Source organism: Aliirhizobium sp. YIM B11859, from assembly GCF_057163345.1.
The window spans coordinates 115,344-172,018 of sequence record NZ_JBXHAY010000008.1 but is presented as its reverse complement, the minus strand read 5'-3'; the positions used below and the strand labels follow the sequence as shown (position 1 = coordinate 172,018).

General features: G+C 59.0%; 51 protein-coding genes (2 of these 51 cut by a window edge). 28 read left to right on the top strand and 23 right to left on the bottom strand.

Features of this window, described 5'->3' with window-relative positions; translation table 11 throughout:
- Together AC2GXZ_RS25995 and AC2GXZ_RS25990 are read left to right on the top strand one after the other, a co-directional pair.
- On the top strand, positions 1–356 hold the 3' end of the coding sequence (locus AC2GXZ_RS25995; RefSeq protein WP_132281092.1) for a MurR/RpiR family transcriptional regulator. The gene continues 520 nt to the left of window position 1, outside the view; only the last 356 of its 876 coding nucleotides appear in the window; the start codon falls outside the window, past its left edge; the stop codon is at positions 354–356.
- Positions 353–1,231: a ribokinase gene (locus AC2GXZ_RS25990; RefSeq protein WP_483762134.1), complete on the top strand. Its 879-nt coding sequence runs from the start codon at positions 353–355 to the stop codon at positions 1,229–1,231. Before AC2GXZ_RS25995 ends, AC2GXZ_RS25990 begins: the two co-directional genes overlap by 4 nt.
- A 336-nt stretch (positions 1,232–1,567) precedes the next feature.
- On the opposite strand, the gene AC2GXZ_RS25985 is transcribed toward AC2GXZ_RS25990, so the two are convergent.
- Positions 1,568–2,374 (bottom strand): GNAT family N-acetyltransferase, encoded by an 807-nt coding sequence (locus AC2GXZ_RS25985; protein ID WP_483762133.1) that lies wholly within the window; start codon positions 2,372–2,374, stop codon positions 1,568–1,570.
- Between the two features lie 239 nt (positions 2,375–2,613).
- Between AC2GXZ_RS25985 and AC2GXZ_RS25980 the strand changes: the two genes are divergently transcribed.
- Positions 2,614–5,346, top strand: a complete 2,733-nt coding sequence (locus AC2GXZ_RS25980) for an ATP-binding protein (RefSeq protein ID WP_483762132.1) — start codon at positions 2,614–2,616, stop codon at positions 5,344–5,346.
- 58 nt (positions 5,347–5,404) lie between these two features.
- Here AC2GXZ_RS25980 and AC2GXZ_RS25975 read toward each other — a convergent pair whose 3' ends face one another.
- The 6 genes from AC2GXZ_RS25975 to AC2GXZ_RS25950 form a co-directional block, all read right to left on the bottom strand.
- Positions 5,405–6,082, bottom strand: a complete 678-nt coding sequence (locus tag AC2GXZ_RS25975; protein ID WP_483762131.1) for an isochorismatase family protein — start codon at positions 6,080–6,082, stop codon at positions 5,405–5,407.
- A gap of 25 nt (positions 6,083–6,107) precedes the next feature.
- The gene (locus AC2GXZ_RS25970; RefSeq protein ID WP_483762130.1) at positions 6,108–6,980 is read right to left on the bottom strand and encodes an alpha/beta fold hydrolase; all 873 of its coding nucleotides are present in this window, start codon (positions 6,978–6,980) and stop codon (positions 6,108–6,110) included.
- The gene (locus tag AC2GXZ_RS25965) at positions 6,977–7,726 is read right to left on the bottom strand and encodes an alpha/beta hydrolase (RefSeq protein WP_483762129.1); all 750 of its coding nucleotides are present in this window, start codon (positions 7,724–7,726) and stop codon (positions 6,977–6,979) included. Before AC2GXZ_RS25965 ends, AC2GXZ_RS25970 begins: the two co-directional genes overlap by 4 nt.
- 55 nt (positions 7,727–7,781) lie before the next feature.
- Positions 7,782–8,753, bottom strand: coding sequence for an alpha/beta fold hydrolase (locus AC2GXZ_RS25960; RefSeq protein ID WP_483762128.1), 972 nt, complete (start codon positions 8,751–8,753; stop codon positions 7,782–7,784).
- A gap of 391 nt (positions 8,754–9,144) precedes the next feature.
- Entirely contained in the window at positions 9,145–9,768 is a 624-nt protein-coding gene (locus AC2GXZ_RS25955) for a nucleoside/nucleotide kinase family protein (RefSeq protein ID WP_483762127.1), read from the bottom strand.
- Positions 9,769–9,916: 148 nt separating this feature from the next.
- The gene (locus AC2GXZ_RS25950) at positions 9,917–10,825 is read right to left on the bottom strand and encodes a LysR substrate-binding domain-containing protein (RefSeq protein ID WP_483762126.1); all 909 of its coding nucleotides are present in this window, start codon (positions 10,823–10,825) and stop codon (positions 9,917–9,919) included.
- 151 nt (positions 10,826–10,976) lie between these two features.
- Here AC2GXZ_RS25950 and AC2GXZ_RS25945 point away from each other — a divergent pair, with 151 nt between their 5' ends.
- A complete protein-coding gene (locus AC2GXZ_RS25945; protein ID WP_483762125.1) occupies positions 10,977–11,747 on the top strand; it encodes a class I SAM-dependent methyltransferase in 771 nt (256 codons plus the stop codon).
- Positions 11,748–12,216: 469 nt separating this feature from the next.
- On the opposite strand, the gene AC2GXZ_RS25940 is transcribed toward AC2GXZ_RS25945, so the two are convergent.
- The 3 genes from AC2GXZ_RS25940 to dctA all read right to left on the bottom strand — a co-directional run bounded on the left by AC2GXZ_RS25940 (position 12,217) and on the right by dctA (position 15,910).
- The gene (locus tag AC2GXZ_RS25940; RefSeq protein WP_483762233.1) at positions 12,217–13,287 is read right to left on the bottom strand and encodes a tartrate dehydrogenase; all 1,071 of its coding nucleotides are present in this window, start codon (positions 13,285–13,287) and stop codon (positions 12,217–12,219) included.
- Between the two features lie 117 nt (positions 13,288–13,404).
- Positions 13,405–14,568 carry a mandelate racemase/muconate lactonizing enzyme family protein gene (locus AC2GXZ_RS25935; protein ID WP_483762124.1) on the bottom strand — a complete coding sequence of 388 codons (1,164 nt, stop codon included), beginning with the start codon at positions 14,566–14,568 and terminating at the stop codon, positions 13,405–13,407.
- Between the two features lie 34 nt (positions 14,569–14,602).
- Positions 14,603–15,910, bottom strand: coding sequence for a C4-dicarboxylate transporter DctA (gene dctA, locus AC2GXZ_RS25930; RefSeq protein WP_483762123.1), 1,308 nt, complete (start codon positions 15,908–15,910; stop codon positions 14,603–14,605).
- 220 nt (positions 15,911–16,130) lie between these two features.
- Here dctA and AC2GXZ_RS25925 point away from each other — a divergent pair, with 220 nt between their 5' ends.
- On the top strand, positions 16,131–17,045 hold the full coding sequence (locus tag AC2GXZ_RS25925) for a LysR family transcriptional regulator (protein ID WP_483762122.1): 915 nt from the start codon (positions 16,131–16,133) through the stop codon (positions 17,043–17,045).
- A 110-nt stretch (positions 17,046–17,155) separates the two neighbouring features.
- Here AC2GXZ_RS25925 and AC2GXZ_RS25920 read toward each other — a convergent pair whose 3' ends face one another.
- The 3 genes from AC2GXZ_RS25920 to AC2GXZ_RS25910 all read right to left on the bottom strand — a co-directional run bounded on the left by AC2GXZ_RS25920 (position 17,156) and on the right by AC2GXZ_RS25910 (position 20,626).
- Entirely contained in the window at positions 17,156–18,694 is a 1,539-nt protein-coding gene (locus AC2GXZ_RS25920) for a DegQ family serine endoprotease (RefSeq protein ID WP_483762121.1), read from the bottom strand.
- Positions 18,695–18,810: 116 nt separating this feature from the next.
- Positions 18,811–19,146: a hypothetical protein gene (locus tag AC2GXZ_RS25915; protein ID WP_483762120.1), complete on the bottom strand. Its 336-nt coding sequence runs from the start codon at positions 19,144–19,146 to the stop codon at positions 18,811–18,813.
- A gap of 541 nt (positions 19,147–19,687) precedes the next feature.
- Positions 19,688–20,626 carry a GntR family transcriptional regulator gene (locus AC2GXZ_RS25910; RefSeq protein ID WP_483762119.1) on the bottom strand — a complete coding sequence of 313 codons (939 nt, stop codon included), beginning with the start codon at positions 20,624–20,626 and terminating at the stop codon, positions 19,688–19,690.
- Positions 20,627–20,904: 278 nt separating this feature from the next.
- Here AC2GXZ_RS25910 and AC2GXZ_RS25905 point away from each other — a divergent pair, with 278 nt between their 5' ends.
- From AC2GXZ_RS25905 to AC2GXZ_RS25860, 10 genes are read left to right on the top strand one after another with little or no spacing between them, the layout of a single operon-like run.
- Positions 20,905–21,714: an ABC transporter substrate-binding protein gene (locus AC2GXZ_RS25905; protein ID WP_483762118.1), complete on the top strand. Its 810-nt coding sequence runs from the start codon at positions 20,905–20,907 to the stop codon at positions 21,712–21,714.
- A 33-nt stretch (positions 21,715–21,747) separates the two neighbouring features.
- Positions 21,748–22,476: an amino acid ABC transporter permease gene (locus AC2GXZ_RS25900; RefSeq protein WP_483762117.1), complete on the top strand. Its 729-nt coding sequence runs from the start codon at positions 21,748–21,750 to the stop codon at positions 22,474–22,476.
- A gap of 11 nt (positions 22,477–22,487) precedes the next feature.
- Positions 22,488–23,237, top strand: a complete 750-nt coding sequence (locus AC2GXZ_RS25895; RefSeq protein WP_483762116.1) for an amino acid ABC transporter ATP-binding protein — start codon at positions 22,488–22,490, stop codon at positions 23,235–23,237.
- A 26-nt stretch (positions 23,238–23,263) separates the two neighbouring features.
- Entirely contained in the window at positions 23,264–24,427 is a 1,164-nt protein-coding gene (locus tag AC2GXZ_RS25890) for a M20 family metallopeptidase (protein WP_483762115.1), read from the top strand.
- Positions 24,424–25,521, top strand: a complete 1,098-nt coding sequence (locus tag AC2GXZ_RS25885) for a mandelate racemase/muconate lactonizing enzyme family protein (protein WP_483762114.1) — start codon at positions 24,424–24,426, stop codon at positions 25,519–25,521. The genes AC2GXZ_RS25890 and AC2GXZ_RS25885 overlap by 4 nt, the downstream gene beginning before the upstream one ends.
- Positions 25,518–26,687, top strand: coding sequence for a M24 family metallopeptidase (locus AC2GXZ_RS25880; RefSeq protein ID WP_483762113.1), 1,170 nt, complete (start codon positions 25,518–25,520; stop codon positions 26,685–26,687). The genes AC2GXZ_RS25885 and AC2GXZ_RS25880 overlap by 4 nt, the downstream gene beginning before the upstream one ends.
- Positions 26,688–26,713: 26 nt before the next feature.
- On the top strand, positions 26,714–27,937 hold the full coding sequence (locus tag AC2GXZ_RS25875) for a glutamine amidotransferase-related protein (RefSeq protein WP_483762112.1): 1,224 nt from the start codon (positions 26,714–26,716) through the stop codon (positions 27,935–27,937).
- A gap of 36 nt (positions 27,938–27,973) precedes the next feature.
- Entirely contained in the window at positions 27,974–28,387 is a 414-nt protein-coding gene (locus tag AC2GXZ_RS25870) for a VOC family protein (protein ID WP_483762111.1), read from the top strand.
- Positions 28,388–28,410: 23 nt separating this feature from the next.
- Positions 28,411–29,346 (top strand): 2-hydroxyacid dehydrogenase, encoded by a 936-nt coding sequence (locus AC2GXZ_RS25865; RefSeq protein ID WP_483762110.1) that lies wholly within the window; start codon positions 28,411–28,413, stop codon positions 29,344–29,346.
- A 55-nt stretch (positions 29,347–29,401) separates the two neighbouring features.
- Positions 29,402–30,274: a D-amino-acid transaminase gene (locus AC2GXZ_RS25860; protein ID WP_483762109.1), complete on the top strand. Its 873-nt coding sequence runs from the start codon at positions 29,402–29,404 to the stop codon at positions 30,272–30,274.
- Between the two features lie 74 nt (positions 30,275–30,348).
- On the opposite strand, the gene AC2GXZ_RS25855 is transcribed toward AC2GXZ_RS25860, so the two are convergent.
- Positions 30,349–31,269: a LysR family transcriptional regulator gene (locus AC2GXZ_RS25855; RefSeq protein WP_483762108.1), complete on the bottom strand. Its 921-nt coding sequence runs from the start codon at positions 31,267–31,269 to the stop codon at positions 30,349–30,351.
- A 152-nt stretch (positions 31,270–31,421) separates the two neighbouring features.
- Between AC2GXZ_RS25855 and AC2GXZ_RS25850 the strand changes: the two genes are divergently transcribed.
- Positions 31,422–32,969 carry an MFS transporter gene (locus AC2GXZ_RS25850; protein ID WP_483762232.1) on the top strand — a complete coding sequence of 516 codons (1,548 nt, stop codon included), beginning with the start codon at positions 31,422–31,424 and terminating at the stop codon, positions 32,967–32,969.
- A 186-nt stretch (positions 32,970–33,155) separates the two neighbouring features.
- Here the strand turns inward: AC2GXZ_RS25850 and AC2GXZ_RS25845 are convergent, their stop codons facing one another.
- Positions 33,156–34,280: a GGDEF domain-containing protein gene (locus tag AC2GXZ_RS25845; protein ID WP_483762107.1), complete on the bottom strand. Its 1,125-nt coding sequence runs from the start codon at positions 34,278–34,280 to the stop codon at positions 33,156–33,158.
- A gap of 220 nt (positions 34,281–34,500) precedes the next feature.
- Here AC2GXZ_RS25845 and AC2GXZ_RS25840 point away from each other — a divergent pair, with 220 nt between their 5' ends.
- Positions 34,501–35,895 carry an HD-GYP domain-containing protein gene (locus AC2GXZ_RS25840; RefSeq protein ID WP_483762106.1) on the top strand — a complete coding sequence of 465 codons (1,395 nt, stop codon included), beginning with the start codon at positions 34,501–34,503 and terminating at the stop codon, positions 35,893–35,895.
- Positions 35,896–36,494: 599 nt separating this feature from the next.
- Here AC2GXZ_RS25840 and AC2GXZ_RS25835 read toward each other — a convergent pair.
- Positions 36,495–37,871: an aminotransferase-like domain-containing protein gene (locus tag AC2GXZ_RS25835; protein WP_483762105.1), complete on the bottom strand. Its 1,377-nt coding sequence runs from the start codon at positions 37,869–37,871 to the stop codon at positions 36,495–36,497.
- Between the two features lie 373 nt (positions 37,872–38,244).
- Between AC2GXZ_RS25835 and AC2GXZ_RS25830 the strand changes: the two genes are divergently transcribed.
- Entirely contained in the window at positions 38,245–39,222 is a 978-nt protein-coding gene (locus AC2GXZ_RS25830; RefSeq protein WP_483762104.1) for a LysR family transcriptional regulator, read from the top strand.
- 12 nt (positions 39,223–39,234) lie between these two features.
- The gene (locus AC2GXZ_RS25825; RefSeq protein WP_483762103.1) at positions 39,235–39,426 is read left to right on the top strand and encodes a hypothetical protein; all 192 of its coding nucleotides are present in this window, start codon (positions 39,235–39,237) and stop codon (positions 39,424–39,426) included.
- Positions 39,427–39,527: 101 nt separating this feature from the next.
- Here the strand turns inward: AC2GXZ_RS25825 and AC2GXZ_RS25820 are convergent, their stop codons facing one another.
- Positions 39,528–40,748, bottom strand: a complete 1,221-nt coding sequence (locus AC2GXZ_RS25820) for a molybdopterin molybdotransferase MoeA (RefSeq protein ID WP_483762102.1) — start codon at positions 40,746–40,748, stop codon at positions 39,528–39,530.
- 355 nt (positions 40,749–41,103) lie between these two features.
- Between AC2GXZ_RS25820 and msrB the strand changes: the two genes are divergently transcribed.
- From msrB to msrA, 3 genes are read left to right on the top strand one after another with little or no spacing between them, the layout of a single operon-like run.
- Positions 41,104–41,583: a peptide-methionine (R)-S-oxide reductase MsrB gene (msrB, locus tag AC2GXZ_RS25815; RefSeq protein WP_483762101.1), complete on the top strand. Its 480-nt coding sequence runs from the start codon at positions 41,104–41,106 to the stop codon at positions 41,581–41,583.
- A gap of 43 nt (positions 41,584–41,626) precedes the next feature.
- A complete protein-coding gene (locus tag AC2GXZ_RS25810; protein WP_483762100.1) occupies positions 41,627–43,582 on the top strand; it encodes a cytochrome c biogenesis protein DipZ in 1,956 nt (651 codons plus the stop codon).
- Positions 43,583–43,594: 12 nt separating this feature from the next.
- Positions 43,595–44,290: a peptide-methionine (S)-S-oxide reductase MsrA gene (msrA, locus tag AC2GXZ_RS25805; RefSeq protein WP_483762099.1), complete on the top strand. Its 696-nt coding sequence runs from the start codon at positions 43,595–43,597 to the stop codon at positions 44,288–44,290.
- A gap of 1 nt (position 44,291) precedes the next feature.
- Here the strand turns inward: msrA and AC2GXZ_RS25800 are convergent, their stop codons facing one another.
- Positions 44,292–44,714 (bottom strand): NUDIX hydrolase, encoded by a 423-nt coding sequence (locus tag AC2GXZ_RS25800; RefSeq protein WP_483762098.1) that lies wholly within the window; start codon positions 44,712–44,714, stop codon positions 44,292–44,294.
- A gap of 120 nt (positions 44,715–44,834) precedes the next feature.
- Here AC2GXZ_RS25800 and AC2GXZ_RS25795 point away from each other — a divergent pair, with 120 nt between their 5' ends.
- The 6 genes from AC2GXZ_RS25795 to AC2GXZ_RS25770 all read left to right on the top strand — a co-directional run bounded on the left by AC2GXZ_RS25795 (position 44,835) and on the right by AC2GXZ_RS25770 (position 51,542).
- A complete protein-coding gene (locus tag AC2GXZ_RS25795; protein ID WP_483762097.1) occupies positions 44,835–45,320 on the top strand; it encodes a GAF domain-containing protein in 486 nt (161 codons plus the stop codon).
- Between the two features lie 72 nt (positions 45,321–45,392).
- Positions 45,393–46,778 carry a sensor histidine kinase gene (locus AC2GXZ_RS25790; protein WP_483762096.1) on the top strand — a complete coding sequence of 462 codons (1,386 nt, stop codon included), beginning with the start codon at positions 45,393–45,395 and terminating at the stop codon, positions 46,776–46,778.
- Complete coding sequence (locus AC2GXZ_RS25785) at positions 46,775–47,473, top strand: response regulator (protein ID WP_483762095.1); 699 nt, start codon at positions 46,775–46,777, stop codon at positions 47,471–47,473. The genes AC2GXZ_RS25790 and AC2GXZ_RS25785 overlap by 4 nt, the downstream gene beginning before the upstream one ends.
- Before the next feature lie 225 nt (positions 47,474–47,698).
- Complete coding sequence (locus AC2GXZ_RS25780) at positions 47,699–48,676, top strand: extracellular solute-binding protein (protein WP_483762231.1); 978 nt, start codon at positions 47,699–47,701, stop codon at positions 48,674–48,676.
- Positions 48,677–48,734: 58 nt separating this feature from the next.
- Positions 48,735–50,423: an ABC transporter permease gene (locus tag AC2GXZ_RS25775; RefSeq protein WP_483762230.1), complete on the top strand. Its 1,689-nt coding sequence runs from the start codon at positions 48,735–48,737 to the stop codon at positions 50,421–50,423.
- A 96-nt stretch (positions 50,424–50,519) separates the two neighbouring features.
- Positions 50,520–51,542, top strand: a complete 1,023-nt coding sequence (locus tag AC2GXZ_RS25770; protein WP_483762094.1) for an ABC transporter ATP-binding protein — start codon at positions 50,520–50,522, stop codon at positions 51,540–51,542.
- A 525-nt stretch (positions 51,543–52,067) separates the two neighbouring features.
- Here AC2GXZ_RS25770 and AC2GXZ_RS25765 read toward each other — a convergent pair.
- The 5 genes in view from AC2GXZ_RS25765 to AC2GXZ_RS25745 are tightly spaced (at most 11 nt apart) and all read right to left on the bottom strand, a layout consistent with a single transcriptional unit that may run on beyond the window.
- The gene (locus tag AC2GXZ_RS25765) at positions 52,068–53,015 is read right to left on the bottom strand and encodes an ABC transporter substrate-binding protein (RefSeq protein WP_483762093.1); all 948 of its coding nucleotides are present in this window, start codon (positions 53,013–53,015) and stop codon (positions 52,068–52,070) included.
- Between the two features lie 11 nt (positions 53,016–53,026).
- On the bottom strand, positions 53,027–54,061 hold the full coding sequence (locus AC2GXZ_RS25760) for a FecCD family ABC transporter permease (RefSeq protein ID WP_483762092.1): 1,035 nt from the start codon (positions 54,059–54,061) through the stop codon (positions 53,027–53,029).
- Positions 54,058–55,050: a FecCD family ABC transporter permease gene (locus AC2GXZ_RS25755; protein WP_483762091.1), complete on the bottom strand. Its 993-nt coding sequence runs from the start codon at positions 55,048–55,050 to the stop codon at positions 54,058–54,060. Before AC2GXZ_RS25755 ends, AC2GXZ_RS25760 begins: the two co-directional genes overlap by 4 nt.
- Positions 55,047–55,847 (bottom strand): ABC transporter ATP-binding protein, encoded by an 801-nt coding sequence (locus AC2GXZ_RS25750; protein WP_483762090.1) that lies wholly within the window; start codon positions 55,845–55,847, stop codon positions 55,047–55,049. The genes AC2GXZ_RS25755 and AC2GXZ_RS25750 overlap by 4 nt, the downstream gene beginning before the upstream one ends.
- A 7-nt stretch (positions 55,848–55,854) precedes the next feature.
- Positions 55,855–56,675 carry the 3' end of a TonB-dependent siderophore receptor gene (locus AC2GXZ_RS25745; RefSeq protein ID WP_483762089.1) on the bottom strand. Its footprint extends 1,552 nt past the window's final position, so only the last 821 of its 2,373 coding nucleotides appear in the window; the start codon falls outside the window, past its right edge — the gene reads right to left on this strand; the stop codon is at positions 55,855–55,857.

Below are 56,675 nucleotides of genomic sequence, written 5' to 3'. Positions count from 1 at the left end.
TGCTGATGTCCGCTTCGTTACTCGGCAATGACGATATTGCCGTCGGCTTCTCGCATTCCGGCAACACAATGGCCGTTATCGAGGCGATGCAGACCGCCAGACGCAACGGTGCCCGCACGATTGCGATCACCAATTACAATGAATCGCCGCTGGCGCAGCATGCCGACGTCGTTCTCTGTTCGACAGCGCAGGGTTCGCCGCTGATGGGCGAGAATGCGGCCGCCCGCATCGCCCAGCTCAATATTCTCGACGCCGTATTCGTGGCTGTTGCGCAGCGCGATTACACCGCCGCCGAAAACCATCTCGAAAAGACCATGGCGGCCGTCGCCTCCAAACGGAAAGACAAATTCCTATGACTGCATCCACCCCCGCCGTCGTCGTCTTCGGCAGCCTGCATTACGACATCATCGTCAAAGGCCCGGCGCGGCCGCGCAAGGGTGAGACGGTCACCGGCTCGGCGTGGAATCCGGCCTGCGGCGGCAAGGGTGGAAACCAGGCGGTTTCTGCCGCGAAGGCAGGCGTGCGGTCTGCGATGATCGGTGCCGTGGGTGACGACGACTTTGGCGGCGCACTCACCGTCAATCTTGCCGCAAACGCGGTCGAACTCGATTATGTCCGGATGATCGAAGGCGCCGCCTCTGGCATGAGCGTGGCAATCTTCGATTCCGAAGGCGACTATGGCGCAGTCATCGTTTCGGGCAGCAATCTTCAGCTTGGGCAAACCGATGTACAGCAGGCCGCATCGCTGTTTCAGGCCGGCAATATCCTCGTCTTGCAGAACGAAGTGCCGGATCCGGCGAATGTGCTGGCGGCTTCAGCAATGAAAAGAGCAGGGGGCAAGGTTGTTCTGAATGCCGCGCCGGTAAGAGACCTGTCGCCCGAACTGGCGGGGTTGATTGACGTTCTGGTCGTCAACGCTGTCGAAGCGGAGGCGTTGGCTGGTGGTGCCGAGATCGATACGCTCGACGATGCGATTGCGGCAGCGCGCGTTCTTGCAAAAACCTTTCCGGTGGCCGTCGTTACGGCTGGCGGTGCAGGCGTTGCCTATGCGCAGCACGACGGTGAAGAGGCGACGATACCGGCAATCAAGATCAAACTTGTCAGCACACATGGCGCCGGTGATGAATTTATCGGCGTATTGGCCGCGCAATTGCTACAGGGAGAAAGCATGAAGATCGCGCTTTCTGCGGCCAACCAGGCCGCTGCGATCCTTGTGAGCTCGCAGCGCTGAACATTTTTCAGCAAAACCAACGACAAGAAAATTTGACAGGACAGAGTCGGCCACCTTCTTAAGCACTGACCCCAAAAGCTGGCTCGCGATGAGTTAGGTCGAATTCGCTTACGTGGTTTCAAGCAGGGGCAATGTTATGTCATCCGGAAGTTCGGTGCGGCATCATCGGCATAATATTGATTGTTTCCCCGAATATAGGCTGGTGTCCGAATAATGCGGACGGTGGTTCGCTTCCTATCAAGGGCCTAAGACGACTATCATTGTCCGTAGCCGATTTTTCCGAACCGGTTTATCCGGCGAATGCACCGACGGAACCTGTGCTTGGCGACAAGCCCTTCACAAGATGAAGTTGCTTCGGTTGTAGAGATGCACGAATCCCATTTTCGCGAGGTTGGTGTGTGAGATATTCGCCTTTTCAACCGACGGCACCTCGGTTTCGACCACGAAAGTCGATACGTTGCGGGCTGCGCCTTCCTGTAAACGAGCGTGAATAAGGGCCTTCTGCGCGCCGCGGTTTCGAAAGCTTGGAACTGTCGTTCCTCCGCCGAGCCAGGCAAAAGATCCTGAAGCGAACATGGCTCCGGTTCCAACCGGTGTTGCTCCGTCCAACGCGAAGAAGCACGACCATCCGTCTCGTCCGACGATTGCGGACCATAGAGCGGCGAGGTTTTCCGGAAAGCCGAACCCTGCGCACATCATTGTGCCGAACAATTCGGCTTCATCGCGCCCAACTTTGCGTGTTTTTACATCTGCTTGCGATGGAAGGGAGACAGAATGTGCGTCTCGCCTGAGCTTTGCCCATCCGGGACCATAGGCAGCCAATCCCTTCGCCTGGACCCAATGTTTCAACTCGTCGGATGCGGCATCGATGTTGACCTGAAGGAACCGGTTACCCGCCTTCATGTTCATCCAGGCATAGGCTTGCTCGAGGTCTTCGGGCGCGCTGAGACCGAGGATGCGATTGAGACCGATAGCAGGCGCGCGTGGAAGTGAGATCGTGCATCCGCCACGGATGGAAATGCACTCGAATTGTTCATCGCCCGGCAATCGCCCATGGGCGGCTTGATACAGATCCATGAAAGCCTTGGCCTCAATGGCGTCTTCTTTCGTCGGGTAAGGATAATCAGAAGAACGGGGATCCAAGACAGTGCTCCTGAGCCGAAAACCTAAGGTTGACGGATAAGGAGGATCATTTGCTTAATAACGCGACAAGCGCAGCGGCGATTTCCTGCACATGTTCCCCAATCGAAAAATGCCCGTGCCAGGAACGTGTCGGGTAATTGCACCATCACATCGGACACATTTGCAACCACGTTTCCAGACGTCTTGCAAATGGTCTGGTGCGGTGTAACGTCCGGCTTTTATCTATTTATGAGGGCAAAGTGCCAAACGACGGCGAGCTCCGTACCTTTCCCAGGCAAAGCCTCTACCAGTTCGGCGATTTCCGCTTGCTGCCAGAGGCGCAGGCCCTTCTGCACAAAGGAGAACCTGTTGCGCTCGGCGGACGGGGATTCGATATACTGACCCTGCTTGTAACGCGGGCTGGCGAGGTGGTCAGCAAGGCCGAGCTATTCGCTCATGTCTGGCCGGGCTACATTGTCCACGACCACAATTTGAAGGTCAATGTCGGCAATTTGCGGCGTTCGCTGGCCGATCTCGATCCTTTGACGGAGTATATCGCGACGATCGCAGGTCGTGGCTACAAGTTTGTCGCCGCAGTGGACAGCAATCGCCCGGCGGTGGCGCGGCACGGGTCTTCAATCCAGAGCCATTATGCCGCCCCGCCTCGTGTGCGAGAACTCCTTGGCCGCGATGATGCGATCCGGCAAATCTCCGAAAAGCTCGATCAGCCGGGTTATGTCGCAATCGTCGGGCCGGGCGGTGCCGGAAAGACGTCACTTGCGGTCACCGTTGCCCGACATCGCTGCGGCGCCGGCGAGGCCATCGTTTTTGCGGATCTCTCGACAGTCAGTGACCCTCGGTTCGTTGTGCCCGCCATAGCCTCTGCTTTCGGCATTTCCCTTGGACTGGACGATCCGATTTCTGCCGTGATCGATGTCCTTCGAAGCAGCCAGGTGTTTCTGGTCATCGACAATTGCGAGCATGTCATCTCGATGGCAGCGATGATCCTCGAGCGGATATCATCGGAGGTACCTGCCGCGCATATCCTCGCGACCAGCCGCGAGCCGCTGCGGACGCGGCACGAGCAAATCCATTTTCTCTCCGGGCTCGCTTATCCGGATGGCACGACGCCGCTCTCCACAAGCGATGCACTGCAGTTTCCGGCAATCCAGCTCTTCATCGGCAAATCGCAAGCGGCTGGCCTTGCAGACCCGACGGATGACTATGTCCGCAGTGTCGTCTCGATCTGCAAGCGGCTGGAGGGCCTGGCGCTCGCTATCGAGCTGGCTGCCGGCACCGCCAGCGTCCTTGCACCCTCTGAACTCGATGATCTCTTCAAGGACGGTTTTGATTCAATGAGTCGGGGAGCAAGGGATGCGCCCTTGCGCCACCAGACTTTGGAAGCCACGCTCGACTGGAGCTATCGGCTCCTTCCTGAGAGCGAGGCCGTGTTGCTCAGTCTAGTTTCGGTATTTTCGGGCCGGTTCAACGCCGAGGATGTCGAGGCGATCTATGCCGCGGGCGCTCTCGATCCTATGACAGGACGTGATGCCTTGGCGCAGCTTGTGGCGAAATCACTCGTTGCTGCGGAATATGATGGCGGCACCATGCACTACCGGCTGGCCGAGAGCACCGGCGTCTATGCTGCGCAACGCCTTTTCGGCTCACGCTACCGGGAGAAGGCAAGGCGGCAGTTTGCGATCCGGATACGAGACAAGCTGCAGATTGCGGAACGAGAATGGTCTTCGCAGACGTCTCGCGAATGGCTGCGGAAATATCGGCGGCAGATCGACGATATAAGGGCTGCGATCGGCTGGGCGTTCGATCCGGCTGGCGACGCGGGATTGGGCGTCGAGCTGGTGGTCGCAGCATTGCCCCTCTGGCAGGAACTTTCGGCTTTTCGGGAAATGTTGGCGGCCATAGACCTTGCAGGCGAGAATAGCCCAGCCCTTCAAGGGCTCGCGCCGCTCTGCCGGGCCAAGCTCTCAACCGCCAGAGCCTGGGCCATGACGCTCGCGCGCCACATGCATCCGCAAACCGACGATGCCTGGTGCGAAAGCATTTTTCATGCGGGCAGGTCGCATGATGCCGAGTTTCAGATACGCTCTGTATGCGGCCAGGCGGTTTTCCTGGCCTATTCCGGCCGGCCGCGCACGGCATTGCGCAGCATGAACGATTTTGCGGCCACAAAGGGACTGGACTGGGCGGTTGCGCCCGACGGCAAGCGCCTGCTGGCGCATATCAAGATCTATGCAGGTGAGTTCAATTCGGCATCGGCCCATCTGGAGGCGTTGATGAAGGATTGGGGTCATCTGGAAGAGGGGCATGGATTGTCCCGGTTCCAGGTCGATCTGCCCGTTGGCATTCGTCTGTCTCAGGCATTTCTGCTGTGGTTACAGGGTGACGCGGATCGTGCCTCCAGTCTGGTCGATCGGGCCATCGTGCGGGCAGCCGATCTCGATCACATGATATCCTTGGGCAATGCAATCTCGCTGACGGGCCTTCCGATCGCCTTCGTCGAGAGGGATCTGGAGACCGCTTCGCAACTTCAGAAACAACTTGCCGAAGTCGGCCGACGTGAAACTGTTGGTATCTACGAGGGTACAGCCAGGTTTTTTGCGGGCGCCATCCAGTCGGCCCAAGGAAACCGAGCTGGTTTCGCCCTGATGCATGACAGCATCGCCGGCCTGCTTCGTGGCGGGTGGCGTGCCCGCGTTCCTTTCTACCGCAGCCTGCTGGCGGAGGCTTATATCGCCGTAGGCGATATGCAGTCAGCCGAGGAGTGCCTGCGGGCCGCGGTTGGCGAAATCGGGATCCGCGAGGAACGTTGGTGGCATCCGGATCTCTGGCGTGTTGCGGGTATGATTGAAGCCGGAAACGCGCAGCCACAGAAGGCTGCGCGCTATTTCCAAAAATCCCTGGATTGCGCCCGGGCGATGGGTGCAGGTGCAGCGATCCGGCGGACACAGCTTGCCATGGCTGAAATGGACTGAAGCTGATCCTGCCTTCCTGTCGTGTTGTCACCTCGCAGGACAGAAGGCGAATGCAGCCCTAGCCGGCCTCGCGCGCAGCCTGCTGTGCTTGCGCATAGCTCTCGGCGACCGCTGCGTAATTGGGCGCGACAAGTCCGTAGAGCGTGCCGAGTTCTGCCGCCTCCGGCCGTACCCAGGTGCGGTGAAGCTCGGACAGCAATGCATTGGTCGAGGTCGGTTTGACGCCACCCTGCACGAAGCGGGCGAGTGAAATGCGCGAGGCCATGTCGCTTGGATCCCCCGAAGCGTCGAGTACCGCATAGACGTCATAACCGGCGGCGCGGGCGTCGAGCGCCGGAAACATGACGCAGGCGCTGGTCCAGACGCCGGCCATGATGAGCGTCATGCGTCCGGTCGAGCGCACCGCGCCGACGAAATCGTCATTGTCCCATGCATTCACTTCGCCCTTGCGCGGCACATAGACGGCGTGCGGTGCATATTCATGGATCTCGGGCATCAGCGGGCCATTGGCGCCGGCGGGTTCCGAGGCGGTGGTGATGACCGGGATATTGAGGAGCGTGGCGAGCTTTGCGATCGTCACCACGTTCCGGCGGAGATCGGCGACCGAGATGTCCTTGACCGTCTGAAACAATCCCGACTGATGATCGAGAAGCAGGATCAGGGCGTCGGATGGGTCGATGAGGGTCGTGCCGCCGCCGGTCGGGAGCACACTCGACTTGGATTTGCTGCTGTACATGGCTGTTATCCTTTCCGGGTTTCGGCTATTTGGTCAGGTTTTGCGCGAGGAAGTTGCGCATGATCGGGATCATCTCGTCCGCCTTGTCTTCGAGGGCGAAGTGTCCGGTATCGAAAAAATGAAGCTCGGCGTCGGGCAGGTCGCGCAGGAAGGAACGTGCGCCGGCGGGCAGGAAGATCGGGTCATTTTCACCCCAAAGGATCAGGGTCGGCGGCCGATATGCGCGGAAATAGGCATGGAAAGCCGGGTAAAGCGCAACATTGGTGCGATAATCGTAGATGATGTCCAGCTGGATTTCCGCGCTACCGGGGCGGTCGAGGAAGAGCTGATCGTAGAGCCAGGCGGCGGGATCGATCCGCGCCGGATCCCTCATGCCGGTAAGGTATTGGAAGCGCGTCCCGTCCAGCGACAGAAAGGGCCGCATCGCATCGCGGTTTGTTGTGCCGTTATCGGCCCAATAGGCGCGTGTCGGTGCCCAGAAGTCCCCCATGCCGTCGTCATACGCATTGCCGTTCTGGATGATCAGGGCGGTGACCCGCTCGGGATGGGCCAACGCCACGCGAAACCCGGTCGGCGCGCCGTAATCCATGACGTAGAAAGCGTATCGTTCGATACCCAGCCGATCGAGAAGGCCGACGACGACATTCGAGAAAGCCGCAAAACCATAGTCGAAGTCGTTCGAAGGCGGCATTCCTGACAGGCCGAACCCCGGAAGATCGGGCGCGATCACATGATAGCCGTCGGCGAGCGCCGGGATGAGATTGCGGTACATATGCGAAGAACTCGGAAAACCATGAAGCAGCACCACGACTGGTGCATCGCGCTCGCCTGCCTCGCGATAAAATATGTCCACGCCAGCAACGCTCATGGTTCGGTGATAGGTGACGGGCTGCGTCATTGTTCGTCTCCTCCTTCGGTGGACGTTACGGTGGAGGCAGCTGCTGCGATGAACGCGGCCACCTCCTGCGGGTGCGAGATCATCACAGCATGGCTGCTGTCGATTTCGCTGATCGCCGCTCCCGCCCGCGCCGCCATCCGGCGCTGCGCAGTCGGAGGCACCATCCTGTCGGCGGAAGCGACGAGATAGAAGCTTGGTTTGGTCTGCCATGCCGCATGGGTGAGGGATGTGACGGCCGCCGCGATGGCCCAAGGAAGCTGTGCAGCGGCCAGGAACCGGGTGGTAGCATGGTCAACATCGGCTGCAAAAGCTTCCGGAAAACGGGCCGGATCTACAAGCAGATAACCGTCCTGAGGAGGCAGCAGCGGTGCTTTCGTCTCGCCGGGACCTGCCGGTGCCTCGTTCAGCGCTGCAACGGACTCGCCGACATCGGGTACAAAAGCCGCAATATAAGCCAGACCTCGGACCCGCGGATGGTTGCCTGCCTCGGTGATAACGGCCCCGCCATAGCTGTGGCCGGCTAGGAGAACCGGATTTCTGGCCGCAGCGATCAGGCGCTTGACAACGGTAACGTCTCCCTCGAGCGAGGCGGTCGGATGCTGTGCGACAAGCACTTCAAATCCGCGGTCGACGAGTTCGCCATAAACCTGTTGCCAGCCGGAGCCGTCGACAAAGGCGCCGTGCACCAGGACGACCGAAAGCGATGGCGCGCCAGTTGCCTGGGCGCCGAAAATGGAATTGGTCATCTCTTTTCCTTTCGGGATGTTGGGTGCGGGGCCGCAAGGGGCCCCGCAGAGCGCCTCACTTGCAGAGCTTGCGGTCGAGGAAATCGCGGATGAGGGGCGCCATCACGTCGAGCTTGTCTTCCAGCGCAAAATGGCCGCTGTCGAGAATGTGCATCTCGGCCTTAGGGAGATCGCGAAGATAGGGATGCGCGCCGGCCTCGGGAAAAATCTTGTCGTTCTTGCCCCAGACGATCAGTGTCGGCGGCTGGCGGTCGCGGAAGAAGGCCTGGAACTGCGGGTAGAGCGGCACGTTGCTGCCGTAGTCGCCCAGCAGGTCCAGCTGGATATCCTTGTTGCCCGGTCGGTCGAGCAGGGCCTGGTCGACGACCCAGTTGTCGGGGCTGATCCGCGCAACATCGCCCATCCCGTCGGTATATTGGAATTTCGTGATTTCGAGGGTCACGAGACCGGCAAGTGCTTCCCGGCGCTTCGGCGTCTTTTCGGCCCAGTAGGCCTTGATCGGGTCCCAGAAGGCCGCGAGGCCCTCGGTATAGGCGTTGCCGTTCTGCACGATCAGGGTTTCGACCCGTTCGGGATGTTTGAGTGCGAGCCGGTAGCCGATCGGCGCGCCGTAATCCATGACATACATGCTGTAGCGGCCGGCGCCGACCTTTTCGGTCAGCTTGTCGACGATGTTTGTGAGGTTCGCGAACGAATAGTCGAATTTGGTGTGGTCGGGTGCGTCGCTCTGCCCATAGCCGGGATAGTCAGGGGCGATGACGCGGTAGCGGTCTGCAAGCAGGGGAATGAGGTTGCGGAACATGTGAGACGAGGTTGGAAATCCGTGCAGGAGCAGGAGGACCGGCGCGTCCTTGGGTCCGGCTTCGCGATAAAAGACCTTCACGCCGTCGATCACGATATTCTTGTAATGAATGACGGGAACCGTTTTTGCGGCGATGATTGCATTGGCCGGCATGCAACGGTCATTGGCAATAGCGGGAGCAACGGCCGCCATGAGTGCGATGGCGCTGATAATAAGCTTTTTCATGATCCTTACCTCTCCAAAAATGGGTGCGGATCCACATCAGCACCTCTGGAAAGAGGACTAGCACCGGCCTTCTTTGGGGCCGGGATAAATAAGGGTAAAAAGTTGAACGGTCAGTCGTGGCTAAGCGCGCAGAACGGGATTTGACTTAGGGAGCGGATCTGCTGGCCATGCCGGCTAGACGCCGGAATGATTTCGTTCCGGTTCCGCAGCGCCGGCAAGCCTCCCGTTCGGAACTCGTCGTGCCGATATTCTGCAACGGCGAGGCGATCGGTGTCATTGATCTGGACAGCTCGCGCCGGCGCGATTCGATACGGAAGATCAGACGGGCATGGAGCGCCGGGCGGAGATTTTTGTTGTTTCGTTCTAAGTGGCACGACGTCATCGGCTGCGCCTAGCCTCTCTTTTTCAGCTTTCCTCCATCTTTGTAAGTGATGCTCGGGCGAGCGAACTCGTTGTTGTCGATCACGACATCCGCACTCGTGGCCGGGGCGCAGATGCTTTCATATATCCGGTATGCGGGCTGATAGCGGGCGGTATAAATGGCGCGGGCCTGGTCTTTACCCCCAAGCAATTGGGCGTCCCGTTTCAGTCCACGGTCTTCGGACACAGCTGCGCGTGTGTCGACAAATACTGTAATATCCCAGCTGTCGATCAGCTCAGGGCGCTGCAGGAAGGTCCCGTCCACGATGATCATGGCGTCAGGCGAGGCGAGCTGCGGTACCTGCTCGATGGTTGCATCATTGATTAGGTCAAATGAGGCTGTTCTATATCTACGATCGCCGGCCGGACCGAGCGGCGACAGAAGAAGGGCGCTGATAGCTGCGAGATCGCGCGCATCATGATAATAACCCTCGGGAGAATGCCGGCCACGGGCATAGCGCTCAGCCTTTGACCGATGAAACCCGTCAATGGAAGTTCGAATGACCTGCCGACCGGTTGCGCCGAGGATGAGCGCCAACTCGTCAGCCAGCGTAGTCTTGCCGGAAGCAGTTCGTCCGTCTACCGCGATGCGCAAGGGGTGATTCAGGCCTACCGAGGATATGGCTGACGCGAGGTCACACAGGACCGCGGCGCGATTGTCGTATTGCAAAGGGGTTATGCTCCAGATGAAAGCTGACCGCCTAGCTAGCTGCGGTGATTGACAGTTTTACGTCAGTGCCACTTCAGCTACCTTCGGCCCTGGTTTGCCTAGGCGCTGGATGCAACACCTGAAAGTCTTCTGCTTCCTTGGCCAGCCAGTCACAGAATAGGTTGGCCTTTCGGTTTCGTCTCGCTCGTCTTAGAGCCACGTAATGATGGCCGCTGTCGACAAAACCAAAGGGCGCGGCCAGCCGGCCAGCTTTGATGTCATCGGCTACATAAGGCCAAGGCGCGGCACTCACGCCCAGTCCGACCCTTGCTGCCTCGAGCATGAAATAGAAGTGCTCGTAATCGACCCGTGGTCCCGAAGAAAACGCCAGCCCCGACCTGGAGAGCCAGTCGGCCCATGCATTCGGTCGCGTGCGGGTGTAGAGCTGAGAAAGACCATCCAGATGTCCATCTCGCTCGTCGAACAGGACGGTTGCGAGGACCGGGCCGATTTGCTCCGGAAATAAGGGTATGACATCGGCACCGTTGGGCCAGGGAGGATCCCCGACCCGGATCGCCACATCAAAGCCATCCCGCACGAAATCCACGGGCTTTGATGACGCCGTCAACCGCACTTCGACTTCCGGATGGTCGGACTGGAAGCGATACAGGCGTGGAATAAGCCAGCGCATCGTGAATGTTCCGGGGCAGGAAACGTCAAGCGGACCTTCGCTTGAGTCGGCGACGGCTCTCACCGATGCATCGATCTGGTCAAAGGCCGTGCCGAGGCCAGCGAGCAATGTCGTTCCGGCTTCCGTCAGCCTCAACCTGTTCTTTGGACCTTCGAATAGTGGCACGCCCAAAAGCGCCTGGAGATGCTGGATCTGGCGGCTGACAGCACTGTGGGTAACGTTGAGTTCGTCAGCCGCCAGCGTCATCCGACCATGACGGCCGGCCGCCTCGAAGGCACGCAAAGCATTCAGCGATGGAAGTTGTCGTGCCATGTGAGATTTCTGAACATTGCTTGTTCGATCATATCGCTTCTAATTCGATGTTAAAGCAGATCTTATCGAAGAAAGAAAAGCAGAACATGTCATTTTCGCACATGACATAGGTCCACGATCGACCGGCGGAATGCATAGAGGTAGGAAAGCAATGAGTGAAAGATATACTGACGGCAGCGCCGGCGACGCGAACTATGGGGTTATCGGGCAAGGGTATGCGAACTATCGTCAACCAGACCCCCACATCGCCGATTTCATCCGCCAGTCGCTGGGCGATGCCATGACGGTGTTGAATGTCGGGGCCGGTGCCGGTTCCTATGAGCCGGTCGATCGTGCGGTGACCGCCATCGAGCCGTCGGCGTCCATGCGTGCCCAGCGCCCTGCCCACCTTCCCGTGGCCATCGACGCGGTCGCCGAAAATCTTCCCTTTCCCGACAAGAGTTTTGATGCAAGCATGGCCACTTTCACGGTCCATCAATGGCCGGATCTGGTTTCCGGGCTATCCGAGATGCGCCGCGTTACCCGCGGACCGGTCGTTATCCTGACCTGCGATCCCGACGCGCTCGCCCTGTGCTGGCTGAACGACTATGCGCCGGAAATGATCTCGGTCGAGGCGCGCCGCTATCCGTCCATGACTGCAATCAGCAATGCGCTTGGTGGTGAAGTTGCGGTTCTGCCCGTGCCTATTCCGTTGCAATGCAGTGATGGTTTTGGCGAGGCATATTACGGTCGTCCGGAGCGCATCATGGAAGCGGGCGCCCGGCTTGCAAACTCGGCATGGAGCTTCGTCGATGAAAGTGTGGGTGCGCGGTTCGTCGCCGAGCTCGGACGGGATCTGGCCGACGGCACTTGGGACGCTCGCTACGGCGTCCTGCGCACGCAACCGTTCTTCGAGGGCTCATTAAGGCTAATCGTAGCGTGAGCGGAGCGCATTTCGTAAAAGAAGAGCTGTGCGCACTGCCGTCACTTTCCGGCCCGTTTGCGTAGTTTGATACGGATGCCCTGCCTGATGGTTCTCACTGGCGGAAAGATTTCATGACTGATCCGGCGATATTTGCGCGTCGCGAAAAGGCAGTGTCGCCCTAGCAAGCCCGCGAGTGACGGGTCTATCGTCGCGAAACTAAAGCCCAGGGGGCCGTATCCCCCGTCCCGATCTGATCCTGCAAGCGGATCAGCGGCTCAGATTGGGCCTCGCAGGCCTCCTGTTCGGCGGCCAAACGGACATTTCTAGTTGGCATAGTGGCGGATGAGCTAAATCATCCGCCATAACGCATTGGGCGCATTCGATTTCCAATTTCCGTGCGTAGAAGCGGCGAATTTGAGATCGCAAACGCGAGCTGGAAGCGGCGAGAAACCCGCCGACTTCGGTTTGGCGTGGCCATTGCGATGATTTAGAGTGCGTCCGCAATCGCCTTGCCGCATTCGACCGTGTTGGCGCTGCCGCCAAGATCACCGGTCTTCAGTCTGTCATCGGCAAGCACGGTCTCGATCGCATCCAATATTGCCTTCGCCGCCGACGGTTCTCCCAGATGATCCAGCATCATCGCTGCCGACCAGATCTGGCCGACCGGATTGGCGATGCCCTGGCCAGCAATGTCGGGCGCCGAGCCATGAACCGGTTCGAACAGCGAGGGAAAATTGCGCTCGGGATTGATGTTGCCGGAAGGGGCAATCCCGATCGTGCCGGTGCAGGCCGGGCCGAGATCGGAGAGGATGTCGCCAAACAGGTTGGAGGCGACAACCACGTCGAACCAGTCGGGATGCAGCACGAACTGGGCGCAGAGAATATCGATGTGATACTTGTCCCATTTGACGCCCGGATAGTTCGCGGCCATTTCTTCCACCCGCTCGTCCCAATAGGGCATGGTGATCGAGATGCCGTTAGACTTGGTCGCCGAGGTCAGGTGGCCCTTGCGGGAGGCGGCAAGCTCGAAGGCATATCTGAGGATGCGATCGACGCCGGTGCGGGTCATCACCGTTTCCTGCACCACCACTTCGCGCTCGGTGCCTGGGAACATGCGCCCGCCGATCGAGGAGTATTCGCCCTCGGTGTTTTCCCGAACGACATAGAAGTCGATATCGCCCGGCTTGCGGCCGGCAAGCGGGGATTTGACGCCGGGCATCAGCCGGCACGGACGCAGGCTGACATATTGATCGAATTCGCGGCGGAACTGGATGAGCGAACCCCACAGCGAGATGTGATCCGGCACGCGTGCCGGCCAGCCGACGGCGCCGAAAAAGATCGCATCATGCCCGCCGATCTGCTGTTTCCAGTCCTCCGGCATCATCCGGCCATGCTTTTCGTAATAATCGCAGGAGGCGAAGTCGAACGTGTCGAATTTCATGTCAATATCGAATTTCGACGCCGCTGCTTCTAGAACACGCAAGCCCTCCGGCACCACTTCCTTGCCGATGCCGTCGCCGGCGATCACGGCAATCCTGTAGGCGTTCGAAGCTTGCATGGCCATCTCGTCTTCTCCTTCATGGGGTCTTGGTGCTGCCAACCTAGCGACACCGCATTTTCGCGCAAGGTCGGGCTCGGTCGGAGGGCAGCCAATTACTGCCGCCCTCCGGTCCCGTCATTCCGCCAGTTCGCGCATGACCTTGATGAGGTCGGATTTGCCTTCGAAGCCGATGCCGGGCAGTTCGGGCATGGTGATATGGCCGTCGATGACCTTCACGCCGTCCGGGAAGCCGCCATAGGGCTGGAAAAGATCGGGATAGCTTTCGTTACCGCCAAGACCGAGGCCCGCGGCGATATTGAGCGACATCTGGTGGCCGCCATGCGGGACGCAGCGCGACGGCGACCAGCCGAACTGGCGCAACACGTCCAGCGTGCGCAGATATTCGACGAGGCCGTAAGAGAGCGCGCAGTCGAATTGCAGGAAATCTCGGTCGGCGCGCATGCCGCCGTAACGCAACAGATTGCGGGCATCCTGATGCGAGAACAGGTTCTCGCCCGTTGCCATCGGCGCATCGTAAAACTCCGAAATCGCCGCCTGCAGCGCGTAATCGAGCGGATCGCCGATTTCCTCGTACCAGAAGAGCGGATAGTCGCGCAGCATCTTGGCATAGGCGATGCCAGTTTCCAGATCGAAACGGCCGTTTGCATCCACGGCAAGCTTTGCCTCGGACCCAATCTCCTCAAGCACGGATTCGATACGGCCGCGATCCTCGTCGAGCGAGGCGCCGCCGATCTTCATCTTCACGACATTGTAGCCGCGGTCGAGATAGCCCCGCATCTCCTTACGCAGCGCACTGTTGTCCTTGCCCGGATAATAGTAGCCGCCGGCCGCATATACGAAGACCTTCGGATCCGCTGCGCGGCCCTTCATTTCGGCCAGCAGCCGGAAAAGCGGCTTGCCCTCGATCTTGGCGACCGCGTCCCAGACGGCCATGTCGATCGTGCCGACGGCAACCGAGCGTTCGCCATGGCCGCCGGGTTTTTCGTTCATCATCATCTTCGCCCAGATCTTGTGTGGGTCGAGATTGGTGCCGGCATCGTTGATCAGGTCTGCCGGATCGGCTTCGAGAATACGGTCCTTGAACCTTTCTCGGATCAGGCCGCCCTGGCCATAACGACCGTTCGAGTTGAAACCGTAGCCGACGACGCGGCGGCCATCCTTGACGACGTCGGTGACGACGGCGACGAGGCTCGCCGTCATTTTGGAGAAGTCGATATAGGCGTTGCGAATGGGCGAGGCGATCGGCTTCGTGACTTCGCAGACATCAATGATACGCATGTTATGCTCCGTTTTAATGTGTATTGCGGTGTGTTCAGCTTCTGGCAGGCGCGCCGGTGGCGGTGATCCGCTGGGGTCGCTCGCCGCGTTGTTCGGCGATCACCGCCTTGACGGTTTCCCGGTCGAGCGCGCCTTCCCATTTGGCGATGGCGATCGTCGCGATGCCGTTGCCGATCAGATTCACTACGGCACGGGCCTCGTTCATGAAGCGATCGACGCCGAGCAGCAGCACGAGGCCGGCAACCGGGATGGTGTGGAAGCTCGACAGCGTTGCGGCGAGGGTGACGAAGCCGGCGCCTGCGACGCCCGCCGACCCTTTGGAAGTCAAAAGCAGCACGCCGAGGATCACCAGCTGGCCCTCGAGCCCGAGTGGCGTGTTGGTGGCCTGCGCCACGAAGACGGCGGCCATGGTCAGATAGATGCAGGTTCCGTCGGCATTGAACGTGTAACCGGTCGGCAGGACGAGGCCGACGACGGACCGCTTGCAGCCGAGCTTTTCAAGCTTGTCCATCATCCGCGGAAGGACGGCTTCGGAAGAGCAGGTGGCCAGCACGATCAGGATCTCGTCCTTGAAATAGCGAAGAAAATGCAAGAGCGGAAAGCCTGACCAGCGTGCGACCGATCCGAGGATGACGACGACGAAGAGGATCGAGGTGAGGTAGACGCCGAGCATCAGGTGGCCGAGTGCCCAGAGCGAACCGATCCCGTATTTGCCGATCGTATAGGCCACACCGGCGCCGGCACCGATCGGCGCCAGCCGCATAATCATCGCGACGATCTTGAAAAGCGCCTGCAGCAGATTGTCCAGCACATCGACGAGCGGTGCGGCGCGTTCGCCAAGCTGGACGAGGGCGACCCCCATCAGCACGGCGATGAGGATGACCTGCAGCATCGCGCCTTTGGCAAAAGCATCGACCATGGTCGTCGGGATGATGTTCATGAAGAATTCGACGGCGCCGCCCTGGGCCTGTGCAGTCTGCTGGTAGGTAGCAATCGCGCTCGCGTCGATCTTGCTGGCATCGATGTTCATCCCGACGCCTGGCTGCATGATGTTGACGACGACGAGCCCGATCACCAACGCGATCGTCGACAGGACCTCGAAATAGATCAGCGACCGGACACCGATTTTGCCGACCTCCCGGATGTCACCCATCTTGGCAATGCCGAGCACCACGGTCGCGAAGATGACCGGTGCGAGCAGCATCTTGATGAGCTTGATAAAACCGTCCGCCAGCGGCTGCAGTTTTGTCGCGAAATCCGGCACGACCAGCCCAACGATGATGCCGAGCGCGATGCCGATCAAAACCTGAATATATAACTGTCCCAACAGCCGTCGTGTCATGGACCCGTTCCTCCCTTGGTTCATGCACTCTCCTCCGAGCACATGTCGTTTTAGGACGTGGCTGGGAACGGGGTCCAATGCCGATGCGTGTTTGTTTGGTGCCGTTTCGGCATCGACATTTTCTCATTGCGTTGCAGCAATACGGAAATCATTTGATTTTCCCGACGTCACGTCCTTTCTTTGGTGCATGAAAAGCATTGAGATGGGAGAAGGGCTTTCGATGGATGTTACTTGGCTTGCTGATCTTCAGGCGCTTGCCGATACGCTGAATTTCTCGCGGGCGGCGGAAAAGCGGAATATCACCCAGCCAGCCTTCGGGCGGCGGATAAGGTCGCTAGAGGACTGGTGCGGTTCGGAACTGGTCGATCGCTCGACGCATCGGCTGAAGCTGACCGCAGCCGGCGAGATCATGCTGGCCGCGGCAAACGATCTCGGTGGGCGGCTGGAGCGCGCCCGCCAAGATCTTGAGCAGTTGCGTGCCTCGGCCTCGACCGTGACCTTTGCGGCGACGCATGCGCTGTCCTTCATCTTCTTTCCACACTGGATCCAGAATCTCGGTTCCATGGCATCGACCATGCCGATCCGGCTTCTCTCCGACAACATGAACGAGTGCGAGCGGATCATGCTCGAAGGGCGGGCGCAGTTCCTGCTCTGCCACTATCATGAAAACAGCCGGATCCGTCTCGACATGCACAACTACCGGCATGTCGAGCTTGCCAGCGACCGGCTAATCCCGGTCAGCGGCCGGGACGCAGGGGGCAGACCGCTCTACGACATTTCAAGCGCGACCGACGAAGTGGTGCCGCATCTCTCCTTCGAGGAAAAATCCGGCATGGGCCGTATCCTGGCCTCAAGCCTTGCTATCCGGACCGAGGCGCTGCGTCTGCAACCGGTTTTCTCCTCGCATCTGGCGATGGCGCTGAAGGCGCTGGCGATCGAAGGGAAAGGGGTCGCCTGGATACCGGAAAGCCTAGCTGCGGATGAAATGGTAGCCGGCGGCCGTCTGGCTTCGGCGGGTTCGGACGATTGGGCAGTCGGGGTGAAGATCGTTCTGATCCGCCCGCGTGGACGGATGGCGGATATGGCGGAGATGTTTTGGAGCATGGCGCAGGGCAGGAATACGCTCACGGCGTAAGGCGGCCGCCCCCCAATCAATCTATCGAAGACCTCGGTATTCAGGCCATTTCCGCCCGGCAACACCGCTGCGTAGTGCGGAGTGATGCCGGGCGTATCTATCGGTGGAGCTCAGCCGATCGAGAAGGGAACGGTGATGAAGCTCTGGTTGTCACCACGCTGGATGAGCAGCAACACGGCCTTGCGACCGGATTTGCCTGCATCGGCCACAGCGGCCTTGGCCTCGTTTGCAGTGGTCACTTCGTGCTGGTTGACGGAAACGATGATGTCACCCGTCTGCAGGCCAGCGTCGGCCGCCGGCTTGCCGGGTGCCACGCTTTCGACGACCGCACCCTTTTCGCGCGCGGGGAGGTTCAGAGCCTGGCGGATCTCGGCTGTAACATCGGTAAGCCCAACCCCGATGGTCGGAACCTTATGGGCCGCTGGACCGACCTTGCCTTGCGCGGCGGAAGCCTGCTGTTGATCCTCTCCGTTTTCACCAATCGTCAGGCGCAGATTTTTCGATGCGCCCTGGCGCCATACCGTCAGGTCTTCCTTTGATCCGGGTGCAAGATCTGCGACCATGCGCGAAAGGTCACGAGGCGACGCGATCGATTTTCCACCAAGTGCGGTGATGACGTCGCCGGTCTCGATACCAGCCTTGGCGGCCGGCGTTTCGTCGTTGACGTTGGCGACCAGCGCACCTTCCGGCTTGTCGAGACCGATCGCATTGGCGATGTCGGTGGTGACCGGCTGGATCTGTACACCGATGAAGCCGTGCTCGATCGAGCCGTCCTTCATCAGCTTTGCGACGACCAGCTTGGCCTGATCGGAGGGAATGGCGAAGCCGACACCGACGCTGCCGCCATTCGGCGAATAGATCGCGGTGTTGATGCCGACCACATTGCCGTCGTGATCCACAAGCGGGCCGCCGGAATTGCCGTGATTGATCGGTGCATCGATCTGGATGAAGTCGTCGTAAGGCCCGGAGTGAAGATCGCGGCCACGGGCAGACACGATACCGGCGGTGACCGTGGTGCCGATGCCGAACGGATTGCCGATTGCGAGGATCTGATCCCCGAGCTGCAATGTGTCGGAATTGCCCCAGGCGACGGTGGAAAGAGGTTTCTTGGTCTCGATCTTGACCACGGCCAGATCAGACTTGGGATCGGCACCGATGAGTTTTGCCGGCAGTTCTGTCCCGTCATCGAGTGTGACCTTGATGTCGAGCGCCTTGTCGATGACGTGGTTGTTGGTGACGATATAGCCATCCGGGGAGATGATGAAGCCGGAGCCCAGTGCCTCGGCGCGTTGGGACTGCCGCTGCTGGGGTGCCTGCTGCGGCATGGGAATGCCATTCTGGCCGAAGAATTGCCTGAACTGTTGATTGAACGGCGAGTTGTCGCCGAAGGGAGAGGCTTCATCTGCAGCAGCAGATTCGGCCTTCATCGTCGTGGTAATGGTGACGACGGCTGGTTTGTCGGCCGAGACGATGGAGGCAAACGAGCCGGCCGGCGCAATGATGCCGCTTACGGGCGTAGCGGCGGCAGACGGTGACGATGCGGCATGAGCTGCATTGTTACCGAGAATGATTGGCGTTGCCAGCGGGACTGCGACGATGGCGGCACCGAGCAGGGCCAGGACGCGGTTTCTGCGAATGATGTTGGACATTGTCGTTTCACTCTCTGGGTAAAGTTGGACACGCAAAGGCGTCGCCGCCGGCAAGGCGGCACGCCGAAATTTGAGGGGACTTTCAAAGGGGACGGTGGATGCCGTTGTGTGGCAGTCTAGTCGCACACGCGGGTGCGATACATGTCGCCCCAACGATCCTGATGCCATACGACATGGCAGGAGGGGTAATAGGCGGCGACCGGTGGAGGGCCGTAATATCGTGCTGGCGGAGGACCGTAGGGTGCTGCGATATAGGCTGGCGGCCCGTAGGCCGGAGCTCGGGTGGCGCCGGCAATCAGCGCGCCGCCGATCACGGCGCCTGCAACACCGACGGCAAGGCCGCGACCGAAATTGTTATGTGCTTCAGCCTGGGAGGCGGTGGCGACTGTCGTACCGGCAATCGTCAAGGCGACCAGACCGGCGGTGACGAACTTATGTGCTGTTGTCCACATGGTCTTGATCCTGTCATCCGGTCTTCAAGCTGCTCTATTCGCCGTGACCGTGAAGAGCACATTAGTTCGTGCTGGATTACCGTTGGATATCCGGCGGGTTAAAGCTTGGTAAGCTTCGATCGAAATGCCGTCTTCTGGGATGGGGCATCCTTATTCGGGCTCCGGGGCCATCGGCGCGAGAGAACAAAAAGCGGATCCGAAACGCAGGGCCGGCCTTGTGACGGATCTTTGCCTCGATTGATTGAGCGTTCGGGCCGCTTCCTGAAATGAACGGGGCGAGCCGTGGTTCAATCTCGAACAAGACCATGAAATCCGCCGGTGCCGCTAAATTGTTCAAAACAACTGACCGATGGTGACATCGAAATCGATACACAGACGACGAACTGTGAAGAAAGCAATCGGGATTATATTTGCTACGTCAATTGGGCTCTATGGTTCGATATGCTCGATGGACTTGGCGGAGATCTACTCCACAAAAAAAACGAAACGACGTTTCCCTTTTTCCAAGAACAGAATCTGATGCGGAAGCCGGTCGCTGAGCTTAGGCCCTTGCATCGGTCTTGGGATAATGCCTTGCGGCTCCCCGCGCCGCGCCGAGATGGCTAAGCATCAGATTGGATGCTCGCAGTCTGTCGCCCTGGAATATGGCATCAATAATGTCCAGATGTTCACGGCACCAATCCCGAACACGGCGTCGGTTGGAATAGCCGCCGAATTCGAGAAGCCGTCGCAACCGGTTCTGCTGCTGAATGGCCTGCAGGAAGAAGATATTGCCGCTGAAGGCGGCGATCATTTCGTGAAACTGCGCGTCCGTTTCGAACAGCTGGCGCGGATCGACGCTGGCTATGTCGGGATGCCCTTCAAGATAGAGGTGTTCCAGGCGCGACCGCTCGAGCAGGCCGGCGTCGAATTGAAAACTGCTCAAAAGCAACCCGGCCGGTTCCAGTGTGCTGCGGTAGTCATAGCTGTCACGCAGGGCGACCTGAGAATCAAGTGTCGGTCGAAAGGTCCAGCCACGGCCGCTATTGCGGGATAGCAGCCCGTCATTGACCAGATGCGTTAAGGTTCGTTGCAAAAGTGTCCGGTCGATATTGTAACGCCGGGTCAGCTCCGCCTGGGTGATGCTGTCGCCAAGAATGCCGGAAAGCCTGTCCTCCACGATGCGCGCATAGAGATCCTGATCGGCTGTGGCCGGCACTTCCACTTCAGTCCGATGAAGTGCGACCTGTTGCGCCTTCAGGAAAAATCCCTGGTTCTTTCTTGCCTCGACAATGCCGCGTTCTGCCAACAGGCTGAGGGCTGCTCTGACCGGTGTCCGCGAGACGCCAAGCATGTCGCCGAGCTGCTGTTCGCGCAGGTGATGCCCGATCTCGAATTTCGCGTCGCGAATGAGGTCGAGAATCTGGTTGGCAAGGCGATGCCGACCCTGCTGCGCATTTGTCGTCACCATCGGTGCGAGTTTTGTATCGTTGACGGACATATTGTACAATCATGCGGATGATATTCGTATGCCAGACTTAAGGCCATTCATCGGGAAAAGTCTATCTCTGGATGATAAGCGTGTGTTGAATTGCCGATGATGTCTCAATTTGCGGTCGAAAATCTCGATTAATGTGGCAAAATTGACCATTAAGATCAAAAAATAGGCACAATTTAAGGATGCGTAATATTTCACTTTCTTGCTTGACTCTCAAATTTCTTGAATTGTATTGTTGTAGTCAGAAAATGCAATGTTGACATAACAACAAGGGAACTCGCATGCTCAAGAACATCCTCGCCGCATTGATCTTGCCACTTGGTATCGCCGCTTCTGCATCCGCCGCCGAGCTTCCGGCCAGCGGGTTGGTGGAAAAAGGCGCGCTGACATACGGTGTCGCCGCGACATTCGCTCCGTTCGAATTTCAGAAGGACGGCCAGCTTACTGGTTTCGACATCGATCTCATCGCTGCTCTGTCGAAGAAGCTGAAAGCCGAGACGAAGCCGATGAACATGGAGTTCAAGGGGCTCATTCCGGCGTTGATCGGCAGCCGCATCGATCTCATCAATTCGGCCATGTACATCAACCCGGCCCGTTCCGAGCAGGTCGACTTCATTCCCTATCTGAAGATCGGCAATATGGTGATCGTGCAGGCGGGCAATCCGAAGAAGATCACCGGCCGTGATGATACTCTGTGCGGCAAGACGGTCTCCGTCACGCTCGGCGGCATTCAGGAAAGCCAGGCCCGTGCCGATGATGCGCGCTGCAAGGCCAAGAACCTTGAAGGCGTCAAGGTTTTGACCTTCCCGACCGCCCAGGATTCTGCGCTTACCCTTCGCCAGGGCCGCGCTGACGCGACCTTCGATTCCACGCCGGGCGCCGTTGTGCTGCAGAGTTCTGTTCCCGGCGTCTACGAAACGGTGGGGGAAGAATTCGAATCCAACACCAGCATCGGCATGGCAACCCGCAAGGGCGATGCAGCGGTGCAGAAGTCAATCAAGGATGCCCTGAGTGAGATCGTTGCCGATGGCACCTACAAGACCCTGATCGAAAAGTGGAAGCTGCCGGCATCTGTCGCGATCTTCAACTGATCTGTCCGATAACAACGAGAAAAGGAGAGCGGGATGTCACTTGATCTGGTCTTCGACTATGTCTTTTCGCCCGCTTTCTTCCACGGCGCGCTGCTGACCCTGGTCATCACGGTGACCTCGCTATTTTTCGGAATGATAACCGGCCTCGTCGTGGCGCTGCTACAGGAGTCGCGTATCAAACCGCTGCAGATTGGCACGCTTGTCTATCTGTGGTTGTTCCGCGGCACGCCTGTCCTGTTCCAGATCATCTTCATCTACAACGTGCTGCCGACATTCGGGATCATGCTGTCGGCCTTTGTCAGCGCGGTAATCGCGCTGTCGCTGAACGAAGGTGCCTATATGGCAGAGATCATTCGTTCTGGCCTGCAGGCGGTCAAGAAGGGGCAGCGGACAGCGGGTCTGGCGCTTGGCATGAGCCGGTTTGCGGTGATGCGTTACATCGTCATCCCGCAGGCGGCCCGCATCGTCTTGCCGCCGACGGGCAACCAGATGATCGGCATGCTGAAGACGAGTGCTCTCGTCTCGGTCGTGGCCGTGGAAGAACTGCTTCTCGTCGCCAACCAGACGGCGAGTTCCAATTTCAAGTATTTCGAGGCACTGACCGCCGCCGGCATCTATTACCTGGCGCTGACGACGATTTTCATGGGCCTCCAATATCTTCTCGAACGTGCTCTCGACCGCAAACGGCCGCGTGAAAAGCGTCGTTCTGTTCCCTTGATGGCGCGCCTGACTGCGCTCACCGAAAAGACAGAAGCCCGATGAAGGACAAATCGATGACAGCTTCCGAACGCCAGCCGCTGCTCGAAATCATGGGGATCAACAAGAGCTTCGGCGATCTACAGATCTTGAAGGCCTGCAGCCTGAATGTCTGCAGCCGCGAGACCATGGTCATTATCGGCCCGTCCGGATCCGGCAAATCGACCCTGTTGCGCTGCATCAATCTGCTCGAGCCGGCCGATGACGGCAATATCTTCTTCGAAGGCAATGACATTGCTCGCGAATTGCGCCACGCGCCGGATGTTCGCCGCCAGATCGGCATGGTGTTCCAGAATTTCGAACTCTTTCAACATCTGACTGCGATCGAAAACATCATGCTGGCGCCGATGAAGGTGCTGGGCATGAGCCGCAGCGATGCCCATGACGTCGCCATGGATCTTCTGAAGAAGGTGCGCATTCCGGAACGCGCCGATTTCTTCCCCGACGAACTTTCCGGCGGCCAACAGCAGCGCATCGCGATTGCGCGCGCGCTCGCCATGAAGCCGAAGCTGATGTTGTATGACGAGCCGACATCGGCACTGGATCCGGAAATGATCCGCGAAGTGCTGGACGTAATGGCCGAGCTCAGCAGCGAAGGCATGACCAGCATCGTGGTGACCCACGAAATGGGCTTCGCCAAGCGCGCGGCAGACCAGATCGTTTTCATGGAAAACGGCGAAGTGATCGAGAACGCCTCGCGCGATGCCTTTTTCGGCGGAACCGTCAATGAACGGGCCACACGCTTCCTCGACCAGATCCTGCACTAGGTGACACTACTAGGTAACATGCAATCATGACTAATAAGCCAGACATTGCCCGCATGAAGCGCGAGCTTGCGGAAATCATCGCCATTCGCAGCGAAAATCCGCCCGGCGGCGAGGCCGATGTCGCCGTCTATGTCGAGCGGCTTCTGAAGGATGAGGGCTTCTCGGTCTCTCTTACCGAATACAAGCCGGGACGGTTCAATGTCGAAGCCAGGCTGGAAAACGGTCCGGGTCCGGTCTTTGCCTTCAATACTCATATGGACACGGTGCCTGCCGGCGACGGCTGGACCTCCGATGCCTTCACGCTGCGGGAGGAAGACGGCAAGCTTTTTGGCCGCGGCGCCTGCGACTGCAAGGGGCCGCTGATCGCCATGATCGAAGCGATGCGGATGCTGGTGGCGGACCGCACGACATGGTCGGGCACGCTTCTCGGCGTTTTCGTCGGTGACGAAGAGATCGCCAGCGAAGGCGCCAAATATTATGCCGCGACCAAGCCGAAGATCGATTTTGCGGTGGTCGGCGAGCCGACATCCAACACGACCTATTCGGCCCACAAGGGCAGCCTGCGGCCGGTCGTGCGCGTTCATGGCGTCACCGCCCATTCCGGCACGCCGCATCTCGGCGACAATGCCATCTATCGTGCCGGCCAGCTTCTGACATTGATCGAGTCCTATCATAGCGAGGTCGTGCGCAAGCGGACGCATCCTCTGGTCGGCGAAGCGAGCCTGACTGTCACCCGCATTTCCGGTGGCCATGCGGACAACGTGCTTCCCGGCTCCTGCGACATGCTGCTCGACCGGCGCATGGTGCCGGGAGAAGACGAGGATGCGGTAAAACAGGAATTCGCCACTTTGCTCAAGGACGCCCATGATCGTTTCGGCGTGAAGGCCGAGATCGTCGATTACAAGGCGACCACCGGCAGCGCCACGGAAACGGCCGGTGACCATCCGGTCGTGCTCGCAAGTCTGGAAGCATGCAAGGAGAATGGCACGGCCGATCCCGGCCCTTTCGGGTTCCAGGGCGGCTGCGATCTGGTGCATTTCCGCTCGCTCGGCGCGCAGGGAACGGTGATCGGCCCCGGCAGTCTTTCTGTGGCCCATAAGGCGGACGAATTCGTGCCGCTGGACGAATTCGTCACCTGCAGCGTCATCTATCGCGACGTTGCCAGAAAGATGCTGCGGCCGAACCCATGAGAGCCTCCCTCCACAGAGCCATGCTGCGATATGGCGGCGGGCTTCTCCTTCATACGGCCTCGTCCGGTCCGGTCGGCGGTCTCGACACGCTTTACCTGAAGCTGGAGCATGGCCGGCATTCCGGGATCGGCGAAGTCCGCATCAATGTCGCCTATCTGAATGGCATCAGCCCGGAGACCTGCCTCGAAAAGGCCTTGGATGTCCTGGGCGGTATGGACTGGTCGATGGACCCCGCCGCGATGCAGGCCGAACTGGCCGCGCGGTCGGATGTGATCGCGCCGGTGCGGATGCTGATCGATATCGCCCTTCACGATCTGATCGCCCGCGAGACGGGTGTCACGGTCTCAACAATGCTCGGCGGAAGTGCTGCGCCGATCGTGCGTTACGCTACCAACCAGACCCTGTTCATATCCTCGACGGAACGGTTTCTGGCACAGGCCGAGACCTATGTGACACGCGGTTTCCGCGATCTGAAAGTGCGCGTCGGCGGTGGTGACTTTGCAGAGGACGTTGCGCGGCTTGCGGCCCTGCGCGATCGTTTCGGCGATGCGGTCAAGCTTGCGATCGATGCCAACGGTTCGTGGAGCGAGGCGCAAGCCACAGCAAATCTTCAGACACTCGCCCGCTTCGGTCTCGCCTATGTCGAGCAGCCGGTCGCGCCGGGTGACTGGGACATGCTGAACCGCCTGGCGGAGGCAAGCCCGCTGCCGCTGATGCTCGACGAGAGCGTTGCCACATCGGCGGATATCGATGCGATCATCGCCGCCAAGGGTCGTCTCTGGGCGCATCTGAAGCTGGTGAAACTTGGCGGCATTGCAGCGAGCCTTGCAGCCGCAAAACGGCTCTCGAGCGCAAAGATCCCGTTCATGGTCGGGCAGATGAACGAAGGCGCGGTTGCGACGGCGGCGGCACTTCATCTGAGCTACGCGGTCGGTCCCCGGTTTGCCGAGCTCTATGGCGCCGATGGTCTGGAGAATGATGCCGCGCAAGGGCTGGTCTATCTTGATGGCGGTGTCGAAGGACCTGCCACAACGGGTTTGGGTTTGGAATTCGATGCGTCGAAGGCGCGTCTGGTCAAGGAGTTTGAAGCATGAGCATTCCCAGCGATATCATCCAGGGACAGGAATCCGCCTTCCCGAAAGAAGAATATGCACGCCGGCAGGCATTCGCCCGCGAAGGGCTCGCAGCGGCAGGCCTCGACGCTCTGGTCGTCACCGGCCCGGAAAATATCTTTTACCTGACCGGCCAGCAGACGCCGGGTTATTACACGTTCCAGGCACTGATCCTGCCGGCCGATGGTGATCCGGTCTTCCTCATCCGCCAGCTCGAATATTTCAACTTCATCGCCAACACGTTCATTTCCGACGCTGTCGTCTACCAGGACGGCGAGGATCCGCTCGGCCTTCTGGTGAAGCTGATCGAAAGCCGCGGTCTGGCCTCCAAGCGGATTGCCATCGACAAGCGTGGCTGGTTCCTGCCGATCGCTGTCTATGAAGCGCTGCAGGCCCGGCTTGGCACGATCGGCGATGGCGCCGGCGTCATCGAGAAATTCCGCGCCATCAAGTCGCCGCTTGAAGTGGAGAAGCTTGAAAAGGCAGCAGCCTATGTCGACGAAGGCATGCGTGCCGGTCTCGCGGCCGTTCGCGTCGGCGCCACCGAGAACGATCTCGTCGCGGCGATGATGGGGTCTGCAATCGCTGCCGGCTCCGAATATCTCGGCATGGAGCCGCTCGTCTCGGTCGGCCCGCGCACCGGCGTGCCGCATGGAACCTGGCGCCGCCGCGCAATTGCGGCCGGCGATCCGGCATTCCTCGAAATGGCGGCCTGCCACGATCGTTACCACGCAGCCTTGATGCGCTCGGCCTGGATCGGCGAACCGCCAAAGGAAGCCGCCGATATGATGAAGGTCTGCCAGGAGGCGCTGCAGGTTTCCCTCGATGCCATCCGTCCGGGCGAGGCCTGCGAAGTGCCGCATATCGCCTGCCAGAAGGTTATCGATCGCGCCGGTTATACCGAAAACTTCAAGAAGCGCCTCGGCTACAGCGTCGGGATCTCGTTTGCGCCGGATTGGGGCGAGGGCGCGATCCTGAGCCTGAACGCAGGCGTCAAGACCGAGCTGCAGCCGGGCATGACCTTCCACCTGCCGCCGGCCCTGCGCATCTATGGCCGCTTCACGGTCGGTGTCAGCGAAACGATCGTCATCACCGAAACCGGTTATCGCGCACTCGGCACGATCGACCGCGATCTCCTGATCGTCTGAAACGATAGGATCGAACGGAGCTGACGATGGGCCTGATCCTCGTTTATCACGACACCGCAATCCCCGCGCTTTATGGCGCAGTTGCCGCTGCCATTGCGGCGGTCAGAGATTGCGACTTCATGCATGTCGCAGCCAGGTTCGACACCACACTTCATGCGGACGCGGAACAACATGTGATCGCGTCCGGCGGGCTGGCCGCAAGCGGGCTTTGCTGGTTCGAACGATTGTCGGGCAAGGCTGCATCGCCTGTTGCTTCCACCGATAAGGTCCTCGATGCGGCACGTCTCAACGACGTCGTCGTGCCGATCCATCCTGCATTTCTTGCTGACGCCAAGGTGCCGGCAGAACTCCTGTCCAGCGCATCGGCGCGGGGGATAAAAGTCGAAACGATCACGGCTTTCGACGATGGCGACTATTTCAGGGATGAAGTCACGCAGGCGGTGCTTGCCTGGCGAGATCGTTTCGGTCGCATCATTTTAAAGCAACCCGTTGCGGCAAAACCTGCCCAGATGGCCATCGGGCTGGTCGGAGCGGAGAGCGATCACCGGGATGTCTATCCGGCAGCGCTCGCAAGTCTTGCAGATGCGGCCGAAAGCCTCTCGATGTCGATCAATATACGATTCATCGATCCGGTCCTGTTCGCTCAGGTTGAAGATCCCGCAATTCTTGACGCCTATGCCGGAATTCTACTTCCCGGTGGGGCGGACATGAAGAACGTGGCGGGGCAGACATCCGTTGCGGCCTTCACACTTGAAAGCGGGCTTCCGACCGTCGGCCTGTGCCTCGGCATGCAGACCATGGCAACGGCCGTCGCATGGCGTACCTTTGGCCGCCGGAATGCCAATCTAGCCGAAGCCGATCCGCAAGCGGGGATCAAGACATTCATTGCGATGGCCGGCGAAGGCGATGCCGATGGGACGCTGCTGCCCGAACACCGAACGGGTGACCAGCAGACGATAGCCACGCCCGGCTCCCGACTGGCGTCTCTCATCGGTTGGGATGATGCCGTGCGCTGCAACCATCGCTTCAGACTGAATCCCGCCATCCTGCCGGATCTTGAGGCAAACGGCCTCAGCGTCACTGCCAGAGGTCTCTCGGGCTGCGTGGTGGATGCAGTCGAAGTGGCCGATCATCCGTTCTTCATGGGGATGCAAGGACATCCTGAATTGTCGTCGCGTCCCGGTCAGCCTCATCCGTTGCTGGTTGCCTTCCTGCAAGCGGCCGATCTCCGTCGTCGGACGGCGGCATAAGCCTTCATTCAATCAAAACAAATCAGAGGAAACCCCATGCGATCGCTTTTTCACCTCGCCTACCACGTCACCGATCTCGACGAGACCCGCCGCTTTTATGGCGGCGTTCTTGGCTGCAAAGAGGGGCGCAGCACCGATACCTGGGTCGATTTCGATTTCTTCGGGCATCAGATTTCCATGCATCTCGGCAAACCGTTCGAGACGACGCGCACCGGCAAGGTCGGTAATCACACGGTGATGATGCCGCATCTCGGTGTCGTTCTGGAGCTTGATGTCTGGCTGGCGCTCGCCAAGCGCCTTGAAGATGCCGGTATCACTTTCGACATACCGCCGGTCGTACGTTTCGAAGGCGAGCCAGGCGAACAGCGCACGATGTTCTTCTTCGATCCGAGCGGCAATCCGATCGAGGTCAAGGGCTTCAAGGATTTCGACAGCGTATTCGCGCACTGACAGGAAAGAATGGAGGCGGCCCGATGATTGCGCTTGTAACGCGAATGCCCGAGGAGGCGGAACGGCTGTGGCTGGGTGTGCTGTCGGCGAACATGCCCGGCGAAACGATCATTCCCTTCCGGCAGCTTGACGAGGCATCGCGATCCAAGGTCGATATCGCGATCGTTGCAAATCCGGATCCGGCAGATATCGCGCTGCTGCCCGGGCTGAAATGGATCCATAGCGTCTGGGCCGGTGTCGAACGGCTGGTCGGCGAACTCGGTGAGAGCAACCTGCCGATCGTTCGCCTGGTCGATCCACAGCTCAGCCAGACGATGGCTGAAGCGGTGCTGGCCTGGACGTATTACCTGTTCCGCGACATGCCGGCCTATGCCCGTTTCCAGCGACACCATGTCTGGCAGCAGATCGCCTACAGGCGTCCGCAGGCTGTGACGGTCGGTCTTCTCGGCCTTGGTGCCCTCGGTGCCGCGGCAGCCGGTCGCCTCAAGGAGGCGGGCTTCAATGTGATCGGCTGGAGCCGCGGGACGAAAGTCGTCGATGGGATTGAAACCTTTGACGGCGGGGCTGGCCTCAAAGAGGTAATCGGCCGGTCCGATATCCTGATCTGCCTCCTCCCTCTGACAGAAGAGACACGCGGTCTGCTGAATGCCGAACGGCTTGCTCTGTTGCCGCAAGATGCCTCTCTGATCAACTTCGCACGGGGGCCGATCGTGGTCGGTGATGACCTTATCAAGGCACTTGACGCAGGTGCGATGAAACATGCGGTCCTCGATGTGTTCGATGTCGAGCCGCTTCCGACCGAAGCGATCTACTGGGATCATCCGGGCATTACCGTCCTGCCGCATATCTCTGCGCCAACGGACCGCGACACGGCCGCGGCAATCGTTGCCGGAAACATCAGGACGTATCGGGAGACGTCTAAGCTTCCATCCACTGTCGACCTCACGCGCGGATACTGACGTGTCCGCATCATGGCGCCATCCGGCGATCACAACCTATCTTTTTGGGAATTGAATGAACATGATCTCTTCTGAACGCATCGTTTATGTCGACGGACAATATTGCCCCGAATCGCAGGGCAAGGTCTCGATCTTTGACCGCGGCTACCTGTTTGCCGACGCAATCTATGAAGTCACCTGCGTAATCGGCGGCAAACTCGTCGATTTCAATGGGCATATGGCCCGGCTCCAGCGTTCCTTGAAGGAGCTCGACATGCCGGTGCCGATGAGCAGCGACGAGCTGCTGGCCATCCATCGCAAACTGGTCATCGACAACAAGGTCGACGAAGGTCTGATCTATATGCAGATTTCCCGCGGCAATGCCGACCGGGATTTCAACTTTCCGTCGAAGGATACGCCACCAGTCGTCGTGATGTTTACTCAGTCGCGACCGGTGCTCGAGAGCCCGCTTGCCAAGCGCGGCCTCAAGGTCATCTCGCTGCCCGATATCCGTTGGGGTCGCCGTGACATCAAGACCGTGCAGCTTCTCTATCCTTCAATGGCGAAGAATGCCGCAAACGAGGTCGGTGCGGACGATGCCTGGCTCGTGCAGGATGGTTTTGTCACCGAGGCTTCCTCCGCCAATGCCTATATCGTCACCGCCGATGGCAAGATCATCACGCGTGGGCTGTCGGCTGATATTCTTCATGGCATCACACGCGCAGCTGTTCTCGGATTTGCGCAGGAAGCCGGCTACATTCTGGAAGAACGCCCGTTCACCATTGCCGAAGCACTTGAGGCGAAGGAAGCCTTCATCACCTCTGCGACATCCTTCGTTATGTCCGTCCTGTCGATCGACGGGCATGTGATTGGCGACGGAAGGATTGGCCCCGTCAGCAGCCGCCTGCGGGAAATCTACATCGGCAAGGCCGTTGGCGCGCGGATTTAAAAGAAGCAGACTATTGCCGGGCAAGCCACCGGCACCAAGCAACGGGAACCGGTGGCCTGGTCTGCAGTCAAAACCTACCGCGTCTCACGCGTAAGAAACGTCAGGTCGGCTGTCAGAAGGCGCTCGCTTGTGAAATCGACGAAAACTCTCACCTTGGGTGACAGGTGTCGGTTTGATGGCCAGACAAGATGGAAACGTGCCGGGCCATCCAGATAGTCTCCGAGGATCGATACCATCTGGCCATTTGCGATAGGTGATCTCGCAAGAAAGTCTGGCATGCAGCCGATCCCGAGACCGCTCATCGTTGCGCCGCGTAATGCCTCCATGTTGTTGCAGGTGATGATGGTCCGTGGTTTAGGATCTTCGTGATCGGCCACTGAAGAAAACGGCCAATCCTGGACCTTGCCGCTATTCGGGAAGCGGAAACGGATTGCCAGATGGTTTTCCAGTTCGCGCGGATGCTGGGGGACACCAAAGCGTTCCAGGTAGGAAGGCGCGGCACATAACGCCATCTGGAATGGTCGAATTGATCGCGACATCAGTCTTGAATCTGCCAAATCACCGCTGCGGATTGCGACGTCCACGCCTTCCTCAATGAGATCGACGATACGATCGGTGAAATCCAGATCCAGCTCGACTTCGGGATAGAGTGCAACGAATTCCGGGATGAGGGGCAGAAGCAGGTGATAGCTCACCAGTGGAATACTAACCCTTAGCCGGCCTCTGGGAGCCGAGACGGCCCTTGTGAGAGACGCTTGGGCATCGTCCAGATCATCCAGAATTCGCCGGCACCGCTCGTAAAAATCCTTGCCTTCTTCGGTGAGCCGAAGGCTCCGGGTAGAGCGCTGAAGTAGTCGGGCTCCAAGCTGCCTTTCCAGGCTGGAAACAGATTTTCCAACCGCTGACGCCGATATACCCAAGGCCTTTGCTGCGGCGGAAAAGCTGCCGCGATCAGCGGTTCTCACAAAAGCTGTCAGACCATTCCACTGATCCATCGCAATCTCATCCGATCGTTTTACTCCGGAATACCCGGAATTTGCCATCCATAATCTTCCCGATCCAAACCCAGTATCTTCAATGGCGGCGTGATGTCCATCGAGACTTCAGACGACACGCGCCGCCATCACGTTCTTTATCGGTGGAAATTATGGACAACACGACTATCGAGCGGCCTCGGCCACTGGCAATCCGGCTCATCATACTCTTTGCGATCTGCTGCTCATCAGCGGCCATGCCTTTGACTTTCACAGGCCCTGCAGTGGCGCTTACGGCTATCAGCCGCTCCCTGGGGGGAGACCCATCTTCGCTTGCCTGGATCACCAATGCCTTCATGCTCACTTTCGGCAGTACGCTGATGGTGTTTGGCGCCCTTGCCGACAGCTATGGCCGCAAGCGCGTCTACCTGCTGGGCCTCGTGGCTTTTGGTGTATTTTCCGCGGCCTTGGCCTTGGCACCCAATATTGTCGCATTTGACATCTTGCGGGCGCTTCAAGGTTTTGGCGCAGCTGCGGCCTTCGCCAGTGGCATGGCGTCGCTCGCGCAGGAGTTTGCCGGAACCGCACGCATGCGAGCCTTCAGCCTAGTGGGCGCGAGCTTCGGCGTCGGTTTGGCATTTGGGCCTATAGCTTCGGGCCTGATGGTCGAGACATTCGGGTGGCCTTCCATCTTTATCCCAGTTGTCGGGTTGGTCATCATCGCACTACCGCTTGGAGCACTTTTCCTCTTGGAAACGCGCAATCCGGATGCATCGTCGCTTGACTGGATGGGTGCAGCTTCGTTCACGCTCGCGCTGACATTGTTCACCTACGCTGTCCTGCGGGCGCCTGGAACAGGATGGTCTGATCCGATCGTCATCGTTTCGCTCGGCGGCGCGGCATTGCTGATGTTTATCTTTTATCGTGTTGAGCGGTCGGTAAAGCAGCCGATGCTTGATCTGACCCTCTTCCAATATCCCCGCTTTGTGGGCGTCCAGCTCCTGGCTGCAGCGCCAGCCTATGCGTTCGTGGTTCTCCTGGTGCTTCTTCCCATCCGCTTCGTCGGCATCGAAGGCATGGATGAAGTTGCCGCGGGAAAACTTATGATCGCGCTGTCCGGTCCCCTGCTGGTGCTTCCCATAGCTGCAGGTCTTCTGACCCGCTGGTTTTCTGCAGCCGTCATTTGCAGCATCGGCCTGCTGGTCTCGGCCATTGGCCTTTTCTGGCTGAGTGAGACGACAATCGGCGCGCAAGCATCCGTCATCATGTGGCCGCTACTCTTGATCGGTATCGGTATCAGCCTGCCATGGGGGCTCATGGATGGCCTTGCTGTCAGTGTGGTCCCGAAGGAGCGCGCTGGCATGGCAACGGGCATATTCAGCACCACGCGTGTCGCTGGCGAGGGCGTCGCCTTGGCAATCGTCACCGCTGCTTTATCGGCCTTGACACAGAACAGCCTTGTCGGAATGGCCGACGCGCAAACGGCTCTGGCAGCCCAACGCCTGGTCACTGGTGATCTGAACGGTGCGGCCGAGGCCATTCCGCTTGTTTCGAAAGCCGCGATAACGCAGCACTACGGCGAGGCATTCACTGTACTCCTCATGCTCCTGGGGTCAGTGACCATCGCGACGGCTATCGTTGTCATGCTTGTCCTTCGCAAGCAGCATGATGGCGATACACGTGCCGAAATTTCTGGTTGTGAGAGCGCAGCAAGTTCTTGAGAACGACGGAGTTGGCGGAGGCAATGGCACATCCTTCCGCCGACCTCATGAAAGCCCTGCCGACGAAAGCTTCTATAACGACCGGCCCGTGGTTCGCATCGCATCAAGGCATGGAAGCCTGAGGGAGCCGTGCCGGGGCAACGCTCAGAGCGCCGAGGTGAAATCGGCGCTCTCCTAGCCCTAATATCAGCTGGAAGCCTTCGGGGTTGATGGCTCGTTTTCCGGCGCGAGTACAGGGTCGGGAGACCTTCCAGCGGTGGCGGTTCGGTTTCGCCCAGCCTCCTTCGCTCGGTATAGAGCTTTGTCGGCTTCGGACAATATGCGTGAGGGCTCTTGGGCCTGCGAGCTGTCTGCAACACCAATGCTCACGGTTATTCGGATCGCCCCGGCGCCAATGTTTATCGGGGTTGCTTCGACAGCCTTCCTCAAAATCTCTGCTCGCTCGTACCCGGCATCTACCTCGGTTGCATGCAGAATGACGACGAACTCTTCGCCGCCGAGACGGAAGGCCTGATCTCTTTTCGGCAGCACATCAACGATCGTTGAAGCAAGCGTATGCAGGACGATATCGCCTGCGTCATGACCGTATGTGTCATTGACGTGTTTAAAATGATCGACGTCGATCGCCAGAACGGAATAGGCGGATAGCCGTCCAGAAAGCGAGGCCGACGTCTCGAAGAATGCACGCTTGTTGCCAAGTGACGTCAGCGCGTCGATGTAAGCTTCGTTTCGCCACTGCACCTCTCTGCCGAAATAGCGGCGCTCACGCTCGACAAACCGGCCGAGGATCAAGGCTGCGGCAAGCGACCCTCCCAGGGCCGCCGGGTATGTTCGCAGGAAATGAGCACTCCCCTGACCTGAAGGCATTACAAGCAGCAGAAGCGCCAATCCGGAAACCATCATGCCCAGGATGACCAGACTTACGATCTTCATCCCAAGACGGGGATAGACAAGAAAGTGCCAGAATAGCCCTATCGCGCCGGCAAGCATCGTGGGCCTGACAGTGTCCATGAATTCGATATTCGTCAGCTGGTTTATGCCGATGGCTGCGATCGCAGTCGCAGTCAGAAACGAACCTATGCCCCCGAAGGCGGCTGAAAAGGCCAGAAATAGAGAACGGCCGTTGAGCATTGTCCCGTCAGCCAGGATGACCGGGGTGATCATAGCGGCGCAAGCGGCAAGGCCATAGGGCATTCCCTTGGCAATTGTCATCACTCGCGGCGAAATAGTCAGGCGTTCGATGCTGCCGACGGAAATCCCGATAAGGCCCATAAGGCCAAGAATGTGAATGAGGAGGCCGACCAGCGACATTGTTTAGTTCCAGTCCAATGGACTCTTCCATACGACCGAAGTCACTCCGGCAAGTTAACTTGGCAGAATGGCCATGCGTTTGAGTCAATAGTCGGTAAATCCGAATTTATGCATATCTAATATATTGATTGCGTGACGTAATTCCGATTTTCGGTCGCCAGTTCAATCGTTCGGCAATCTTCTCTGAATAGGCTGCCCCCACAAACGGGGCTACCTCATAATGGGAATTCAGATCCGCCTGGCGGAAATCATCGAGGCGCTGAGCAAGGCGCTTGACATGACCGAGGGCCAGCCAGAAGGTCACTGCATCCGGTGTTGCTACATCGGGGCGCATATCGGCCGCGAGATCGGTCTTGATGACGATCAGCTACGCGACCTCTATTATACGCTTCTGCTCAAAGATCTTGGCTGCAGCAGCAATGCGGCGCGCATTTGCGAACTCTATCTAGCGGACGATCTGAGCTTCAAGCATGACTTCAAGCTGGTCGACGGTAGCCTGAGCCAGGTGCTGCGTTTTGTTATCGGCCACACCGGCATGCAGGCCGGGCTGGCGGAGCGGTTCCGCAGCATCCTTAACATCCTGCAGAATGGCGGGGAACTTTCGACAGAACTCATCCAGACCCGCTGCCAGCGTGGGGCGGAGATCGCCCGTCAGATGCGGTTTTCCGAAGATGTCGCGCAGGGCATTCTGGGGCTTGATGAGCACTGGAACGGCGGTGGAAAGCCAGCGGGGATCGCTGGCGGTCAGATCCCGTTGTTTTCCCGGATAGCCCTGCTTGCCCAGGTGATCGACATTTTTCACATCAGCGGCGGCCAGAGAAGTGCGATCAGGGAGATCAGCAAGCGCAAAGCTGCGTGGTTCGATCCGTCGCTTGTCGAAGCCTTTGTCGCTGTCGCCGAACGCCCGGAGTTCTGGAGGACCCTGGGTGCCAAGGATCTGGAGGCGATCGTGCTTGCCTCGGAGCCGGGACAGCATGCGATCCTGGCGGATGACGATTATCTCGATGATATTGCCGCCGGCTTCGCCAAGGTTATCGACGCGAAGAGCCCTTACACTTCAGGGCATAGCGATCGAGTTGCTCTTTTTACCGATCTGATCGCGGAAGAAATGGGCATCGATTTTGAAGCCCGGCGGCTTCTCAAGCGAGCAGCACTGCTTCATGACATCGGCAAGCTTGGCGTGAGCAACAACGTCCTCGACAAGCCGGGTAAACTTGACGACGGCGAGTGGCTGCAGATGAAGCGGCACGCCGAATTTTCGGAACACATCCTCTCTACGATCGGGGCGTTTTCAGACGCGGCGCAGATTGGCGGAGCACATCACGAACGGCTCGATGGGCGAGGCTATCCACGCGGATTGAGCGCAGACGATATCCCGATGGAAGTGAGGATCGTTTCCACAGCGGACGTTTTCGACGCGCTCACGGCAGATCGACCCTATCGGCCAGCCATGCCAATCGCCAAAGCTTTCGCAATCCTCTGGGAGGGGGCGGGGCAGTCACATGATCCTATCTGCATTGAGGCACTGGAACGGGCACTGGCCAAAACCTCGCTCGGGCAGGATGGCGGCCAGCCTCTCTGGGCAGAGCTTCGAAAGGACGCGCAAGCGGCTTAGCTTCGCCTGCGGGCTGTTCGGTCAGGCTGCTGAGCGCCGCCGAACCACCTTTGTTGCGGTCACTATGCCCCGTAACCAATTTTCCCTAACAACACTCGAAAAATAACCCCGCAGCTGCCGAAGAGCTTTTGTTTGTACCTTGGCGTCGATCTCACGGGAAGCGACCCGGGCTATGAAGTCGTTCTGCGCTGAACCGTCTGCCGACGCTTTCCAGTAGTCGCATCGGGGAATTGCCGCCGCATAACTCGATACCGGCTGAGTAATCTGAGGTGTCAAAGGTGTGTTCGGCGGGCGCCTAAGGTCCGCTGGTTGCATTATTTCTTCTTCTCTTGATCACGGTGCCACTTGATTGCGAAGAACATACCCGTGCCTAACACAATAAGCTTCAACGGAAAGAAGACCAAGGGGAACCAATCTACCCAATCCATTTTGAATATCTCCAGCCTGTTATTTGATACTAACTATCGTGAAACGCACGATCTCAAGACAGCTGCTTTAGCAGCTTCAGTTTTTGTTCAATCCATCGTCTAATCTCACTTCCATCATAAAACTCCGACCAAATGGCATGATTGGGCTTGCCCCATGTTTCCGCAGTTTGTTTAGACGATCACCCGGGCAAGCGGGGCCGCTTGGGTGACAAGACCGGCAAGCTGGTTCAATCCGTCCTCAAGATCGCTGCGGTCGGACGCAACACCGAGGGATATTCGCACCGCCTCCGTCGTACACTTGCCCACGGCAAACGCAGAGCTTGGAACGATGAGCACGCCCGCGCGCACCGCCGCCTCGACCAGGTCGTCAGCGCGCTGGCCGCGGGGTAACCGAAGCCAGACGTGGTGGCCGAACATGTTGGCGGAGCGATCGAAGGCGCCGAGCAGCGACGATGCAAGCATCTGCCTTTTCAGCGTTTCGCGTCTGATGGCCGCCGTCACGTCCGCCAGTGTCCCGTCCATTATCCAGTTGGCTGCGAGTGCTGACATGAGCGGAGGCGCCATCAGCATCATGGCTCTGGTAACAGATGCGAGTTGCAGGGCATCTGTTGCTTTGGGCACGAGGACGTAGGCAACTCGCAATGCCGGTGTCGCACACTTGGAAAGTGTCGAAATATGCCACGTCGCCTCCGGCATGAGATCCGCAAAGCTGCGGCTCGGCGCCTCAAGCAGGGGCCCGTAAGGATCATCTTCTACGATCATCACGCCGTATCGGCGCGCAATGTCCACAATAGCCGCACGTCGTGGTTCGGTCATCGTCGCGGCTGTCGGGTTGTCGATATTGGGGATCACGTAGAGAAGCTTTGGTGGCCTGATCCGGCAACTGCGCTCGAAATCCTCGGGTAACAGTCCCTCGTCATCCATTGCGATCGGATCGATTACCAAGCGCATTTGAGATGCGACAGCCTTCAAGCCGGGATAGGTGAATTCACCGGCCGCGATGACGTCACCTCGAGACAGCAAAAGCTCACAGGTGGAAAAAAGCGCAGTCTGGGCTCCAGCCGCAACAACGATACGATCGAAATTCGCGTTCTCGATACGCTGCTTGAGCCATCTGGTCGCTGCTTGCCTATCCGGTTCTGCACCGGCGCTATCCTGATAATGCAAGTTCAACAGTCCCTTGCCGTTTGCAAGCACTGCACCAACCCCTTTGGGCATCAACCGCTGAAAATCGATGTCCTCCGGCTGGCATGGAATGTTCATGCTGAGGTCGAGTGCTGCGGGACGAACCTTCGAGATACGCTCGCTCGAATGGTCCCTTACGAAGGTTCCCCTGCCGATTTGCGCTTCAATAAGTCCACGGCGATGTGCTTCGTTGAAGGCCCGGGTTACCGTTGTCAGGTCGACGCCAAGCGCTTCGGCAATGGAACGCTGCGGCGGCAATCGTTCACCAGCCGCAATGATACCGGCCTGGATGTCCTGCTCCAGGGCATCCGCCAGGCCGATGTATTTTATACGGCCGCCGCCGACAATTCGTGCATTCCACATGAGCTGAGCCGATAATGTATGGTCAATAATACATACAATTTACATACCATCCATACATTCAGCAATGAAGCATAATTTCATGCGTGCGCGAAATGTCGCAGACGACCGGGTCCTAGGCAGGGATCTGGGGCGTTTCTGAATCTGGTGGAGTGCAATGTCGTCGCTACAGGATCGACAAGATCGCACTCCGCAGCGGCCAACATATGGAAAACTATGCTCAGGTAGTTTTATTGAACGGTTCCACCGAACTGACATGGCCACCTCAACAGGCAAATACCGTTATGCAGTGGATTAGCTTCCATCGATCCGTGTGTTGACGCCGGTTTCACGATCTCCATCTTTTTACCGAGAAATTGAATAATAGTTGCACCGCATGTTCATCCTTGACTTGAGTATCGATATATCCCACGCAATATATCGAATTGTTCCATGGGATGGCGCTGTGCTCAAAAACCTCACCTATTTTGTTGCACTGGCGGAGGAGAAGAACTTTGCGCGCGCTGCCGAAGCGTGCCGGGTTGCGCAACCGACATTATCGATTGCGATCCGCAATCTCGAAAGCGACCTAGCAGCGCCATTGGTGATCCGCGGCAACCGCTTCGCCGGTCTGACTGCGGAGGGTGAGCTTGCGCTGCAATGGAGCCGCAGGATTCTGCTCGACTATCAAAGCATGCTGCGGGACCTGAGCGGTGATCTTCGAAGTGTAAGCGGTGCGATTAAACTGGGCGTCATTCCAACGCTAGTTCCATATGCCGCGCGCGTGGCCACACACTTTCGCGATCGTCATCCCGAAGCTTCGATAGATATTGCGACTATGGACGAACGGGCGATCCGGCGCGGTTTGGATGGGTTCGAGCTTGATGGCGCGATCACCTATATGGATGGTGACGGTTTGGAGAGCGTCTGCTCGGTTCCTCTTTATGACGAAAGGCATGTCCTGATCTGCAACACGAATCATCCTCTTGCCGCCCGCTCTTCCATGATGTGGCACGAAACGCTTGGCGAGCAGGTCTGTCTTCTGGAAGGAGATACGACCGCTGAAAGAATATCGTGTGGCGTATCTGTCGGTGGCCGTATGCGGTCCACGCCGTTGATAACGGTCAATTCTTTTACGCAACTCTGCTCGCGTGTCCGCAAGGGGGCTTGGTGCGGCATCGTGCCCTATGGTTTTGTCCAGGATCTCGATGACGAGCTGGATTTTCGCCTGATCGAATTGAGAGGGGCGAATAACGGCCAGACGGTTGGTTTTGTGAGTTCGCAACGGCTGGAACCGTCGCCGGTGACGCGATCCCTGATCCTGGCTGCGGAGGAAACATCAGGTTTCGCTCGTCTTGCCAGATGCACGGAATGATGAGGCTTGAAAATGTCCGCCAATGATAACCGTCAAACGCCAGCCGAGCCGTTACGCGAACAGGCGGTTCAAGATCTCAAGTCGCAGCTTGCCAGATTGGGGCGTGCGGTCAAAGAGGCAAGCGGCATTGTCGAGGAGCTGAAATACGGCTCCGGTAAAGAAATCGGCGAGCCTTTCAGCAAGAATTCTTTTCCGGACACCTAGTCTTCAGCTTCCCGCTTCCCGCTTCCCGCTTGCCGTTTGGCAAAGAACTGCGCCTGCCTTCGTGGCTCCGCCAATAATTCATCCGAAAAGGATAGGTGTTCTCACCGCCAGATATCGATGACATCGACCAGCGCACCCTGTTCGATTTGAGTAATCTCCGGGGGAAGGATGATCAGCACTTCGGTGTTGGCCAAATCGTTAAAGCTCGCAGAGCCTTGAACCGTCAGCGGGATGACCTGCAAATTCTGCTGCACGGGATCTTCGTGGAAGCGTCCCATCAAGACCTGGGCGATACCGGATTTTTTGACTTGCCGGGTCGCGATCGGAAGCCGCAAACGATCCTGTCCAGCCGACCGACCTTGAAGGCGGTCAATGATGAAACGTCCGATGATCGCAAATCCGCTTGCCGCTGCGACCGGATTTCCGGGAAGGAGAAGGATCGGGCAATGGTCGATATCGCCGAAGCCAACGGGTTTGCCCGGCCGCATGTCGAGTTTCCAGAATTCGAGGTATCCGCGTTTTCTAACTGCTTCGGCAAGATGATCGGCAAATCCGGCAGATGCACCGCCCGACGAAACGATGAAATCGTGGTCTGCGGCAGCCGCAACCAGAGCCGAGACAATCAGGCCGGGATCGTCGCGGACAATGCCCAGATCGGTCACCTCAGCGCCGGCATTTTCCAGCAGGATGGAGAGCATCGGCCGGTTGGTATCGTAGATTTCTCCCCTCGAAAGCGGGCGGGGATCATCAACCAGTTCGTCACCGGTGGAGAGTAGTGCCACCTTGGGCCGGACATAGACCGCGATCGAGCGGATGCCGAGAGCAATCAACAGCGCCATATGACCTGCGTTGATGCGGGTGCCCTCTCTCAGGACCGGCGCTCCCTCCATGACGTCTTCGCCGACCTGCCTGATATGCGCCTTTCCGTGCTTCGGGACCTTGAACCGAACCTGGCTGCCGGTTACCTCGGCCAACTCCTGGATGACAACGCGCTCACTTCCCTCAGGAACGATCGCACCGGTCATCACCCGAGCCGTCTCCCCGGCTTTAAGCTGCGACGCCACAACGGGGCCGGCGGCTATGACCTCGGAAAGCTTGAGGAGCGCAAGCCCGTCTGGACCGAGATCGGCGGAGCGCACAGCAAATCCATCCATGGCCGCGCTATCAAAGCGCGGAAGCGAGACCGGGGCTAGAATGTTTTCTGCCAAGACGCGACCGAGCGTGCTCCGCACCGGGCATTGCGTGGTTTGTCTGGCACGCTCCAGATAGCTTTCGATAAAGGAGAGCGCCTGTTGAAGGGTGCGTGGGCTTTCGCTCTTCATGGCATTTCCTCACCGGATGATGTTTTGCAGGCCGTAAGCATTGTAGGCCATGCCCAAAGATTGCCGCGCATGCCGTGGTTACAGCAAGCTCTCGTGATCCTACTGGATCTTGCCAGTCCTTTAGGCAAGAAGTAGCGTGATATTTCATGAAATATAACGCTTGGACGACCATGAATCTCCTCTCATTCACAAGATGCTTGTGAGTCCAGCTAGGCATGCGCAAGCGTTGGCAGATGCCGACCCGGCGGTCGTCTCATCGGCCGGATGGCGGCCATCACGTTTTCGTGCAGCTGTAACCGGGATCGGTTGGCCACCGTATTGCAATCTGAGACCTCGACCTTTGGGAGATAGGCACATGCTCAGTAGACGTTTTTTCCTGACCACGGCTGCGTCACTTGTGGTCATTGCAAGGCATGCCGATGCCGCGACGCCCGCCGGCAATTTCCCCGTCAGTCATACCGATGCGGAATGGCGCAAGATCCTGACTGCGGACCAGTACAATATCTTGCGTCAGGAAGGGACGGAATATCCTAACGCCAGCGCACTTTTGAATGAGCATCGCAAGGGCCTGTTTTCGTGTGCCGGCTGCGATCAGGACGTCTTTTCCTCCGACACGAAATTCGACAGCGGTACCGGCTGGCCAAGTTTCTGGGCGCCGATCGACAACGCTGTCGGCGTCACGCGGGATATATCCTTCAACATGGTCCGCGATGCTGTCCACTGTAACCGATGCGGCGGCCACCTCGGTCATGTCTTCAATGACGGTCCGAAGCCGACAGGGCTTCGTTACTGCATGAACGGCCTGGCTATGAAATTCAGGGCCATGACCGCCTGAAGACGGTCGGCTAGACCCATTTCGATTTTGAAAGCCTGAAACAATGCTGCTTTTCATCCTCGCCTATTTCGGCGGTGTGCTGACGATCGTCAGCCCGTGCATTCTGCCTGTTTTGCCTTTCGTCTTTGCGCGGGCCGGGCAACCTTTCCTGCGCAGCACGCTGCCGATGCTGGTCGGCATGGCGGTAACTTTCGCCGGGGTTGCAACTTTGGCGGCTGTTGGCGGTGGTTGGGCCGTAGAGGCAAATGAATACGGGCGCTACGCGGCAATGCTGTTGTTGGCCGCTTTCGGCATTATCCTGCTGTTTCCGCCGGTGGCCGATCATCTGACCCGGCCGCTGGTCGCTCTCGGCGCAAGACTTTCCGAACATGCCGATAGCGAGCAACGTTCCGGCGGCGGCGGGATATGGTCATCGCTTCTTCTCGGCGCGGCGACAGGGCTTTTGTGGGCGCCTTGCGCCGGACCGGTGCTCGGGCTCATTCTGACGGGTGCCGCGCTACAGGGCGCAAATGTCGGCACGACCATTCTGCTTGCCGCCTACGCGCTCGGTGCAGCGACCTCGCTTGCGCTTGCGCTTCTGGTGGGCGGGCGAGCCTACCGGGCCATGAAGCGATCGCTTGGGGCCGGTGAATGGTTGCGGCGCGGTGTCGGCGCTGCCGTGCTTGTCGCTGTCGTTGCAATCTTTTTCGGCGCCGATACGGGCTTTCTGACACGCGTATCGCTGCAGAGCACCGCGTCGCTGGAGCAGAGCCTGATCGACAGGCTACAGCCTCAGGCCGGTCTCGGTGGCAATCCGGCAGCGATGCAGCCGTCGATGACCATGCAAGGCGGCCAGGATGGCGGGCAGGGCGCGGCGATGAAGCCTTCCATGACGATGCAGGCCAATGGTGGCGCGATGATGAGTGCCAACAACAACCAGATGATGATGTCGGGAAGTAACCCAGCCATGATGTCCGGCAACAGCCCCGCGATGATGAGCGGTAATCCGGCGACGATGGTGCAGGCGAAGCCGGCAGTTGAGACGGCGCAGGTATTGCCGGTGGAGGCTGTCGCTCCGTCGCTCGATGGTGCGGTCCAGTGGTTGAATTCAACGCCGCTCTCGATGCAGCAGTTGAAGGGCAAGGTGGTGCTTGTCGACTTCTGGACCTATTCCTGCATTAACTGCCTTCGCGCCATTCCCTATGTTCGCGCCTGGGCTGAAAAATACAAGGATCAGGGGCTCGTGGTGATCGGCGTGCATGCGCCGGAATTCGCCTTCGAGAAGCGGGTCGACAACGTCACGCAGGCGATCAATGATCTGAAGATCGATTATCCGGTTGCGGTCGACAATGACTATGCCATCTGGCGCGCGTTCAACAACCAGTATTGGCCGGCGCATTATTTCATCGACGCAGAGGGTAGGATCCGCCATCACCATTTCGGCGAAGGCGATTACGATCAGTCGGAGCGTGTCATTCAACAGCTGCTGGCCGAGGCGGGTTCGACAAATGTCGCGGGCGGCATCGTCGATGTGAAGGCGACCGGCGCAGAAGCCGCTTCCGACGAGACAGATGTCCAGTCGCCGGAAACCTATCTCGGATATCTCCGGAGCCGGAATTTCGTCGGCACGGACGGCACGACGAACGATGCCGCGCATGATTATACGGCGGAGAAACCACGCCGGAACGAATGGGGCCTCACCGGCAGCTGGACCGTCGGGCCCGAAAGAGCCATGCTGTCCGGCGGCAATGGAAGCATCTATTATCGCTTTCACGCGCGTGACCTGCATCTTGTCCTCGGACCGGATGCCGACGGAAAACCGATCCGTTTCAAGTTGACTGTCGATGGCAAGCCGCCCGGCGACAATCATGGCGTCGATACCGATGCCGACGGCAACGGCGTCGTTACCAATCAGCGTCTTTATCAGCTCGTGCGCCAGAGTGGTGCGGTGGGCGACCATGTTTTCGAAATCCGCTTCCTTGACCCCGGCCTGGAAGCCTACGCATTCACCTTCGGTTGAGGAGACCTTGTGATGTATTGCAAAAACAGCATTCCACTTGCCCTGTCCGTGTTTGGCCTCCTGCTGGCCGGATCAGCCGCCCGCGCGGAGGAGGGGATATCCATTCCGCCGCCCGCGATCGAGGAGGCTGCAACTTCGGGCCCGTCCGAGACAGCTATCTTTGCCGGTGGCTGCTTCTGGGGCGTGCAGGGTGTCTTCCAGCATATCGAAGGCGTCACCAATGCGGTTTCCGGTTATACCGGTGGCGCCAGGGAGACGGCGCAATACGAGGCGGTTGGCTCAGGCCGCACCGGCCACGCGGAATCGGTTCGCGTCACCTTCGATCCGAAGAAGGTCACCTACGGCCATTTGCTGCAGGTCTATTTCTCGGTTGCCCATGATCCGACCCAGTTGAACCGTCAGGGTCCGGATACAGGCACGCAGTATCGTTCGACGATCTTTCCAACGAACGACGAGCAGGTCACGGTGGCAAAGGCCTATATCGCCCAGCTCAACAAGGCGAAGGTGTTCGATGCGGCAATCGTCACCACGATCGAACCGGGCAAGTCCTTTTATCCGGCCGAAGCCTATCACCAGGATTTTCTGACCAACAACCCGACCTATCCCTACATCGTCTATAACGACCTACCGAAGATCGACAATCTTAAGAGGCTGTTCCCGAAGGATTTCAGGGCAACGCCGGTTCTGGTTGCGCAGAACGGGCTCTGACTTAAGGAGCGGATCCTCTGGCTGTGCCGGTCAGAAGGGCTGGAAAGATTTCCTGCTTGGTCAGCGGCGCCAGCACGATATTTCCCGGATCGGCTGGTGATATCCAGCGGATCTCCTCGATCTCGGCCGAAGCTTCGATCGGTCGATGATCGAGATCTATCCGAAAGACGTCGGCGACGACCTTGTGCCCCGGCTCGTTGGCAGCCGGAGCCTTGAATTGTCCCATCGGCATAAAGGCGCCTTCTGCAACACTGAGATCCAGTTCCTCGGCAAGTTCTCGAACAAGTGCCGCCTGAGGCGTTTCGCCCGGTTCGATCTTTCCACCCGCCTGCATGAAGGCGGAGGTGCCGCGCTTGCGCACTACAAGTGCCATGCCATCGGGGCGAAGGATGAGGGCGGCAACAATCCGGATCGTCTTTTCCATGCGCCCGATCAAGACCGGATTCGTCCGGAGCCGCAATCAAAAAAATGCGTCGCGCAGGTCAGTTGGCGTGCTAGATCCGACGAACTTAACAAGTAAGACGCATTCAGAAAGGGAGTGACCATGTTCCAGGCAGAGACGATCGATACTGCCGACAAGGCGGAGTTCTACCGCCAGCTGGTCCAACAGCTGCAAGGCCTTTTCGACGGCGAGACGGACATGATCGCCAATGCCGCCAACATGTCGGCATTGATCTATCAGATGCTGCCAGATCTCAACTGGGCGGGCGTATATCTGTTGAAAGGCGAGCAACTGGTGCTTGGCCCATTCCAGGGCAAACCGGCCTGCGTTCGTATCCCTGTCGGACGCGGTGTCTGCGGCACAGCCATCGAGCGCAGGTCATCCGTGCTGGTCGAGGATGTGCATGCTTTTCCAGGGCATATCGCTTGTGACGAAGCCTCTCGTTCAGAACTCGTCGTGCCGATTTTTCGTCACGGCGCGGCGATCGGCGTCCTTGATCTGGACAGCCCGCTTCCGTCGCGGTTCGATATGGAAGATCAGACGGGCATGGAACGTCTGGTGGAGATTTTTGCCACGTCATTCGCATGACGTAGCATTCCGCCGGATGACCAGATGCCTTGGCTGAAACACATCACGAAGTCGGGCTGCCTTGGTGGTCGAATGAAAGATCCCGTGTCGATGCAGACTTCAGCTTTTGACTTGAGCAAGGATGCGAGGTCCCGGCTGACACTCGCCTGGCAGTTTATTCTGGCCGGGCTGCTTGTCCTGCTCATTGGAATGTTCATCATCGGATACTGGGTAAGCACGACCATCGAACGAGGCTTCGTACAGGACAGGGCCGATTCAACGGCCCTGTTCGTCGACAGCATCGTCTCGCCACTGGCGCAGGATCTTGGGACCGGCGTGACGTTGGGTCGCGAAAACGAGCTTACCTTGTCGAAGGCCATCAACAACGGGCCGCTGGCGGAGCGAATTTTTTCGTTCAAGATCTGGACACGCGACGCGACGGTCGCCTTCAGCAGCGATCCGGCGCTGATCGGAAAAACCTTTGCGTTGCGATCACCTCTGAATATCGCTTTGAACGGATCGGTTTCTGCGGAATTCGACGAGCTGGAAGGCGAGGAACATCTCGTCGAGAAAGAAACCGGGCATGCCTTCCTCGAGATTTACAGTCCAATCCGGGATGCGAAGACCGGCAGGGTGATCGGAGCTGCGGAGTTTTATGAGCCGACCAGCGCGTTTCTGGCCGAGCTTCGACAGCTGCATTTCACCAGCTGGCTGGTTGTCTCGGGTGTGACGGCCGGAATGCTCGCTCTTCTCTTCGTCATCGTCGCGCGCGGTAGCGGGGAAATAGAAAGACAGCGGAGGCGGCTTGATAATCAGGTTGCTGAATTGTCCCGCCTTCTCGCCAGCAATACGCTTCTTCGCAACCGGGTCGATCAGGCCGCACAACGCACGGTGACACTCAATGAACGTTATTTGAGGCGTATTTCCGCGGACCTTCATGATGGCCCCACGCAACTCCTGGCCTTCGTTGTCCTTCGCCTGGAGGCGATAAGGAAGGGGAAGGGGCGTGACGACGATCAGGCGCTCGTCATGAAGTCGGTTATCGATGCGATGGATGAGATCCGAAGCATTTGCCGCGGCCTGCAGCTTCCCGAACTTGAGAGCCTGACCGGCAGCGAGGTCGCCTGGCGCGCGATCCGGGCACATGAGCTTTACTCGGGGGCGACAATCGAGGCTACTATTGACGAGGTCGAAGTGAGGAGCCACGGCACAAAGATCTGTATCTACCGCTTCCTGCAGGAAGCGCTTAGCAATGCCTCGAGGCATTCCAATGCCATGCGAATAAAAGCTTCACTTGAAGCCGTTGACGGGCTGCTTGTCTTGCAGGTCGAAGATGATGGGCAGGGCCTGACACAACGGACGGACGACGGAGGGCAGGGTTTGGCCGGATTGAAGGAACGTGCGGCAAGTCTTGGCGGGGATCTTGAGGTTCTAGCCAATCCGGCCGGTGGGACGATTTTGCGGATGACACTCCCATGAGTATTGCAGCAAGCGGCACCGAAGTCCTGCGTGTTTCGATCGTGGACGACCATCCCATGTTCAGAATGGGCGTCGTGCGAGGCCTTGAGGACGAGGGCGGCATTGAGGTCGTGGGCGAAGGCGCAACGGCTGCGGATGCCTTGTCGATATTTGAGCAATGGCGGCCTGACGTCAGTATCCTCGATCTTTCCATGCCTGGCGGTGGGCATGTTGCAATCAACGCCATAAGGCAAATCGCAGAGGATGCCTTGATTGTCGTCCTGACCGCTTCCGAGCAGGAAGCGGATGTCTTCGACGCGATAAAAGCTGGAGCGAGTGGATATGTCTTGAAGGGCATCGAAGCTGGAGACCTCGCCAGCGTGTTGCGGAGCGTGGTCGATGGGCAGACCTATGTTTCCGCGGGGATTGCGTCGCGTGTGCTGGCAGCCATGCAAAATACGGTGTCGCCGCTGAAGGAGGCTTCGGCTGCCAGTCCGGCTCGACCGGAAATGCCTCATCTGACCCCGAGGGAAGAGCAGATCCTGTCACTTGTTGCCGAGGGGAAAAGCAACAAGGAGATAGGGCGCTTCCTTTCGCTGCAGGAAAAATCGATCAAGCATGTCATGACGCGAATTCTGAAAAAACTTCAGGCCCGCAACAGGACGGAAGCTGCCCTTCAGATGCGCGATTGGCAGCGCAGTGCCGGCCCCAAATAAGGGAGTGGGCATCCCGGTTGGCATCGTACGGACCTAGGTCCGCATAGCCTGGCACCCGACATGAAGATAAGTGGAGTTTTGTCGACAGGATTTTACTCGATCGAGCTTGTCCGCATCGCACCAGATTCGGGAACACATTGATCAAAGTCGTTCCTGCCCACTTGCTATCGGGAGTTTTCAATGACCACTCGCGCCTTTCTGACTTCAGCATTTCTCGCCGCTACGATGCTTTCCGCCCCGGCTGTGGCGTCGGCCGCAGAGATCAACCTCTACACGACACGCGAACCTGCTTTGATTGCACCGCTTCTGGAGGCCTATACCAAGGCGACGGATACCAAGGTCAATACCGTGTTTCTCAAGGACGGCCTTGCTGAACGCGTCGCATCCGAGGGGGCAAGCTCGCCGGCCGACATCCTGATGGTTGTCGATGCGGGGAACCTCGTCGATCTCGCTGAAAAGGGTGTAACGCAGCCGATCGAGTCTTCGGTGCTGAACGGCGCCATTCCGGCCGAGTTGCGGGACGGTAAAGGCCATTGGTTCGGCCTCTCCTATCGTGCCCGCGTACTCTATGTGGCCAAGGATCTCGAACTTGCTTCCTTCAACTATGAGGATCTGGCAGATCCCAAGTGGAAAGGTAAAGTCTGCATCCGCTCTGGCCAGCATCCCTATAATACCGCACTTTTTGCCGATTACATCGCCCATTACGGGGCGGAAGAAACCGAAAAGTGGCTGACCGGCATGAAGGCCAATCTGGCGCGCAAGGCCGCCGGCGGCGACCGCGATGCGGCCAAGGACATTCTCGGAGGTATCTGCGATATCGGCGTCGCCAATTCCTATTATGTCGGCCTGATGAAGTCCGGCAAGGGCGGCGAGGAACAGGTCAAATGGGCTGATGCCATCAAGGTCGTGCTACCAACCTTCAAGGATGGCGGGACACAGGTGAATATCAGCGGCGCAGCTGTCGCCAAGAATTCGCCGAACAAGGCCGAAGCCGTAAAATTCCTGGAATATCTCGTTTCCGACGAGGCCCAGAAAATCTATGCGCAAGCCAATTACGAGTATCCGGTCAAGGCTGGTGTAGCGGCCGATCCGATCATCGCTTCCTTCGGCGAGCTGAAGATCGACAACAAGCCGCTTGCTGAAATCGTCAGTCACCGCAAGCAGGCAAGCGAACTGGTCGACAAGGTCAGCTTCGACAACTGATCAATGCCGAAGGCGTCCTGAAAAAAACGGGACGCCTTCCATCCGCCATATCATGGATATGTCTATGCCTGCCCGCAAATCGATCGCTGGCCCGTCGGTCGTCAGTCATGCTGGCCGTGCCGGCAGAAACTGGCTTGTCTTTTCCGCCATTGCTGCGCTGATCGTCATCCTGCCGGTTGCAGGCCTGGCCCTGGAGGCGCTGAAGGGGTCTTCGGGGCTCTGGGGACATCTTTTCTCCAGCATTCTGCCCGCGGCATTGGTCGATACCGTCATCCTGCTCGTCGGAGTGGGTGCGGTAACCGCCACGCTCGGCACCACAACCGCCTGGCTGGTGAGCGCCTATGAGTTTCCAGGGCGGCGCGTGCTGGAATGGGCCCTGCTGCTGCCGCTTGCCGTGCCGACCTACATCATCGCCTATGCCTATCTCGACATCCTGCATCCGATCGGATCCGTGCAGGGCGCCATCCGCTGGCTGCTGGGTTACGAGACGCCACGCCAGTTTCGCCTGCCGGACATCCGCTCGATGACAGGCTGCATCCTTCTCCTCGGTTTCGTTCTTTATCCCTACGTCTATATTCCGACGCGGGCGATGTTCCTGACCCAGTCGGGCAATCTCGTGGATGCCGCCCGTACGCTGGGCATTTCCCGCAACGCAGTGTTCTGGCGTGTCGCCTTGCCATTGGCGCGGCCTGCCGTCGCCGTCGGCATCGCGCTTGCGCTGATGGAGACACTGAACGATGTCGGTGCCGCGGAATTTCTCGGGGTACGGACGCTGACGGTTTCGATCTATACGACATGGATCACCCGGAGCGATCTGCCGGGCGCGGCGCAGATCGCGCTTGCCTTGCTCTCGATCGTGGTTGCTCTGGTGGTTCTGGAGCGCTGGGCACGGCGCAAGCAACATTATGAGACGGATGCAAGGCGCAGCCGTGGTCTCGCATATCGGAAGGTAGGCCGGCTGAAAGGTTTGCTGCTTCTTTGCGCGGGCGCAATTCCGATCCTGCTGGGTTTCGTCGCGCCCACATTCTATCTGACGACCGAAGCCTGGAAACGGTATCAGTTCGCCGGCCTTTCGCGGCGTTTTCTCGATGAGGCCGTCAGCTCGATAACTTTTGCGACATCGGCGACGGTGGTCACGATTTCTCTGGGGCTCGTTGTCGCCTACGCCACTCGCCTTCGCCCCGGAAAGGTGTCTTTCACATTGCTTCGCCTTTCGACGGTGGGATATGCGGCGCCCGGTACGGTCGTCGCCATCGGTGTCCTGATCGTCCTTGCCGGCGCCGATCGTATGATCGACCGGGCCGCGCTCGACTGGTTTGGTGTCTCGACCGGGCTTTTGTTCATGGGATCGGGAGCGGCGGTGGTCTATGCACTGACGGTGCGCTTCCTGGCGATTTCTGCCGGAGGCATCGAGGCGGGCCTGTCACGCATCCCCATGTCGTTTGATCACGCATCGCGTACGCTCGGGCAATCGGCGGCCGGTACATTCCGGCATGTACATCTGCCGCTGTCGAAAGCCGCCATCTCGGCGGCGGCCCTGCTGGTCTTCGTCGATTGCATCAAGGAACTGCCGGCGACACTGTTGCTGCGGCCGCTCAATATCGAAACCTTCGCGACGCATCTCTATGGCGAAGCGGCACGAGGCACCTATGAGGAAGCGTCGATTGCGGCACTGGCCATCGTTGTCATCAGCGTCCTGCCCGTCATTCTGTTGTCGCGGGTCGGGCGGGAACGACAGTCTTCATAGCGCCGGTGTTGTCCACCGAAGTGGCTGCCCCGGGTTCACGAACAACACCGTCGATGATCTGGATTGGTAGGAAGAATGATAGCGGAAACCACAAGAATGGCTCTTCGCCTCGACAACGTCGGACGGGATTTCGGTGCCAATGCGGCTGTTCGTAACCTGTCTCTCACGGTCGAGCGGGGTGAGATCGTCGCGCTGGTCGGGCATTCCGGTTGCGGAAAATCGACGCTGCTTCGCATCATTGCCGGCGTCGAAAAGGTCGACGCGGGCCGGGTTCTGATCAACGACAGGGTGGTGGATGGCCCGAATTTTGTCGAGCCCGAACTGCGGAGCGTGGGAATGGTTTTCCAGGACTATGCGCTCTTCCCGCATCTGAGCGTCTACGACAACATCCTGTTCGGGCTGAAGAAACGACCTCGGCCTGTTGCCGCGGAAATGGCAGCCGATGTGATCCGGCTTGTCGGTATCGCTGACCTGGTAGACCGGTTTCCTCACGCGCTCTCCGGTGGCGAGCAGCAGCGCGTGGCGCTCGCCCGCGCGCTTGCTCCCCAACCAGACATCGTGCTGATGGACGAACCATTTTCCAACCTCGATCAGGGACTGCGGGAGCGTGTGCGAAACGATACTCTGTCATTGCTCCGCTCTCTGGGCGCGACGGTGATCATCGTGACGCATGATCCGCAGGAGGCTCTCTCTTCGGGAGACCGGGTCGTGCTGATGCGATCGGGAGAGGTCGTGCAGTCGGGGCTGCCGGTCGATCTTTATCAGCACCCGCAGAGCGGCTATGTCGCCGAATTTTTCTGCGGCTGCACCCGGATATCGGGGCGCTATGATCAAAGTCATGTCGATACGGTGCTTGGACGTTTTGCGCATCCCGGTTCCGGGCAGCCTGGTGGTTCGTGCACCGTCTACATTCGACCGAATGCCATCCGGATCTCACCCGAGGACGGCGAGATCGCGGCCTCAATTGTCGAACGGGCTTTTCTGGGCGATCGCGAACGGCTGCTCCTGCAAGTCGATGGAGTGGAAGCAGTGCTCACGGCGGAAATATCCGAACCGTTGCGGAGCGATGTCACGGCGATCCGAATGACGATCATCCCTGAAAAGATATTCGTGTACTGAAACAACGGCATTTCTGGCGGATCGCCGACAATTGCGCCAAGCCTTTGTCAAAGTGCGTTTGTGATTCCGGATCTATCGAGACGGTGAGGTTGCTCGCACCCAGCCGGAATGGATATCGATCATAAAACCATATGTTTTCTCGCTGCCCTTGCCGCAGATTTCGCGTCGACTGCCGTGCCAGCTTTGCAGGCGATGGCTTAGCCACCGGTTCGCCTGCCACATGAGATCAATTTACTTCAAGTCGACCTACAGAGCCTGCCATTTTTGAGAAATTGTATCAGCCCAAGTAGAAGACGTGGGAGCAGGCATGTCTCGCTCGGAATTTTCATAGTGGCGCAAAGAATTTTAATATAATCAGCAGCTTAAGGGATGTATGTAGCGCACTCCCACGGAACGGTAGATCTCAGAAAGCATGTCGGCCAATTCAAAAAGGAATGGCAACGTCACTTTGGGACGGACGATGTCAGTCGGAGTTTCTTATTCCATCAAGGGCAAAATCGCGTTCACTGAAATCTTTAAAAGCAGCTAAAAGTTGCTGCGGGTGAGAGCATCCAGCAACAAGGATGCGCCACGGAAACTCGTCGGATAAACTTCGTACCTCGAGAAGCTCAGAATATGCTTCTCTCTATAAGCGTGCAAGAAGTCCCGATAGCCCGGAGCGATCCGATCGAGGTCGGTGAAGATCGACTGCGGCGATCCGCCGTTTTCGGGCAGATAGGTGGTGACGATCATATCTGCATCGATCTCGCCCAGCAGTTCGGCGCCTATCCGCATTCGGCTTTGTCCGGGCGCCACGCTATCGCTTAGAGGAATGCGCCGTAAATCGAGATCGTCGAGCACTTTCGTCAGCACGCCATATTCTTTCATGACGGTCAACGACCCGTCGCGGCCATCGACCAGAATGGCCGCATAGGTTTTTCCGGACGCAGAGCCAAGCCTTGCGCGTGCGGACGCCAAGTGCCGGTCATAGTCGGCTTTCAGCGCATCAAAGCGTTGCTCCTTGCCGATCCAGCCTGCAAATTCGCGATAGAGTTCAAACGGCGGCCGGCCGTTTTCCGGATTGAACATCAGCACCGGTGCAATCGAGGAAAGCTGATCCGTCAGGGCGGCAAAATCGCCGGTATTGGCAACGATGAGGTCGGGTTTCAATGCACGGATGCGCTCCAGGTCCGGTTTGCCATGCAGGGAGGCGAGCGCTATCTGGTCGAAGGTCAGGCCGAACAGTTCGCGCGCGCCGCGCATGAACGGCTGGCCGCCGGGATCAGCGCGACCGATGCTGGCGATCAGCGGTGCCTCAAGCTCCGTCGCCATCACTGTCAGTGTCCAGTCATGCAGTGACAGGATGCGCTGCGGATGATCAGGAACCTCGACTACCCGGCGCTCATGATCAATGACGCTACGGGCAAGTGCCGGGGCGGCAAGCGCAAACAACATGGCCCACGCCAGTGTGCAGATGAGAACGATGATGCGCATCGGAAAACCTCCTATCGGCGTGATGTCGCCAGGCGGGCGACGATGAGAAAGGTAATAACGCCGGTCAGCGAGACGAGAATGCCAGCCGGGACAACGAGGGGCAGAAACAGCGTGCGCCCGACGGTATCGGCAGCGAGAAGAAGGATCGCTCCACAGGTCATGCTGACTGGCAGTGCGTCTTCCGGCCGCTCGCCCACCAGTTTCCGCGCCACATGCGCAGCGATCAGGCCGAGAAACGCGATCGGCCCGATGATCGTCACGACCGGCGCGACGAGGGCGGCGGCGAGAAGCGTCAGCAGCAGCGCGAGTTTTTGCGATGAGGCGCCGATTGCCGCGGCCTGCTCTTGGCCGAGCAACAGCGGGCTTGCCTTGCGCGCTGTCGCCAAGGTCAACGGAATAAGCGGTAATGCCCATAGCCCGATCATCGTGGCGCTGTCGGCGGACGCTACAGTCAGGGACCCGTGCGCCCAGGCAAGCCAGCGGGAGAATTGCAGGATACCGCCTTCGACCATGACGATCTCGACCAACGCGCCAAGCACGATGCTGACTGCCAGCCCGACAAGGATCAGCCCGGTAGAGGAAGCGAGCCGATAGGCGAGTGAGAGCACGAGGATCGCCGTCGCCAGCCCACCGGTCAGGCCGGCGACCGCCAGCCATTGCGGCGGCAGGCCGAAAAGAGCTGTTCCGAGCACGATCGAGGCCATGGTCCCCTGCGAAATACCAAGCAGACCGGGATCGGCAAGCCCGTTGCGGGACACAATCTGCAGGAGATGTCCGGATGCGGCGATCATCGCGCCGCCGAGGATGGCAATCGCGATGCGCGGCCAGCGCAGCAGCAATATGGCAGAGGTTTCACTATCGGCATCGACGAAGGGGGCGAGCCAGCGGAGCATTTCCCCTAACGACAAGGCGGTTGATCCGAGATTGAGCGCAAGCAGTGCAATGGCCAGCAGCAGAAGGAGGAGGCCGAGCAGGATACCGGCAGCGCGCAACCGGATCGGTAGATGGACATACTGTCCGATGCTAAGCACCAGGTTTTGCTTCATGCCCGCCGCCGCAATGTCGAGAGAATGAGCATCAGGAAGGCGATCCCGCCGCACAGCGCCATCACCGTGCCGACATTGAGCAGCTTTGGGGCCAATATGGTGCGGGCGACGATATCGGTGGCGATGACGATCGCGGCCCCCAGCACGGCGCAGAACGTCATGGCGATACGGCCGCTGTCGCCGATCAGCATCCGCGTCATGTGCGGGGCGACAAGGCCGACAAAGCCGATGGGCCCGACTATGCAGACCGCCGAGATCGCCAGCGGAATGGCGACGCCAAGGCTCGCCCATTGCACGATGCGCGGATCGGCGCCGAGGCTTGCAGCCTGTTCGCCGCCGAGCGACAGGAGATCGAGCGACCGCGACAGGAGAAGGCTTAACGCAATGCCGACTGCGCCTATCGGCCAGAGGGCGGCCAGCGGTTGATAGTCGAAATTGCCGATATCGCCGACCAGCCAACTCATCTGGTCGTCGAAGCGTTCGGGGTCGAGCGAGATGATAAAGGTTGTGGCGGCAGAAAACAGCGTCGCCGTCATCGCCCCGCCGAGCACCAGAGACAGGTGATCGCGGCCGCCCTGTCTGATGAGCCCGGCCGCCAGAAAAGCCGTGCCGATGGCGGCAGAGCCACCGAACAGCGCGGGCCAGAATAGCTGCGCGCCGGTCAGGCCGAAGACATAGATGCCGAGCACGACGAAGCTGACCGCGCCGCTGTTGATGCCGAGTGTCGAGGGGGAGACGAGGCCGTTGCGTAACACTTTCTGCAACAACAGGCCGGATACCGACAGCACCGCGCCGGCATAGAATGCGACGGCCAGGCGCGTCAGCCGCTGCTGAACAATCACCACGTGCTGGTAGTTTCTCCGATCGTAGTCAAAAAAAGCCTGGATGACGAGCGACGGCGGGGAGCGCCGCGCGCCGGAGACGAGATGCAGGCCGGCCAGTAGCAGAACAACGGATAGCAGCAGTGCAAGCCGCACGCCCGGCCTCATCGCAGCGCTCCTTCCGGCAGATGCACGATAGCGCGGCCGAACGGCATGGCGACCGTGCGGATGCCGTAGACCGCCTCCACCGTCTCGACCGTCAGCACGTCCACGGGGCTGCCGTCAGCGATGACCCGGCCCTCCGCCATCAGCACGATCCGGTCTGCATAAAGGCTCGCCTGGGTCAGATCATGCAGCACCGCCACCACTGCACGGCCCGATAGGGCCTGTGATCTCGCCACGTCGAGAAGCGCATATTGATGTTTCAGGTCGAGATGGTTGGTCGGTTCGTCGAGCAGCAGGATGTCAGCATCCTGTGCGAGCGTCATCGCCATGCGGCAGCGCTGCAATTGGCCTCCCGACAACTCGCCAATGCGACGGTCGGCAAGCATCTCGATCTCCATCCGGCGCATTGCCGCATCGACATGCCTGCGGTCTTCCGGCGTATCTCGCCGCAGCCAGCCCTCGTGGGCGAAACGACCGAGGCCGACGAGATCGCGCACGACCATGTCTTCGGGTGCCTCGTTGGATTGCGACAGCATTGCCAGCTGTCGCGCCAGATGGCGGCGGCGGATCGAGGCAACTGATCTGCCGCCCAGCAGAACCTGTCCTGATGATGGCCGGGCAAAGCCAGCCATCAGCTTGAGGATTGTGCTCTTGCCGCAGCCATTCGGCCCCACGACGGCAAGGAATTCGCCGAAGCGTACGTTGAAAGAGACGTCGTCCAGCACCGGCTGCGGCCCATAACCGAAACTTAGCCGGATGAGCCGCAGGGCAGGGTCGTCCGGTTTCGAACCGCTTTCCACCACGACGTCAGAAGCTCGCCTTGAGGGAGGCCATGACGTTGATCGGTTTTCCGGCATAATTGTCCGTCCGGCTTGCGGTCGTCTCGATATAGCGCTGGTTGGTGAGGTTGCGGCCCATCAGCGAGAAATCCAGATGTTCGTTGATCTTGTAGGCAAGCGAGGCATCAACGCGGTAATAGCCATCAACAAAGAAGCTGTTGTCGAGGTCGCCAGTGCGCTTGCCGACGGCAGTGATGCCCGTGCCGAGCTTCAATCCTTCCAGCTTGCCGTCCTGGAATTCGTAGGTCGTCCATAGGCTTCCGCTCCAATGCGGCGTGCCGATCAGGCGGTTGCCGACGATCGATGCGTCGCTGTCCTTCGTTACCTCGGCATCGAGATAGCCGAGCGAAGCGATCACCTGCCAGCCGGGAGTGATTTCGCCAGTCACGTCCAATTCGAAACCGCGCGAGCGCTGCTGGCCAGTGAGGCGGGAATAATCTTCGCCCGGCACGGAAACGGCGACATTGTTTTTGGTGATCTGGAACACAGAAATCGTGGCAGAGAGCCGATCGGGAATGATTTCTGCCTTTACGCCGGCCTCGATCTGCCAGCCTTTTTCCGGATCAAGCGGAGTGTTGCCTTCGCCAAGCCCGCTTTGCGGCATGAAACTCGTGGCATAGCTGGTATAGAAGGATAGAGCATCCACCGGTTGGTAAACAACGCCCGCCCGCCAAGTCAGCGCACCATCATCCATCGACGGCGTGGGATCGCCGCTGCGCGTTTCGGTTTCCTGGTCGAAGTAGTCGTATCGCAGGCCGGCGAGCAGCTTCCATCGGTCGGTCAGATCGA

What these genes read in the sequence shown, in the direction of transcription:
- AC2GXZ_RS25780 (WP_483762231.1), top strand. Translation starts at nt 47,699, where the DNA reads ATGCTTTCCGCCCCGGCTGTGGCGTCGGCCGCAGAGATCAACCTCTAC.
- AC2GXZ_RS25945 (WP_483762125.1), top strand. Translation starts at nt 10,977, where the DNA reads ATGAGTGAAAGATATACTGACGGCAGCGCCGGCGACGCGAACTATGGG.
- AC2GXZ_RS25835 (WP_483762105.1), bottom strand. Translation starts at nt 37,871, where the DNA reads ATGTGGAATGCACGAATTGTCGGCGGCGGCCGTATAAAATACATCGGC.
- AC2GXZ_RS25855 (WP_483762108.1), bottom strand. Translation starts at nt 31,269, where the DNA reads ATGGATCAGTGGAATGGTCTGACAGCTTTTGTGAGAACCGCTGATCGC.
- AC2GXZ_RS25975 (WP_483762131.1), bottom strand. Translation starts at nt 6,082, where the DNA reads ATGTACAGCAGCAAATCCAAGTCGAGTGTGCTCCCGACCGGCGGCGGC.
- AC2GXZ_RS25860 (WP_483762109.1), top strand. Translation starts at nt 29,402, where the DNA reads ATGAACATGATCTCTTCTGAACGCATCGTTTATGTCGACGGACAATAT.
- AC2GXZ_RS25960 (WP_483762128.1), bottom strand. Translation starts at nt 8,753, where the DNA reads ATGAAAAAGCTTATTATCAGCGCCATCGCACTCATGGCGGCCGTTGCT.
- AC2GXZ_RS25910 (WP_483762119.1), bottom strand. Translation starts at nt 20,626, where the DNA reads ATGTCCGTCAACGATACAAAACTCGCACCGATGGTGACGACAAATGCG.
- AC2GXZ_RS25895 (WP_483762116.1), top strand. Translation starts at nt 22,488, where the DNA reads ATGACAGCTTCCGAACGCCAGCCGCTGCTCGAAATCATGGGGATCAAC.
- AC2GXZ_RS25900 (WP_483762117.1), top strand. Translation starts at nt 21,748, where the DNA reads ATGTCACTTGATCTGGTCTTCGACTATGTCTTTTCGCCCGCTTTCTTC.
- AC2GXZ_RS25965 (WP_483762129.1), bottom strand. Translation starts at nt 7,726, where the DNA reads ATGACCAATTCCATTTTCGGCGCCCAGGCAACTGGCGCGCCATCGCTT.
- AC2GXZ_RS25875 (WP_483762112.1), top strand. Translation starts at nt 26,714, where the DNA reads ATGGGCCTGATCCTCGTTTATCACGACACCGCAATCCCCGCGCTTTAT.
- AC2GXZ_RS25905 (WP_483762118.1), top strand. Translation starts at nt 20,905, where the DNA reads ATGCTCAAGAACATCCTCGCCGCATTGATCTTGCCACTTGGTATCGCC.
- AC2GXZ_RS25870 (WP_483762111.1), top strand. Translation starts at nt 27,974, where the DNA reads ATGCGATCGCTTTTTCACCTCGCCTACCACGTCACCGATCTCGACGAG.
- AC2GXZ_RS25790 (WP_483762096.1), top strand. Translation starts at nt 45,393, where the DNA reads ATGAAAGATCCCGTGTCGATGCAGACTTCAGCTTTTGACTTGAGCAAG.
- AC2GXZ_RS25760 (WP_483762092.1), bottom strand. Translation starts at nt 54,061, where the DNA reads ATGAAGCAAAACCTGGTGCTTAGCATCGGACAGTATGTCCATCTACCG.
- AC2GXZ_RS25800 (WP_483762098.1), bottom strand. Translation starts at nt 44,714, where the DNA reads ATGGAAAAGACGATCCGGATTGTTGCCGCCCTCATCCTTCGCCCCGAT.
- AC2GXZ_RS25820 (WP_483762102.1), bottom strand. Translation starts at nt 40,748, where the DNA reads ATGAAGAGCGAAAGCCCACGCACCCTTCAACAGGCGCTCTCCTTTATC.
- AC2GXZ_RS25810 (WP_483762100.1), top strand. Translation starts at nt 41,627, where the DNA reads ATGCTGCTTTTCATCCTCGCCTATTTCGGCGGTGTGCTGACGATCGTC.
- AC2GXZ_RS25830 (WP_483762104.1), top strand. Translation starts at nt 38,245, where the DNA reads ATGTTCATCCTTGACTTGAGTATCGATATATCCCACGCAATATATCGA.
- AC2GXZ_RS25785 (WP_483762095.1), top strand. Translation starts at nt 46,775, where the DNA reads ATGAGTATTGCAGCAAGCGGCACCGAAGTCCTGCGTGTTTCGATCGTG.
- dctA (WP_483762123.1), bottom strand. Translation starts at nt 15,910, where the DNA reads ATGACACGACGGCTGTTGGGACAGTTATATATTCAGGTTTTGATCGGC.
- AC2GXZ_RS25755 (WP_483762091.1), bottom strand. Translation starts at nt 55,050, where the DNA reads ATGAGGCCGGGCGTGCGGCTTGCACTGCTGCTATCCGTTGTTCTGCTA.
- AC2GXZ_RS25915 (WP_483762120.1), bottom strand. Translation starts at nt 19,146, where the DNA reads ATGTGGACAACAGCACATAAGTTCGTCACCGCCGGTCTGGTCGCCTTG.
- AC2GXZ_RS25795 (WP_483762097.1), top strand. Translation starts at nt 44,835, where the DNA reads ATGTTCCAGGCAGAGACGATCGATACTGCCGACAAGGCGGAGTTCTAC.
- AC2GXZ_RS25880 (WP_483762113.1), top strand. Translation starts at nt 25,518, where the DNA reads ATGAGCATTCCCAGCGATATCATCCAGGGACAGGAATCCGCCTTCCCG.
- AC2GXZ_RS25765 (WP_483762093.1), bottom strand. Translation starts at nt 53,015, where the DNA reads ATGCGCATCATCGTTCTCATCTGCACACTGGCGTGGGCCATGTTGTTT.
- AC2GXZ_RS25825 (WP_483762103.1), top strand. Translation starts at nt 39,235, where the DNA reads ATGTCCGCCAATGATAACCGTCAAACGCCAGCCGAGCCGTTACGCGAA.
- AC2GXZ_RS25920 (WP_483762121.1), bottom strand. Translation starts at nt 18,694, where the DNA reads ATGTCCAACATCATTCGCAGAAACCGCGTCCTGGCCCTGCTCGGTGCC.
- AC2GXZ_RS25770 (WP_483762094.1), top strand. Translation starts at nt 50,520, where the DNA reads ATGGCTCTTCGCCTCGACAACGTCGGACGGGATTTCGGTGCCAATGCG.
- AC2GXZ_RS25845 (WP_483762107.1), bottom strand. Translation starts at nt 34,280, where the DNA reads ATGTCGCTGGTCGGCCTCCTCATTCACATTCTTGGCCTTATGGGCCTT.
- AC2GXZ_RS25935 (WP_483762124.1), bottom strand. Translation starts at nt 14,568, where the DNA reads ATGCGTATCATTGATGTCTGCGAAGTCACGAAGCCGATCGCCTCGCCC.
- msrA (WP_483762099.1), top strand. Translation starts at nt 43,595, where the DNA reads ATGTATTGCAAAAACAGCATTCCACTTGCCCTGTCCGTGTTTGGCCTC.
- AC2GXZ_RS25970 (WP_483762130.1), bottom strand. Translation starts at nt 6,980, where the DNA reads ATGACGCAGCCCGTCACCTATCACCGAACCATGAGCGTTGCTGGCGTG.
- AC2GXZ_RS25775 (WP_483762230.1), top strand. Translation starts at nt 48,735, where the DNA reads ATGTCTATGCCTGCCCGCAAATCGATCGCTGGCCCGTCGGTCGTCAGT.
- AC2GXZ_RS25865 (WP_483762110.1), top strand. Translation starts at nt 28,411, where the DNA reads ATGATTGCGCTTGTAACGCGAATGCCCGAGGAGGCGGAACGGCTGTGG.
- AC2GXZ_RS25940 (WP_483762233.1), bottom strand. Translation starts at nt 13,287, where the DNA reads ATGCAAGCTTCGAACGCCTACAGGATTGCCGTGATCGCCGGCGACGGC.
- msrB (WP_483762101.1), top strand. Translation starts at nt 41,104, where the DNA reads ATGCTCAGTAGACGTTTTTTCCTGACCACGGCTGCGTCACTTGTGGTC.
- AC2GXZ_RS25990 (WP_483762134.1), top strand. Translation starts at nt 353, where the DNA reads ATGACTGCATCCACCCCCGCCGTCGTCGTCTTCGGCAGCCTGCATTAC.
- AC2GXZ_RS25840 (WP_483762106.1), top strand. Translation starts at nt 34,501, where the DNA reads ATGGGAATTCAGATCCGCCTGGCGGAAATCATCGAGGCGCTGAGCAAG.
- AC2GXZ_RS25925 (WP_483762122.1), top strand. Translation starts at nt 16,131, where the DNA reads ATGGATGTTACTTGGCTTGCTGATCTTCAGGCGCTTGCCGATACGCTG.
- AC2GXZ_RS25950 (WP_483762126.1), bottom strand. Translation starts at nt 10,825, where the DNA reads ATGGCACGACAACTTCCATCGCTGAATGCTTTGCGTGCCTTCGAGGCG.
- AC2GXZ_RS25890 (WP_483762115.1), top strand. Translation starts at nt 23,264, where the DNA reads ATGACTAATAAGCCAGACATTGCCCGCATGAAGCGCGAGCTTGCGGAA.
- AC2GXZ_RS25885 (WP_483762114.1), top strand. Translation starts at nt 24,424, where the DNA reads ATGAGAGCCTCCCTCCACAGAGCCATGCTGCGATATGGCGGCGGGCTT.
- AC2GXZ_RS25850 (WP_483762232.1), top strand. Translation starts at nt 31,422, where the DNA reads ATGGACAACACGACTATCGAGCGGCCTCGGCCACTGGCAATCCGGCTC.